This is a genomic window from Citrobacter sp. Cb028, assembly GCF_030336705.1.
GTDB classification, from domain to species: domain Bacteria; phylum Pseudomonadota; class Gammaproteobacteria; order Enterobacterales; family Enterobacteriaceae; genus Citrobacter; species Citrobacter braakii.
The window spans coordinates 1-57671 of the sequence record NZ_JAOWCZ010000029.1; the positions used below are offsets into that span (position 1 = coordinate 1).

The following is a 57671-nucleotide window of genomic DNA, read 5'->3' on the forward strand; positions in this document are numbered from 1 at the left end:
GGACCGCGGAGCGGCAATTTTCCCGCCGGGAGCCGGGATTGTTAAGGGTACGGCGATAGTACCCTTAACACGTTCACAGGAATTGGTGTTTCAGAGAAACGATGAACATGAGGTGAACGGAACCCTTTCTCTGAGATAGCATGTTCATCACCTCCGCCAATACAGGCTGATGATTTCTGATACAGAGGAGTTAACTGAACGGTATTGCTTTCGTGGTGGGGTGTTTTGTGAGGAATGTCACGAAAATTTCTTGTTTCGTTAAGGTGCTGAATCTTATTAGAAAGGAGAGGTGCGGCGAAAAAAGCCGCGCGACAGGATTAAATAAGCGCACGCCGCTGCCGATAGTTAGACCTCAGACAATACCTGCATAATAAAAGGCTACAGATGTTTAAACGAATCAAAGTGATAACCCTACTTATCACCGTGTTACTCGCCCTTGGCGCGATGCAGCTCATCTCCGCGGGCGTCTTTATTGGCGCGCTCAATAACGATAAGCAAAACTTTAACGTCTCTCAGCTTTCCAGCCAGAACGTGGCCGAGTTTACCGATGCGTGGATTAGCCTGAACCAGGCTCGCGTCACGCTCAACCGGGGCATGTTGCGTTTACAGGGCACGATGGCCAGCGAGATTAACGGCGGTCAGTTGAAGGAACTGGTGAACACGGCAAATCGCCTGTTGGCCGAATCGAAAGAGCATTACGATAAATACTACGCCCTGCCGGAAACGCCGGGGCTTGATGAACATCTGGCCGATCGACTGGAAGAGCAGTACGGCATCTATTCTGCGACGCTGGCTAAAATGAACGCGCTGCTGGCTGAAGGTAAGCTGGAAGAGATGTTCAAGCAGAATGCCGAGCAAAAGCAAACGGCCATGCAGGAAGTCTATCGGGAATGGCGTAGCGCGCAAACGGCGCTGGCCACTGCCGGGGTGCAGGACAATGAGAGTGATTACCAGAAGATAATCTGGCTGCTGTCTGCCGTGATGCTGATTGTCGTCACCGTGATTATCGCCAGCTGGCTGGCGATGCAGCGAGTGCTGCTCAAGCCTCTCCACGAAGTGATGGGGCATATTCGCCACATTGCTGCGGGTGATTTGACGCACAGCATCAACGCCGATGGCAGCAATGAGATGGCGCTGCTGGCAGTCAACGTTCGCGACATGCAGCAGGCGCTGGCGAACACAGTCAGCGTGGTGCGTGACGGGGCTGACACCATCTATACCGGCGCAGGTGAAATTGCCGCCGGCAGTAACGATCTCTCTTCACGTACCGAGCAGCAGGCCGCCTCTCTGGAAGAGACTGCTGCCAGCATGGAACAACTCACCGCTACCGTGAAGCAGAACGCGGATAACGCGCGTCAGGCGACCAGTCTGGCAAAAAATGCCTCACAGACGGCGCAGAAAGGCGGAACCGTGGTTGATGGCGTGGTGCGTACGATGGATGAAATCGCCACCAGTTCCAGCAAAATCGCGCAAATTACCAATGTTATCGACGGCATTGCCTTCCAGACCAATATTCTGGCGCTGAACGCGGCAGTAGAAGCGGCGCGTGCGGGCGAGCAGGGGCGCGGGTTTGCCGTGGTCGCTGGCGAGGTCCGTACACTGGCACAGCGTAGCGCTCAGGCGGCGAAAGAGATTAAGGCACTGATTGATGACTCGGGGAATCGGGTGAATGCCGGTACGGCGCTGGTGCATGAAGCGGGTGAAACGATGGCGGAAATTGTGAGCGCCGTGACCCGTGTGACCGACATCATGGGCGAGATAGCCTCGGCTTCTGATGAACAGAGCCGGGGTATCGATCAGGTAGGTCAGGCGGTTGCCGAGATGGATCGCGTGACGCAGCAAAACGCCTCGCTGGTGGAGGAGTCCGCTTCCGCCGCCGCCGCGCTCGAAGAGCAGGCAGCACGACTGAATCAGACCGTAGCGGTGTTTAAAGTTTAACGTCTACTCCGGCCTACAAAATAATACCTTGTAGGTCGGATTAGCGCAGCGCCGTTCGGGCCATTATGATTGTGGAACCACGACGACGCTTGGTTTCTGTGGTTTGGCTCTGACGGCTATCACCACCCCAACAATCAGCAGCGCAATGCCGCTTACCGTCAGCAGCGGCGGGAATTCCTGGCGCAGGATAAAGGTGTACACCAGGCCAGCCAGCGTTTCGAAGACAATCAGCGGGCCGAGGATCACCGTCGGCAATTTTTGGCTGGCGACGTTCCAGCACAGTGCGCCAACCCACGAACACAATACCGCAATCGCTATCATCAGGCCGATAAACACGCCCGGACGCGGGCCGAAGGGCAGGGCAAAGTCCGGCGTTTGTCCGTTCAGCCACAGGCAGGCTGCAATATAACCGAGCAGAGAAACAGGCAACGTTACCAGTGCCTGGGCCGTCGCCCACATCATCGGGTGCTTATCTGGATTCTCGCGCAGCCAGCGGGCATTACGCAGCGCATACCACGCCCAACACACTACCGAGATCAGCGCCAGCGCGATTCCAGAACCATAACGCCAGCCGCTAAAGTCGGGTAAGCCTTGATTCAGCTCCGAGATATTCACGCACAGCAGACCGATACCAATCAGCACCAGCGCAGGCGACAGACGCCACCATGATAATTTGCCGTCGCGCTGGCTGTAGAGCAGGTTAGCGAAGACCGGGATCACAACCGGCAATGTACCAATAATCATCGTTGAAACCGGCGCGCCAGTGCGCTGGATGGCGCTTGCCAGGCAAACGTAATAAATCAGATTACCCATCATCGTTAGCGCCAGCGCAGTGACCCAGTCTTTACGCGTCAACTGACGCAAGCGCACACGCCCCAGCCAGGCAATCGGCAACGCTATCAGCCCCAGCGCCAGATAGCGCCCCATCGACTGCAATACCGCCGGGTATTCCGGTACGATCAGCGGCCCAACAAAAATTAATCCCCACATCAGCCCAGCCAGCAGGGCATACAACACGCCGCTAATCATTTTTGACATCCACATCGCTTAACAATAAGTCGAGTGTAGGCAGGAAAAATGCAGCCGTATTGTATGAGATTGCTGTTCAACGCCGGACGACTTGTTTCTGATAACGTACCGGCGTAATACCGTAGCGATGGGTAAACGCGCGGGTGAGATGCGACTGGTCGGTGAGGCCGGTTGCGGCAGCGACCTCCGCGGCGGGCATTCCGTGAGTGAGAAAACCTTTGGCTCGCCACAGGCGGATAGCCATCAGCATCTGGTGCGGCGTGACGTGGAAATGAGATTTAAACTGGCGCTGAAAATGCCAGGGGCTCAGCGCTGCAACCCGCGCCAGTTCGTCGAGCGTTACCGGGTGCATATAATTATCGTGCAAATACTCGCGTACCCGCTCAAAGCGATGCGATCCCTCCGGTAATACCGGCGCATGGCGGGCCAGCGGCTGGAACGTGTCGATCAGATCGAGTAATAGCCCTTTTTGCGCCAGCGGATCCTCAGTGTTCCACAGGCCATGGATCAGCGAGCAGATCTGGCGCGAGCGTAGCGGATCGTGACGCGTTACGTCATGAAACCACCAGTGGCGGATCCCGGTGACTTCTTCCAGAAGATCGGGCTCAAGATAGATCATCCGATAGCGCCAGCCGTCGGCGGTTTCCGCTTCGCCGGTATGTAGCTCATCGGGATTCATGGTGACGACGGAATGGGTGGGGGCCACGTACTGCGTGCCGCGATAGCGAAAACGTTCGGCTCCGGCTTCTATCGCGCCAATACCAAACGCTTCATGGGTGTGGGGTTCAAAGGCGTAACGCGAGATGTGCGCATGATACAGCTCAACGCCCGGCACCTGTGCCAGATGGCGAAAGCGGGCGCTGTCTTTCTCATCAATAAACTGCTCAGGTACACCTTGCACGTATTCTCTCCCCACGCATCATCATGTCATTATCAGAGAGGATGCGCGGGGATGCCACCACAATTAACTAATTTTTAACACTTACACGATGCCTTTGACGCTGTCTGCCAGCGACGTGGTTGGGCGACCAATCAGTTTGCTCAGCGTATGGCTGTCGTCGAAGAGGCCACCTTTAGAGGCACCAACGTCTGAGTCAGCCAGCATGTCCGCCAGTCCGGCAGGTAGACCTACACTTTTCAGCGCGGCGGCAAAATCAGCTTCGCTCAGGTTTTGATACACCACTTTTTTACCGCTCTGTTTTGCCAGTTCGGCCGCCAGCTGGCACAGGGTCCAGCCTGCGTCGCCCGCCAGTTCATAGATTTTACCGGCATGACCGTCTTCACTGATGACGCGCGCGGCGGCAGCGGCATAGTCGGCACGGGTCGCCGAGGCGATTTTGCCTTCTCCCGCCGCCCCAATAAACACGCCGTGTTCCAGCGCGGCTGGTGCGCTGGCGAGATAGTTTTCGGTGTACCAACCGTTACGCAGCAGCGCGTACGCGATACCGGATTCAGCCAGCATCTTCTCGGTTGCGACATGCTCATCAGCCAGCCCCAGCGGGGAGCGATCGGCGTGCAGCAGGCTGGTGTAGGCGATAAATTTCACGTGGGCCGCTTTCGCCGCGTTAATCACGTTGCGATGCTGCGGGGCACGTTGTCCCACTTCGCTGGAGGAGATTAGCAGTAACTTGTCTATCCCCTGTAAGGCCGTGGTAAAGGCAGCTTCATCACTGTAATCCGCCTGACGAACGGTAATGCCCTGCTGGCTAAGCGCCGTCGCTTTAGCAGGATTACGCACAATAGCCACAATCTGGCTGGCAGGAACGGTTTTCAGTAGCGTTTCAATAACGTGTTGGCCCAGTTGGCCAGTGGCACCAGTAATCGCGATCATAGGATAACTCCTTTGGTATTGGTCTTGTGTTTAATCACATTAACACTTAAACTTACTTTTAGTAAGTACGCACAAAAAGGTTAGTATGAAAATGACAGCTTTGACGCTCTCCCAGCAATTACGTGATGGCAACTTGTTTGCCGAGCAGTGTCCCTCCCGCGAGGTGTTAAAACACGTCACCAGCCGCTGGGGTGTATTGATTCTGGTGGCGCTGCGCGACGGTACGCACCGTTTCAGCGATTTGCGCCGTAAGATGGGCGGCGTCAGTGAAAAAATGCTGGCGCAATCCCTGCAGGCGTTAGAACAGGACGGGTTTATCAATCGGGTGTCATATCCAGTGGTACCGCCGCATGTGGAGTATAGCCTGACACCGTTGGGTGAGCAGGTGAGCGAAAAAGTCGCAGCGCTGGCGGACTGGATAGAGGTGAATTTGCCGCAGGTTTTGGCAAATCATACCGTTAAGAACGAAGACGTCCCGGCATCAGCGTAAACGACCTGGTCGGGCTTGCCGGATGGCGCAGCGCCACCCGGCGTGGTCTTACTTACTCAAATCCAACTGATAAATGGCGAAGCCGATGTCATCGGTAGCGACTTTCTTCAGTGGATACTGGCCTTTCTCTTTGATAAACGCAGCGGCTTTATCAGACGGTGATGTTTCAAAGCGAATATCCAGTTGTGTCTCGCTGTGAATCGGCGCCAGGCGCCAGTTGTTATCTGCCGCTGGATGAATTTCGCCTGCGCTCTTTGTCTGGGAACCTATCCATGCTGCCAGCACCGAGCGGTTTTCATCTGGTGATGCAAACGCGATGTGGCTGTCGCCGGTCCCGGCAAACTTACCGCCGTAGGCGCGGTAGTTGTTGGTCGCGACGAGGAAGGTTGCGTTCGGATCGATCGGTTTGTCGTTAAAGGTCAGATTTTTAATACGCTCCGCTTGCGGGTTAATCGTCTGGCATTCACCGTCATAGCGAGCGGGTTGTGAAACATCAATCTGATAATTCACGCCGTCAATCACGTCGAAGTTATAGGTACGGAAGCCATCCCAGTTAATTAACGACTGTGGTTTGCTGCTGTGGATATCAATCTGATTAAACTGCCCGGCGGAACATTCCAGCCACTCTTTCACCTCTTTACCGCTGGCTTTCACCACGACCAGGGTATTGGGATAGAGATACAAATCAGCGGCGTTACGGAAGGTAAGCTGACCTTTTTCGACTTCGACAAAGCTGGCCGGATCGTTCTTGCGTCCACCGACTTTAAACGGTGCAGCGGCGGAAAGTACCGGTAGTTTCGCCAGGTCCGGATCGCCCTGGATAAAATGTTCCACATAGGCTTTCTGCGCATTATTCACCACCTGCACGGTCGGGTCGTCCTGAACCAGCGCCAGATAGCTGTACATGTTGTCGGCAGATTTACCGATTGGCTTGCTGACAAATTCACGCGTGGCATCGTGATCGGCTTTTAGGATCTCAACGATTTTTTGGTCTTCGCCAGCCAGTGATTTTTTGGCCGCGGCGTCATAAATCGGGCGCGCCTGCGCTCTCCCCTGCGTAACCTGCCATTTACCGCTGTCGTTATTCAGCACTAAATCCACCACCCCCAGGTGATCGCCCCACATGCCCGGCATCACCGCAGGAACGCCATTGAGCGTACCTGTTGTGATATCTGCGCCTTTGATGTTGGCAAAGTCTTTCCCCGGGAAAACGGCGTGAGCGTGACCAAACATAATGGCATCCACGCCCGGAACTTCACTGAGGTAGTAAACGGAGTTTTCCGCCATCGCCTGGTATGGGTCGGCAGAAAGCCCGGAGTGAGCAACCACCACCACGACATCGACACCTTTGGCTCGCATTTCCGGCACGTATTTACGTGCGGTTTCCGTAATGTCATTCACCGTCACTTTGCCGCTGAGGTTGGCTTTATCCCAGGTCATGATCTGTGGCGGCACAAACCCAATATAGCCAATTTTCAGCGTCTGCTTGTTTCCTTCCTGATCGACAACCTCAGTCTCTTTGATCAGATAAGGAGTAAACAGCGGCTTTTTGGTCTTAACGTCGATGATATTGGCGTTAACGTAAGGGAACTTCGCCCCGGCTAGCGCGTTGTGCAGATACTCAAGACCGTAGTTAAATTCATGGTTGCCAAGGTTACCCACTGCGTAATCCAGCGTATTCAGTGCCTTATATACCGGATGCGTTTCGCCCGCTTTCAGCCCCTTGGCCGCCATATAATCCCCGAGCGGGCTGCCCTGAATCAGATCACCGTTATCAACCAGCACGCTGTTTTTGACTTCACCACGTGCTGCGTTGATCAGGCTTGCCGTACGAACCAGGCCAAATTTTTCAGTCGGCGTATCTTTGTAATAATCGAAATCCATCATATTGCTATGTAAATCAGTGGTTTCCATTATGCGCAGATCGACGGTCGCGGCATTGACGCTGGCTGCAATCAGCGTGGCCAGAAACGTTGCACTAAACTTAATCATCAGGGGCATCCTTTTAAGATCTAAGCCACAAAAGAAAATGTATATAAATCTTCTTGCTTACAGAACTGTGAATCATGACATGAATATAGCGTTTAAAACCGCAGACGCTATCACAGTTGGCGGATCCTTTGGCGATCGGGTATAAGTAAAACAACGAGTTAACACCACGACAGAAACGAGGTGGAGAATGTTAGAACATGTATGCCAGCTTGCACGGAATGCGGGCGATGCCATTATGCAGGTCTACGATGGAATCAAACCGATGGAGATTACCAGCAAGCAGGACGATTCTCCGGTCACGGCGGCGGATATCGCCGCGCATACGGTGATCCTCGAAGGATTACTGGCGCTGACGCCGGATATTCCGGTCCTGTCTGAAGAAGCGCCTCCTGGCTGGGATGTTCGCCAGCACTGGCAGCGCTACTGGCTGGTAGACCCGCTGGACGGTACCAAAGAGTTCATTAAGCGTAACGGTGAATTCACCGTCAATATTGCGCTTATCGAGCAAGGAAAGCCGGTACTGGGCGTGGTTTACGCGCCGGTGATGAAAGTGATGTACAGCGCGGCAGAAGGTAAAGCGTGGAAAGAAGAGTGCGGCGTGCGCAAACAAATCCATGTTCGTGACGCGCGTCCGCCGTTGGTGGTGATTAGCCGCTCGCATGCTGACAATGAGTTAAAAGAGTATCTGCAACAGTTGGGTGAGCACCAGACCACGTCGATTGGCTCATCGCTGAAGTTCTGCCTGGTGGCGGAAGGGCAGGCACAGCTGTACCCACGTTTTGGGCCAACTAACGTATGGGACACTGCCGCTGGCCACGCCGTTGCTGCCGCAGCCGGGGCGCACGTTCACGACTGGCAGGGGAAATCTCTGGATTACACCCCACGTGAATCATTCCTCAACCCCGGCTTCCGCGTCGCTATTTACTGAGTAATTTGTGCAGCAGGGCAATAACCTGCTGCACCTCTTCCTGCGTCAACGCACCATCTTTTGCCCACTGAACGCGTCCGTCCTTATCAAGTACGGCGATAGCGGAGCTCTCTTCATCCAGTTGCCAGGCTTTACGCGCAATGCCATTACTGTCGACAATAAATTGTGACCACGGGTAGAGCTTCTTATTGCTCTCCAGACTGCTGCGCACAAACATACCGGAGCCAGGAATGGCGTCATCGGTGTTGACGATCGTGGTGGTCTGGTATTTGTCGTGCGGCAGGTTGGCCGCCTTGATTGCCTCGATCAGCGTAGCATTTTTCTCTTTGGCGGAGGTGCGTCCGGCAATGTGTTGCACAATTCGCACTTTCCCTGGCAGCTGCGCGCTATTCCAACTTTTGTAGCTAAACTTATCGTTATCGAGAATCAGTTCGCCACGATCGGCGATCCCCACCGGCGGTACGCGCTGGTTGGTCTCAAACGAATGCGCACCGGCAATCATCGGCAGCAGCAGGCACGACAGCGCCAGCAGTTTTTGTAAGGTCATAGGTTTTCCTTCTTTCTTTATTTTGCAGGTGATCCGACCACTTGGGTCTGGAATTTAATCATATGTGCGATTGATGCTTTTTCCCGCAAGCGCGATGCCAGTTTGCGGACGGGCGCACAAATCCTGCGAAAAATGAAGGCTTATACTGAAGACAGCGAAGCGTTGAAAAGATAATTCTGAATATTTGTAACCTGAAGGTAAATAAACTTATACACGCTGGAAACATGAGCGAGATAGTCTATAGTCATAGGGCATTAAAATTTGCGCCTGAGGATTGTCGGACCGATTGTGGTACCGCAAAGGCGTAATGCTCAGCAGGAGACAACAATGAAAATTTTCCAACGATACAACCCGCTGCAGGTGGCGAAGTACGTGAAGATCCTGTTTCGTGGACGGTTATATATCAAGGATGTAGGCGCTTTTGAATTTGATAAGGGTAAGATTCTTATCCCAAAAGTGAAGGACAAACTGCATTTTTCCGTGATGTCCGAAGTTAACCGTCAGGTCTTGCGTCTGCAAACTGAGATGGCTTGATCAAAGTGCTATGTGGTAGTTAAAAAAACGGCTCCTGAATGGGAGCCGTTGATGTTTCTGCAGGACGTTAAGACGCCTTTGCCTCTTCTTTTGCATCCGGCAGTTTCGGTACCAGTACGGTAGGTTTACTGTCCAGACGCGTCACCAGCAGCTGATCAATCTTGTAGTTATCGATATCCACCACTTCAAATTTGTAGCCTGAATACTTCACCGAGTCGGTGCGTTTCGGGATTTTACGCAGCATGAACATCATAAAGCCGCCGATGGTTTCATAGTTGCCGGACTGCGGGAACTCATCGATATCCAGGACGCGCATAACGTCATCAATCGGCGTACCGCCATCGACTAACCATGAGTTTTCATCGCGCGCCACGATCTGCTCTTCCAGACCCTGACCGACTAAATCGCCCATCAGCGTAGTCATAACGTCGTTGAGCGTGATAATCCCCACCACCAGCGCGTACTCGTTCATGATGACGGCAAAGTCTTCGCCTGCGGTTTTGAAGCTTTCCAGCGCTTCAGAGAGCGTCAGCGTATCCGGCACAATCAGCGTATTGCGGATCTGTACGCCACTGTTCAGCGCCATGCTTTGGTTCGCCAGTACGCGGTTGAGGAGATCCTTTGAATCGACATAGCCAATGATGTGGTCGATATCTTCGTTACACACCAGGAATTTGGAGTGTGGATGTTCCGCCACCTTGTTCTTCAGGCTTTGCTCATCTTCGTGGAGATCGAACCAGATAATATTCTCGCGCGAGGTCATGGAAGACGGTACGGTACGGGATTCCAGTTCGAACACATTTTCAATCAGCTCATGTTCCTGCTTACGCAGAACCCCTGCCAACGCACCCGCTTCGACCACGGCGTAAATATCGTCCGAGGTGATGTCGTCTTTACGCACCATCGGGATCTTAAACAGACGGAAGATGTTATTTGCCAGACCGTTAAAGAACCACACCAGCGGGCGGAAGACGAGCAGGCAGAAGCGCATCGGGTTGATGATACGCAAAGCCACAGCTTCTGGCGCAATCATACCGATGCGTTTCGGAGTTAAATCCGCGAACAGGATGAACAGGCCAGTAACCAGCGAGAACGACAGAATAAAGCTTAACTGTTCGGACAGCTCTGGAGTGAAGTACTTCGAGAAAAGGCTGTAAAACGCCGGGGAGAATGCCGCATCACCGACAATACCACCGAGAATTGCGACCGCGTTAAGGCCAATTTGCACGACGGTAAAAAACATGCCGGGGTTTTCCTGCATCTTCAAAACACGTTGTGCGTTTACGTTGCCTTCATCGGCAAGCAGTTTAAGTTTTATTTTGCGTGATGCAGCAAGCGAGATCTCGGATATCGAGAAAAACGCACTCACGGCGATCAGGCAGAGAATGACTAAAATACTGTTTAACATATCTTATCCGACCGTTAAGGCCAGATCCTCGGAAGGGATAAATTGATAAATCCGTGTGAAATACACATTGAAAACCGGTCCGAAGGGAGTGGACCGGCAATTTCAGGAGCTAGTATAGCGTAAGGTACTGTAAAGCCGCCAGAGGGTGGCGATTATCCTTGTGGCGGCAGACAAACGCCAATCCCGCCAATGCCACAGTACCCATAAGGATTTTTATGCAGATACTGCTGGTGGTCGTCCTCGGCATAGTAAAACGGGGTTGCGGTAGTGATTTCCGTTGTAATGGTGCGCTCGTCGCCAGCGGCGGTCATTGCTGCCTGAAAACGCTCAAGGCTTGCCCGTGCCGCGACGGTTTGCTCCGGCGTTAACGGGTAAATGGCGGAGCGATACTGCGTCCCCTGGTCGTTCCCCTGACGCATGCCCTGCGCCGGGTCGTGATTTTCCCAGAACACCTGCAGCAGTTGCTCGTAGCTGATAACATGCGGATCATAGACGACGCGTACCGCTTCGGCGTGTCCGGTATCGCCGGAACACACTTCCCGATAGGTTGGGTTAGGGGTGTAGCCGCCGGTATATCCAGCCGCCGTGCTGTATACCCCGGGTAATGACCAGAATAAACGTTCAACGCCCCAGAAACATCCCATGGCGAAAAAGGCGATCTCCATACCGTCGGGCACGTTGGTCATCGAATGTTGGTTAACCGCATGCAGCGTTGCCACTGGCATCGGGGTGTTGCGTCCAGGTAGGGCATCTGCTTGAGTAACAAGATGCTTTCTATCAAATAAACTCATGGCCGTTCTCCCGAAATCAGTCATTTGGGTTAAGGTTGTAACGAGACGCGTCTTTGCCCACAATAAACGGCGTGAATACGTCTAGAGTTAAACATAAGAAATATTTGGGTTGTCGTCTGTTTTTCAACTCTTATTGTTGATTTTTTGTTAAGCCGAGGAACGGCATAGTATTTTTTTCCAGGGGTGGGAAAAAAGGATATTCAGGAGAAAATGTGCCACATATCCGTCAGTTATGTTGGGTGGGATTACTGTGCTTAAGTGGCTCCGCCGCCGCAGCGAATGTTCGCTTACAGGTCGAAGGATTATCAGGACCGCTGGAGAAAAACGTCCGTGCGCAGCTATCCACGATTCAAAGTGATGAAGTCACTCCAGACCGACGCTTTCGTGCGCGCGTTGATGATGCCATCCGCGAAGGGCTAAAAGCGCTGGGCTACTTTGAGCCCACCATTGATTTTGAGCTGCGTCCGCCGCCGGCGAAAGGACGCCAGGTGTTGATTGCCAAAGTGACCCCTGGTGAGCCGGTGCTGATTGGCGGCACCGAAGTGATTCTGCGCGGTGGCGCACGTACGGATAAAGATTACCTGGATCTGCTGAAAACGCGACCGGCAATCGGCACCGTGCTGAATCAGGGGGACTATGATAACTTCAAAAAGTCACTCACCAGCGTGGCGCTGCGCAAAGGCTATTTCGACAGTGAATTTAATAAAAGCCAGCTTGGGATAGCGCTCGAACGCCGCCAGGCATTCTGGGATATCGATTACAACAGCGGTGAACGCTATCGCTTTGGCCATGTCACTTTTGAAGGCTCGCAAATTCGCGATGAGTACCTGCAAAATCTGGTGCCCTTTAAAGAGGGTGAAGAGTACGAATCGAAAGATCTGGGCGAACTGAACCGTCGTCTGTCGGCGACCGGATGGTTTAATTCCGTGGTCGTCGCACCGGAATTTGATAAAGCCCGTGAAACCAAAGTGCTGCCGCTGAAAGGCGTGGTGTCGCCGCGAACTGAAAATACCATCGAAACCGGGGTCGGTTACTCAACTGACGTCGGTCCACGGGTGAAGACCTCGTGGAAAAAGCCGTGGATGAACTCCTATGGCCACAGCCTGACCACCAGCGCCAGCATCTCTGCGCCAGAGCAGGTTCTTGATTTCAGTTATAAAATGCCGCTATTAAAGAACCCGCTGGAGCAGTATTACCTGGTGCAGGGGGGCTTTAAGCGTACCGATTTAAACGATACCGAGCAGGACTCCACTACGCTTGCGGTTTCCCGCTACTGGGATCTCTCCAGCGGCTGGCAGCGCGCGATCAACCTGCGCTGGAGCCTCGACCACTTTACCCAGGGTAACGTCACTAACACCACCATGCTGCTCTATCCGGGCGTGATGATCAGTCGGACGCGCTCGCGCGGCGGTCTGATGCCAGTCTGGGGCGACTCCCAACGTTATTCCATCGATTACTCCAACACGGCCTGGGGTTCAGACGTTGATTTCTCCGTCTTCCAGGCGCAAAACGTCTGGATCCGCACGCTGTACGATCGTCATCGCTTTGTAATGCGCGGCAACCTCGGCTGGATCGAAACCGGGGACTTCGACAAAGTACCGCCGGATCTGCGTTTCTTCGCCGGGGGCGATCGCAGCATTCGCGGCTACAAATACAAATCTATTTCGCCTGAAGGCAGCGACGGCAAGCTGAAAGGGGCCTCTAAACTGGCGACCGGCTCGTTGGAATATCAGTACAACGTGACCGGAAAATGGTGGGGCGCGATGTTTGTCGATAGCGGCGAAGCGGTCAGCGATATCCGCAGAAGCGATTTCAAAACCGGTGCCGGGGTCGGCGTACGCTGGCAATCGCCAGTGGGACCCATCAAGCTCGACTTTGCTGTCCCTGTGGGCGACAAAGATGAACATGGTTTACAGTTTTACATCGGTCTGGGGCCTGAATTATGAGTTTATGGAAGAAGATAAGCCTCGGCGTGCTGATTTTTATCCTGCTGTTGTTAGGCACGGTGGCGTTCCTCGTCGGCACCACCTCGGGCCTGCATCTGCTCTTCAAAGCGGCGAATCGTTGGGTTCCGGGGCTGGAGATTGGTCAGGTCACCGGCGGCTGGCGGGATTTATCGCTCAAAAATATTCGTTATGACCAGCCTGGCGTGGCGGTGAATGCTGGCGAAGTGCATCTGGCCGTGGGGCTTAACTGCCTGTGGGACAGCAGCCTGTGCGTCAACGATCTGTCGCTGAAAAATATCAACGTGGCGATCGACAGCAAAAAGATGCCGCCATCAGCGCCGGTTGAAGAGGAAGAGAGCGGTCCGCTTAACCTTTCCACACCTTACCCAATCACGCTTTCGCGCGTGGCGCTGAACAACATCAATATCAAAATCGATGACACCACGGTTTCGGTGCTGGAATTTACCTCCGGCCTGAACTGGCAGGAAAAAACGCTGACCCTGAAGCCAACGTCATTACAGGGGCTGCTGATTGCCCTGCCTAAAGTGGCGGAAGTGGCGCAGGAAGAGGTTGTCGAACCAAAGATTCAAAATCCGCAACCGGATGAAAAACCGCTCGGCGAAACGCTAAAAGATCTGTTCTCAAAGCCGGTGCTGCCGGAAATGACCGATGTCCATCTGCCGCTCAATCTCAACATTGAAGCGTTTCGCGGCGAGCAGCTGCGCGTGACCGGGGATACGGATTTAACGGTACATAACATGCTGCTGAAAGTGAGCAGCATTGACGGCAACATGAAACTCGATGCACTGGATATCGACTCGAATCAGGGGACGGTAAAAGCCAGCGGCACGGCGCAACTGACCGACACGTGGCCGGTCGATATTACGTTAAACAGCACGCTCAACGTCGACCCGTTAAAAGGCGAAAAGGTGAAGCTGAAGGTCGGCGGCGCGCTGCGTGAACAGCTGGAAGTCGGCGTAAATCTGTCTGGTCCGGTGGATATGGACCTGCGGGCGCAGGCGCGTCTGGCGGAAGCCGGATTGCCGCTCAACCTTGAGGTGGTGAGTAAGCAGGTTTACTGGCCGTTTACTGGCGACAAGCAGTTCCAGGCTGATGACATCAAGCTCAAACTGACCGGTAAGATGACCGACTATACGCTGTCGATGCGTACCGCTGTGAAAGGGCAGGATATTCCTCCGGCTACCATCACGCTGGACGCCAAAGGCAACGAACAGCAGATCAATCTCGACAAACTCAGCGTTGCGGCGCTGGAAGGGAAAACTGAGCTGAAAGCGCTGGTGGACTGGCAGCAGGCGATCAGCTGGCGCGGGGAGCTAACGCTGGATGGCATCAACACGGCGAAAGCAATCCCGGAGTGGCCATCAAAACTGAATGGCCTGGTGAAAACTCGCGGCAGTCTGTACGGCGGAAGCTGGCAGATGGAGGTGCCCGAGCTGAAGCTGACCGGCAACGTGAAGCAGAACAAGGTTAATGTGCACGGTTCGCTGAAGGGTAACAGCTACCTGCAGTGGACGATCCCGGGCCTGCATCTGGAACTGGGACGCAACAGCGCGGATGTGAAAGGGGAACTGGGGGTCAAAGACCTCAATCTCGACGCGACGATTGATGCCCCGAGCCTGGATAACGCGCTGCCGGGACTGGGCGGTACGGCGAAAGGGCTGGTAAAAGTTCGCGGTACGGTTGAAGCGCCACAGCTGCTGGCGGATATCACCGCTCGGGGTCTGCGCTGGCAGGAGCTGTCCGTCGCTCAGGTGCGTGTCGAAGGCGACGTGAAATCGGCAGAGCAAATCGCTGGTAATCTCAACGTTCGCGTAGAGCGGATTGTACAGCCTGACGTGAATATTGGCCTGGTGACGCTCAATGCCAAAGGTAGCGAAAAGCAGCATGAGCTGCAGTTGCGCATTCAGGGGGAACCGGTCTCCGGGCAGCTCTCCCTGGCAGGTAGCTTTGATCGCCAAGAGCAGCGCTGGAAAGGTGCGTTAAGCGATACCCGCTTCCAGACGCCGGTCGGTCCGTGGTCCCTTAACCGCCCTGTCGCGCTGGATTATCGCAATCAGGAACAGAAAATCAGCATTGGGCCGCACTGCTGGAACAACCCGAATGCGGAACTGTGCGTACCGCAAACCATTGATGCCGGTGCACAAGGACGCGCGGTGGTGAACCTTAACCGCTTTGACCTGGCGATGCTAAAACCGTTTATGCCGGATACAACCCAGGCCAGCGGCGTTTTCACTGGCAAAGCTGATGTGAGCTGGGACACCACCAAAGAGGGGCTGCCGCAGGGGCAGGTTACGCTGAGCGGACGTAATGTGAAGGTCACGCAAAGCGTAAACGATGCGCCACTCCCTGTGGCGTTTGAAACGCTGAATCTGACCGCCGACCTGCACAATAACCGTGCCGAGCTGGGTTGGCTGATTCGCCTGACTAACAACGGGCAGTTTGACGGCCAGGTGCAGGTGACGGATCCGCAAGGACGCCGCAGTCTCGGCGGCAACGTCAACATCCGCAACTTTAATCTGGCGATGGTGAACCCCATTTTCTCGCGCGGTGAAAAAGCGGCAGGGGTGATCAACGCCAACCTACGTCTGGGCGGCGATGTGCAAAGCCCGCAGCTGCTCGGACAGTTGCAGCTGAGCGGTCTGGATATCGACGGCAACTTTATGCCGTTTGACATGCAGCCAAGCCAGTTAGCCGTTAACTTCACCGGAACACGCTCAACGCTGGCGGGCGTGGTGCGTACGCAGCAGGGCGAAATTAACCTGAGCGGCGATGCCGACTGGAGTCAGATAGACAACTGGCGGGCGCGCGTTGCGGCTAAAGGCAGCAGGGTTCGTATTACCGTGCCGCCGATGGTCCGCCTGGACGTATCGCCGGACGTGGTCTTTGAAGCCACGCCGAGCCTGTTTACCCTCGATGGCAACGTGGATGTGCCGTGGGCGCGTATCGTGGTACACGACCTGCCGGAGAGCGCGGTAGGGGTTTCCAGCGATATGGTCATGCTTAACAACAATCTGCAACCGGAGAAACCGCAGACAGCAGGTATTCCGATCAACAGCAACCTGAACATCCACGTCGGTAACAACGTGCGTATTGACGCCTTTGGTCTGAAAGCGCGTCTGACGGGCGATCTGAAAGTGGTGCAGGATAAGCAGGGACTGGGGCTGAACGGACAAATTAATATTCCGAGCGGACGTTTCCATGCCTATGGTCAGGATCTGATTGTGCGTAAGGGCGAGCTGTTGTTCTCCGGTCCGCCGGATCAACCGTTACTCAACATCGAAGCAATTCGTAACCCGGAAGCCACCGAAGACGACGTGATCGCCGGGGTTCGCGTCACGGGCACCGCCGATGAACCGAAGGCGGAGATCTTCTCCGACCCGGCGATGTCGCAGCAAATGGCGCTTTCCTACCTGCTACGCGGACAAGGGCTGGATAGCGAACAGAGCGATAGCGCGGCAATGACTTCAATGCTTATTGGTCTGGGGGTTGCACAAAGTGGTCAGGTTGTGGGTAAAATCGGGGAGACATTTGGCGTAAGCAATCTGGCACTGGACACACAAGGGGTGGGTGATTCATCTCAGGTGGTTGTCAGCGGATACGTACTGCCAGGTCTGCAGGTGAAATATGGTGTGGGTATATTTGACTCCTTAGCGACACTCACGCTACGTTATCGTCTGATGCCTAAGCTATATCTGGAAGCAGTGTCTGGCGTAGATCAGGCACTTGATTTGCTCTATCAGTTCGAGTTTTAGCAATGCGAATATTTGTCTACGGCAGTTTACGAACCAAACAAGGCAACAGCCACTGGATGACCAATGCCCTGTTGCTGGGAAATTTCAGTATCGACAACTACCAGTTGTATAGCCTGGGCCACTATCCAGGCGCCGTTCCAGGAGAGGGAACAGTACACGGGGAAGTTTATCGTATTGATAACGCCACGCTGGCAGAGCTTGACGCTCTGCGTACCCGTGGCGGTGAATACGCACGCCAGTTAATTCAAACGCCGTACGGAAGTGCATGGATGTACGTGTACCAACGTCCGGTTGATGGCTTAACGCTGATTGAAAGCGGTAACTGGTTAGACCGAGACCAGTACTGATATGAACACGCCACCCTCGGGTGGCGTTGTTTTATTCTGGATTTAAAACTCCACGCGCGCGCCGAGGTTATAGCGGCGTCCTTCCACCTGTGCGGATTCGTTCCACGCGGTTGTCAGTTTCGGATCCTCATCCAGCACGTTGTAGACCCCAGCCATCAGTTGCGTGTGCTTATTGAGCTGATAACGTACGCCTACGTCCACCATCGTGTAGTCATCATATTTATAGTTATTGCCGCTGTTGCGGTTACTGCTGCGATAATTCACCGTACTCCATACGTCCAGGCTTTGCGTTGCCGCCCAGTTCAGCGACAGATTCGCCATATGGCGCGGATAATCGTTTAGCGCGTAGCCTTTGTTAACGCCGCTTTTTTGTTCGCTGTGGTTCCAGGTGTAGTTAGCGTTGGCTTTTACATCGGCGGTAATCTGCCAGTCGGCATTCAGTTCTATACCGTATACATCCGCCTCGCTGACGTTGAAGTATTTACTGACGGAATCCGCGTTGTAGCCGTTGACGGAGCACTGGTTCGTCGACGTGGTTTCACAAATAGTTTGTTCAGCAATTTTGTCTTTGAACTGCGTATAGAAGACGGTGCTGTCGAGCGATAGCGCATCTCCCGTCCAGTAGAGGCCCAGTTCAGAGTTAACGCTTTGTTCAGGTTTCAGGTCGTCGTTACCAACGGTGAGGAAGGGATAAGGTACGGTTGAGCCGTAAGGGGTTACGAAGTTGCTGGACGTCGCGCGCAGCTCCGGTTTTTTATAGCCTGCGGAAACGCCGCCTTTCAGCGCCCAGTCATTGCTAAAGGCCCAGTTACCGTACATTTTCGGCGTAATATGTGTGCCAAAATTGTCATCCTGGTCCATCCTCGCTGACGTGGTCAGGATGAAATCGCCAATGCTCCAACCGTCTTCAGCAAACAATGCCCAACCGTTACGGCTGATTTTGGTCACCGGGTCAGATCCGGGCAGCGTTTTGTTGGCCACATCAAAGCGGTCATTCAGCTCTTCGCGCGTGAAATTCGCCCCAACGGTCAGTTTATGGGTGTCGAGCGTGAAAGTGGTTTGCGAATTGGCGACGTAGTTCTCCATCTGCACATACTGCGGGGACTGTCCGTCATAAACATACTTCGAACGGCCTTTTTCATAGTTTATGTAGTTGGTCGTCGCGATGGTGTCGTCTGCATACCAGCCGGTATGCGTCAGGGTGGCGGCGTTACGATCGAACAGCCATGACCACGGCGCACCGCGTTTCTGGGTACGGTTTTTTTCCTGCTCACCGGTGACCACGTTGAGATCGAACAGGTTATTCTCGCTGGCGGCCAGGCCCAATGTCATATCAACGGATTTACGATTGTGTTTGCCAAAATAGTTATTGCGATCGTCATCGCGACGGTCAAGCCAGTCGGCCGCCACGCTAAGGCCGAGAACATCGGGCACAATCGGCCCCATGGTAAACAAATTCATCTGGCTGGTATTACCTAAATACTGGTGTTCCTGCAGCCAGGTATTGGCAGCAATTGCCGTGGTCCACTCTTTTGCGCCGTACGGTTTTTTGGTAATGACGTTAACCACACCGCCGATGGCGTCTGAGCCGTACAGCGAGGACATCGGCCCACGGATAACTTCGATACGCTCAATGGCCTCCATTGGCGGTAAGAAGTTGGCTTCAGTACCAATATCATGTCCGTAAGGACGAGATTCACCGGTATTTTGTTTGACGCTGTTGACCATAAAAGCGGTATAGGACGGGTCCATGCCGCGGATCATAATGCTACCGGCGTTCATGCCACTGCTGTTGGTGACCGAGACGCCGGGAAGGTTTTTAATGGCTTCACCGATGCTACGGTCCGGCTGAATATCCAGCGTGTTACGATCGATAACTGAAATAGTGGCCGGCGCTTCGCGTTTTTGCTGCGAGAATCCGGATGCGGTGATCACCATTTCATCTTCGCTAGTGCGTGAGGTCTCGGTGAGTTCTTCTGCCTGGGTGGGGAAAATAACACCGCCTGAGAATGCAACGATCCCTGTCAGCGTAATAAGTTGACGCGTTTTCATAATATAGACACCTGAAAAGTAAAAAATAAAAACATCACCTTGCAGCCCAAAAAAGCTGCAAGGTGCAGATAATTTTTTAATTATTAATATTTAGAGAGATCGATTTTCAGCACGTAGTCGGGCTTCACACCTGTCATTTTTTCCGACTGTTTGACGCTGACGTACAGGGTGTTAGCATCTGCCGAGAGCGCCAGGCTGTTAGGTAATGCATTGGTTTCAATGCTTTGTTTTACCTGGTAGGTCTTGCTGTTCACAATGCTGATGCGTTTAGCATTACGGTGGGTGATATAAACTTCCTGGCGTTTTTCGTTATATATCACTGCCAGCGAGTTAATAACCTTAATTGGTGCAATAACCTTACCGGTATTAAGATCAACAACCAGTACGTCCGCTAAATCCGGATCGGTCAGGAATGCGCGGTTATTTTTTGCATCCAGGGCAATATTCAGGAAAAAATGTTTTTTATCTGGCTCAATGGTAAAGCGATTAATAATTTGATGGTTGGTGGTATCCAGCGTAATAAGTTCGTTTCGGCCATTCACAACATACAGGCGGTTCTTATTTGCATCCACGGCCATGCCGGTCGGGTACTGGCCCATGTTCTCGAGGGTGGCGATTTTCTCGCGCTTTTGTGTGTCCACCACCCAGACTATGCCCTTTTCAGCCACGCCGGAAACGTACAGACGGTGGTGCTGTTTATCGAGCACCATTTCACGCGTATGAACAATATCTTTCGGGTTTTTGGCTTCGCTCAGTTGCAGTATCGCCAGCTCTTTACCGCTGCGGGTATCGACTAGCGTTACTGAACCTTCCAGCGTGTTGCCGACATACAGCACCTGGTTTTCTTCATCCAGCGCGGTGGCAAAGGCACGACGACTGGTGTCGATGACTTCAGTCGTCGTGAGTTTCTCCAGATCGAGTTTATAGATAAGCCCGCTGGTTTTATCTTTATCAAACGACGGCGACGAGGCGACAAAAAGTGCATTCTGCTGGCTATCTACCGCCAGTTCATACACGCCGTTACCGACATCGCGGGTCAGAAAATCTTTCTCAGGTAGCGTCTGCGCCACGCTGGACAGGCTGGTAAATAACAGCGCTGTGGCGAGTGCCACGCAGGAATAGCGTTTCAGGGACTTCACATTGTGGAGGTTCATTGACTTTTATTCACATTTATTTACATGCTGAGAATGATAATGAGATCTAATATCATTCGCAATTAAGATAAATGAAATGTGACTACCCATTCTGGTAGGTCAAAAAGAAAACAGCGAAGGGGAGAGGTGGTAGAACGTAGAAATTTAAAAACCCTTACTAACCAGAGACTGGCGTTCAGGGTTTTAAGCTAACGCGAACTTACTTCTTCGCGCGCTCGAAAGAAGCAACGATTTCAGCTTTAGCGGCTTCAGCGTTGTCCCAACCGTCAACTTTCACCCATTTGCCCGCTTCGAGATCTTTGTAGTGTTCGAAGAAGTGGGTGATCTGCGCTTTCAGCAGTTCCGGCAGGTCGGTCACATCTTTGATGTGATCGTATTCTTTGCTCAGCTTAGTGTGCGGAACCGCAACCAGTTTCGCATCTTCACCGGATTCGTCAGTCATTTTCAGTACGCCAACCGGACGGCAGCGGATCACTGAACCTGGCTCCAGCGGGTACGGAGTCGGGACAAGAACGTCTACCGGGTCACCGTCCAGAGACAGGGTGTGGTTGATGTAACCGTAGTTGCACGGATAGAACATCGCGGTGGACATGAAGCGGTCAACGAACAGGGCGCCGCTCTCTTTGTCAACTTCGTATTTGATCGGATCTGCGTTGGCAGGGATCTCGATAACAACGTAGATATCTTCCGGCAGGTCTTTACCGGCAGGGACGTTGAGTAAGCTCATGTCTGTTTCCTTTAAATAAGCTATGGCAAACAAGTGGCGGGTATTATAGCCAACTCGCGCTGAATGTCTCCGCTTGTTTTCGCTTTCTCTGCGCTCATTTTCTTCTTTTTACCCCTCTCTCGTGACAGAAAAATCCATATCTTCAGCCGCATTTTTCATAGCGGGATGAAAGCGATTACAAAGTTGTGATTAACGTTTTATTTACTTTTTTGAAGTGTGATGTAACGCAATTCGTTACATGCTCAATTGTCTATAGTTTTTTCGCGACGGTTTATTAACCAACAATAATCACCCTACGAGGACGCACTTATGTGGAAGCGCTTACTTTTAGTCACAGCAGTTTCGGCAGCCATGTCGTCTATGGCAATGGCAGCCCCTTTAACCGTAGGATTTTCGCAAGTTGGCTCTGAATCCGGCTGGCGCGCCGCAGAAACCAACGTTGCGAAAAGCGAGGCTGAAAAGCGTGGTATTACGCTGAAAATCGCTGACGGCCAGCAAAAGCAGGAAAACCAGATTAAAGCAGTTCGCTCATTTGTTGCGCAGGGCGTTGACGCCATCTTTATTGCGCCGGTCGTGGCAACGGGTTGGGAACCGGTTTTAAAAGAAGCTAAAGATGCCGACATTCCGGTCTTTTTGCTCGATCGTTCCATCGATGTAAAAGACAAATCTCTCTATATGACCACGGTCACCGCCGACAACGTGCTGGAAGGTAAATTGATCGGCGACTGGTTGATTAAACAGGTGAACGGCAAGCCGTGTAACGTCGTTGAGCTGCAAGGGACCGTCGGGGCCAGCGTGGCCATCGATCGTAAAAAAGGGTTTGCTGAAGCCATCGCCAGCGCGCCAAACATTAAGATTATCCGCTCACAGTCCGGCGACTTCACCCGCAGTAAAGGGAAAGAAGTGATGGAGAGCTTTATCAAAGCGGAAAACAATGGCAAGAACATCTGCATGGTTTACGCCCACAACGATGACATGGTGATCGGGGCAATCCAGGCGATTAAAGAAGCGGGCCTGAAACCCGGCAAAGATATTCTGACCGGTTCCATCGATGGCGTACCGGATATCTACAAAGCAATGATTGACGGTGAAGCCAACGCCAGCGTCGAGCTGACGCCGAATATGGCAGGCCCGGCATTCGACGCGCTGGAGAAATTCAAAAAAGACGGCACGATGTCTGAAAAGCTGACCATTACCAAGTCGATCCTCTATCTGCCGGATACCGCGAAAGAAGAGTTAGAGAAGAAGAAAAACATGGGCTACTAGTTTTGCTGCCGGTCTTCCGTAGGCCTGATGGCGTTGCGCTTATCAGGCCTACGAAAAGGCCGTGATTTCGTACCGGAGGAATGCTATGACCACCGACCCTCATCAGGAAATCCTCCGCACCGAAGGATTAAGCAAATTCTTTCCCGGCGTCAAAGCGCTGGATAACGTGGATTTCAGCTTGCGTCGCGGTGAGATTATGGCGCTGCTGGGAGAAAACGGAGCCGGTAAATCGACGCTGATCAAAGCGCTGACCGGCGTTTACCATGCCGATCGCGGCACGATCTGGCTCGAAGGCCAGCCTATCTCCCCCAAAAATACCGCCCATGCCCAGCAGTTGGGGATCGGTACCGTGTATCAGGAAGTGAATCTGCTGCCCAATATGTCGGTAGCGGATAACTTGTTTATTGGCCGTGAACCGCGGCGTTTTGGCCTGCTGCTGCGCAAGCAGATGGAAAAACGCGCGACGGAGTTGATGGCGTCATACGGTTTTTCCCTCGACGTGCGCGAGCCGCTGAACCGCTTTTCCGTGGCGATGCAGCAGATCGTCGCTATCTGTCGGGCGATCGATCTCTCCGCGAAAGTGCTGATCCTCGATGAGCCCACCGCCAGTCTTGATACCCAGGAGGTAGAAATGCTGTTCGGCCTGATGCGGCATCTGCGCGATCGGGGCGTCAGTCTGATCTTCGTTACCCATTTCCTCGATCAGGTCTATCAGGTCAGCGATCGCATTACCGTTCTGCGTAACGGCGGCTTCGTTGGCTGCCGTGAAACCCGCGAACTGCCACAGATCGAACTGGTCAAAATGATGCTGGGTCGCGAACTGGATACCCATGCGCTACAGCGTGCGGGCCGTACGCTGCTGAGTGATAAACCAGTGGCGGCCTTTAGCGACTTTGGCAAGAAAGGCACCATCGCGCCGTTTGATCTTCAGGTGCGTCCTGGTGAGATCGTCGGTCTCGCTGGACTGCTGGGATCCGGGCGAACGGAAACGGCGGAGGTGATCTTCGGTATTAAACCCGCCGACAGCGGCAGTGCGCTGATCAAAGGCAAAGCGCAGACCTTGCGATCGCCGCATCAGGCTTCGTGTCTGGGGATCGGCTTCTGTCCGGAGGATCGCAAAACGGATGGTATTATCGCCGCCGCCTCGGTGCGGGAAAACATCATTCTGGCATTACAGGCGCAGCGTGGCTGGCTGCGGCCTATTCCGCGGAAAGAACAAAATGAGATTGCCGAGCGTTTTATCCGCCAGCTCGGAATTCGCACCCCCAACGCTGAACAGCCGATCGAATTCCTCTCCGGCGGCAATCAGCAAAAAGTATTGCTCTCGCGCTGGTTACTGACCAAACCGCAATTCCTGATCCTCGATGAACCTACGCGTGGGATCGACGTCGGCGCGCATGCCGAGATCATCCGCCTGATCGAAACGCTGTGCGCGGATGGTCTGGCGCTGCTGGTGATTTCATCCGAACTGGAAGAGTTAGTGGGCTATGCCGATCGGGTCATTATTATGCGCGATCGCAAACAGGTGGCCGAGATCCCGCTGGCTGAATTGTCCGTACCGGCGATCATGAACGCCATTGCGGCCTAAGGAGACTATGGTGATGCCTCAATCTCTCCCTCAATCCACTCCGCCGCAACGGCGATTCCGCTGGCCAAAGGGCATGCCACAACTGGTGGCGCTACTGCTGGTGCTGCTGGTTGATAGCCTGGTCGCGCCGCACTTTTATCAGGTGATTTTGCAAGATGGTCGGCTGTTCGGTAGCCCGATTGATATTCTCAACCGTGCCGCCCCCGTGGCGCTGTTAGCGATTGGCATGACGCTGGTGATTGCCACCGGCGGCATCGACCTTTCCGTAGGCGCCGTCATGGCTATTGCCGGTGCCACCACCGCGGCGATGACGGTGGCCGGGCACAGTTTGCCGGTGGTGCTGCTTGCCGCCTTAGGCTCCGGCATTCTGGCAGGGTTATGGAACGGGATTCTGGTGGCAATCCTCAAAATCCAACCGTTCGTTGCCACGCTAATCCTGATGGTGGCCGGGCGCGGAGTGGCGCAGCTTATCACCTCTGGGCAGATCGTCACCTTCAATTCGCCCGAACTGTCGTGGTTTGGCAGCGGCTCGCTCTTACTGTTCCCCACGCCAGTGATCATTGCCCTGCTAACGCTGGTGGTGTTCTGGTTACTGACGCGTAAAACGGCGCTGGGGATGTTTATTGAAGCGGTAGGCATCAACATTCGTGCGGCAAAAAACGCCGGGGTGAACACGCGCATTATCGTGATGCTCACCTATGTGCTGAGCGGTCTGTGTGCGGCTATCGCCGGCATTATCGTCACGGCGGATATCCGCGGGGCAGATGCCAATAACGCCGGATTGTGGCTGGAACTGGATGCCATCCTGGCGGTAGTCATCGGCGGCGGCTCGCTGATGGGCGGGCGCTTTAATCTGCTGCTGTCGGTGATCGGGGCATTGATTATTCAGGGCATGAACACCGGGATTTTACTGTCGGGCTTCCAGCCAGAATTAAATCAGGTGGTCAAAGCCGTGGTGGTGTTGTGTGTGCTGGTCGTGCAATCACAACGCTTTATCAGCCTGATAAAAGGAGTGCGTGGTCATGATAAAACGTAATTTACCGCTGATGATCACCCTCGGCGTATTTGTACTGGGTTACCTTTACTGCCTGACACAGTTTCCGGCTTTTGCTTCAACCAGAGTTATCTGCAATATCCTGACCGATAACGCTTTTCTGGGCATCATCGCCGTGGGCATGACCTTCGTGATTCTCTCTGGCGGGATCGACCTGTCCGTTGGCTCGGTGATCGCGTTTACCGGCGTATTTCTGGCGAAGGCCATTGGCTACTGGGGTATATCTCCGCTGCTGGCGTTTCCCCTGATTCTGCTGATGGGCTGTGCGTTTGGCGCGTTTATGGGGTTACTGATTGATGCGCTGAAGATCCCGGCATTCATTATTACCCTGGCGGGAATGTTCTTCCTGCGCGGTGTCAGCTATCTGGTGTCTGAAGAGTCGATCCCAATTAACCATCCGGTTTATGACATGCTCTCAAGCCTGGCATGGAAAATTCCCGGCGGCGGTCGCCTGAGTGCAATGGGATTGCTGATGCTGGCGGTAGTCGTCATTGGCATATTCCTGGCGCACCGTACGCGCTTTGGTAATCAGGTTTACGCAATTGGCGGAAACGCCACCTCTGCCAACCTGATGGGGATCTCAACCCGCAGCACGACCATCCGTATCTATATGCTGTCGACCGGGCTTGCGACGCTTGCCGGCATTGTCTTTTCAATTTACACCCAGGCGGGTTATGCGCTGGCGGGCGTCGGCGTTGAGCTGGATGCGATTGCCTCAGTCGTGATTGGCGGAACCCTGTTGAGCGGTGGGGTCGGTACGGTGTTAGGAACGTTGTTTGGTGTCGCCATTCAGGGGTTGATCCAGACCTACATTAATTTTGATGGCACATTAAGTTCCTGGTGGACGAAGATCGCGATTGGCATTTTATTGTTTATTTTTATTGCCTTACAGCGCGGCCTGACGGTACTTTGGGAAAATCGTCAAAGCTCGCCAGTAACCAGAGTGGGGATGGCGGCAACACCAAAGTAACATCCTGATTTTTCACTAAACATTTAAATACCTAAACTTTTTCCGGTTGTAGTCGATAGGTTCTGTACAGGTCTGTTTTAACCCTACAACCGGAAATATAACGATGCCAAAATCCCTTTCAATTCGATCAAGTTTGTTGGTGTTATTGTCTCTGCTGACGTTCCTTCTGTTGCTGACCGGCGGTATGGGGCTATATGCCTCTACCCGTATCATTACTTCGTTGATTTACCACGGTATTATGAGTGCCTCGATGTTGGCTGCCCTCGCGTTGCTGGCGGTGATTTGGTTCATGTTGCGAAATAAGTTTCTCAAGCCGCTGGATAATATGGTTGAGCAACTGGAACGCCTGGCGACGGGGGATTTGTCGCCGGTTACCGCGCTGTCGGCCAGCGCCGAATTCAACCGTCTGAACGCGGCAATGGATGAAATGCGCCATGCGCTGGGCGACTCGGTACAGCGTGTCCGCGATGCCAGTTTACAAATTGATATTGGTAGCCGTGAGCTGACGGCCGGGAACCAGCATCTGGCACAACGTACTGAATCGACAGCCACTTCGCTGGAGCAGACCGCCGCCAGTATGGAAGAACTCACGGCGACCGTGAAACAGAATGCGCAGAACGCGGAACAGGCACACCAGTTGGCAAAATCGGTGTCGGATACCGCCGATCGCGGCAGTGAGATGGTGTGCTATGTGATTGAGAAAATGCGCGATATTTCCGGCAGTTCCAGCCGAATCGCCGACATCCTCAGCGTAATCGACGGTATTGCTTTCCAGACCAATATCCTGGCGCTCAATGCTTCTGTTGAAGCGGCACGTGCCGGTGAGCAAGGGCGGGGCTTTGCGGTCGTTGCGGGTGAAGTGCGTAATCTGGCCAGCCGCAGCGCCGAGGCGGCAAAAGAGATCCGCACGTTAATCAGCGATTCACACACCCACGTGGGAGAAGGCAGCGAACTGGCGCAGCAGGCGGGCGAAACCATGGATGAGATTGCCAATGAAGTGATGCGCATGACCAAACTGATGCGTGAAATTGCCAGCGCGTCGCAGGAACAGAGTCGCGGTATTGAGCAGGTGAATATCGCGGTGATTCAGATGGATGAAACGGCGCAGCAAAATGCGGCGCTGGTACAGCAGTCTTCAGCGGCTACCCGCTCGCTGGAAGAGCAGTCACATGCCCTGCTCGAAGCAATGGCGGCGTTTAAAGTACAAACGGCGTAGGGGATAAATTTGCCGGATGATGGCGTTAACACGTCTCATCCGGCAAAGCGTATTACGCGTCCGGGAATTCGCGGATAAAGCGTTCTACATCTTCAACCATATGGTCGTTACCTACGAAGAAGGAGCGACGCTGGTGCAGGCTTTCCGGGGGGATATCCAGAATGCGATCTTTACCATCGCTCGCTTTGCCGCCCGCCTGCTCGGCCAGGAAGGCCATCGGATTGCATTCGTACAGCAGACGCAGCTTCCCTTGCGGGTGGCTGGCGGTGCTTGGGTACAGGTAGATCCCGCCTTTGAGCAGATTACGATGGAAATCCGCAACCAGAGAGCCAATGTAGCGCGAGGTGTACGGGCGCTGAGTTGACTTATCTTCTTCCTGGCAGAATTTAATGTACTTCTTCACGCCGTTCGGGAATTTAATGTAGTTGCCTTCGTTAATGGAGTACGTGCTGCCTTTCGCCGGGAAGCGCATACGTTCCTGGCTGAGGCAGAATACGCCCAGAGAAGGATCGTAGGTGAAGGCGTGTACGCCACAGCCGGTGGTATACACCAGCATGGTGGAAGAACCATAAACAACGTAGCCCGCAGCAACCTGCTTGTTGCCTGGTTGCAGGAAATCCTCTTCCGTGACCGGCGTGCCGACTGGGGTTACGCGGCGATAAATAGAGAAAATAGTACCGACAGAGACGTTAACATCGATGTTGGATGAGCCATCCAGAGGATCCATCAGCACAACATATTTTGCGTGTTCACAGCCTTCAAAGACGACGATTTCATCTTCTTCTTCCGAGGCAATGCCCGCCACAATGTCGCGCGCCTTCAGTGCAGCTTTCAGTTTTTCGTTCGCGAACAGATCGAGTTTTTGCTGAACCTCTCCCTGCACGTTCTCAGCACCGCTGGCACCCAGGATATCGACCAGGCCGGCCTTGTTGATATCGCGGTGGATGATCTTGGCGCCCAGCTTTATTGCCGACAACAAAGCAGTGAGTTCACCGGTAGCATGAGAAAACTCGTGCTGCTTTTCGACAATAAATTCACCTAACGTTTTCATAACACTTTCCCTGCAATTTATGTGGAGTAAAGCGACCGCAACAATATTAACAAATATTTCCATTGCCGCGCTTAGGTGAATCGCGCCAGCAAACTACGGAATATCCTGAAATGCGTTTCTCACTTGCCGGACATGTGCGTAAAATGGCCCCCAGATTAAAAAAGGATAGTGACGTATGCGCATTCATATTTTGGGAATTTGTGGCACTTTCATGGGCGGTCTGGCGATGCTGGCGCGCTCACTCGGTCATGAAGTAACCGGTTCGGACGCCAATGTGTATCCGCCGATGAGTACCTTACTTGAGAAGCAAGGCATTGATCTCATTCAGGGTTACGATGCCAGCCAGCTCGATCCGCAGCCGGACCTGGTGATCATTGGTAATGCCATGACCCGGGGTAATCCGTGTGTGGAAGCAGTGCTGGAAAAGAACATTCCGTACATGTCCGGCCCGCAGTGGCTGCATGACTTTGTACTGCGCGATCGTTGGGTACTGGCGGTTGCGGGGACGCACGGCAAAACCACCACCGCCGGAATGGCGACCTGGATCCTCGAAGCCTGCGGCTATAAGCCTGGCTTTGTGATCGGCGGCGTACCGGGTAACTTTGAGGTTTCCGCGCGTCTGGGTGAGAGCGACTTCTTCGTTATTGAAGCGGATGAGTACGATTGCGCCTTCTTCGATAAGCGTTCTAAATTCGTACATTACTGCCCGCGTACGCTGATCCTCAACAACCTTGAGTTCGATCACGCTGATATCTTTGACGATCTGAAAGCGATCCAGAAACAGTTCCACCACCTGGTGCGTATCGTGCCGGGCCAGGGACGCATTATCTACCCGGAAAACGACATCAATCTGAAACAGACGATGGCGATGGGCTGCTGGAGCGAACAAGAGCTGGTTGGTGAACAAGGTCACTGGCAGGCGAAAAAGCTGACCACTGATGCATCCGAATGGGAAGTGTGGCTGGACGGTGAAAATGTTGGCGTGGTGAAGTGGGGCCTGGTAGGCGAGCACAACATGCACAACGGTCTGATGGCGATTGCTGCCGCGCGCCATGTTGGCGTCGTGCCTGCGGATGCAGCCAATGCGCTGGGCTCGTTCATCAACGCCCGTCGTCGTCTTGAGCTGCGCGGCGAAGCCAATGGCGTGACGGTGTATGACGATTTCGCCCATCACCCAACGGCCATTCTGGCAACGCTTGCGGCGCTGCGCGGTAAAGTGGGTGGCACGGCGCGCATCATCGCGGTGCTGGAACCACGCTCGAACACCATGAAAATGGGCCTGTGCAAAGATGACCTGGCGCCGTCGTTAGGGCGTGCGGACGAAGTGTTCCTGCTGCAACCCCCGCATATTCCGTGGCAGGTAGCAGAAGTCGCTGAAGCCTGCGTTCAGCCTGCGCACTGGAGCGGCGATGTGGATGCGCTGGCAGATATGGTGGTAAAAACTGCACAGCCTGGCGATCACATCCTGGTGATGAGTAACGGCGGGTTTGGTGGCATCCATCAAAAACTGCTGGATGGCCTGGCGAAGAAAGCCCAGGCAGAAGAAGAGTAAAAAAATGCCCGGTGGCGCTACGCTTACCGGGCTTACGATCCGTTGTGGGCCGGATAAGGTGTTTACACCGTTATCCGGCACTTTCTCAGGAGCACGATCTCCGTTGCCATCCGGCCTTCTGGTTACGCCATACTTCTCAACGGAATGGGAAGCCTCCATATGGAAATTTATAACTCAGATCGCAGAAATTAATTTCTAAATCATAAAATCTATTTCCGCTTTTCCCTTGCTAATATCCCCTCGAGAGCCAATGTGGCGTAAGTGCCACATAATAAAAGGTGCGCTCCATGCGAAAAAATTTAACCAATAATGAACTGCGAGTTTATAAATTCTGTCAGGAGAACCCTGCTGATGTTTATAAAATGAAAATTCATGAACTGGCAGATCGCGTTTATACTACCGCGCCATCTATTTCTAAGTTGGTAAAGAAATTAGGCTTTAATAATTTCCAGGAGTTTAAGGTCAACATTCGGGACGTATTCTCCAGATCGCAAAACTCGCAGCACCATAACGCGTTTGTTAGCGAATATATACAAGAAATGCAGGATGCTTTAGCCAGAGTGTCTGAGAATAAAGTCAAAGTCTTTTGTGATTTTTTGTCCGACTGCAATACGATTATCACCTGGGGATACGGTACATCAGATAGCGTGGCGAACTATGTTAGCTATAATCTGATGGTGCTGGGCTTTAATATCCTCAATGAAACAGACTACACCAACTGTAATGTCCGCAGCCGCTTTCTGACCGCTAACGATTGTATGCTGATTGTTTCCAACAGCGGTGAGTCAGAAATGCTGGAAGAGATAATTTTTAATGCCAGAAAAAACGGCATCAAGGTGGCCGCGATTACCAGCCGGGAAAACTCTACGCTGGCGCTTAAGGCCGATGCGGTCTTGATCTACAAAAACGCCATTATTAAAGATACTGCTTTCGAAAATATAAGCTATCCGATCCAGATAGCCATCGTAGATATTATGCTTTTCCATTTATCCAATGTCAGAAAAGTGTCGTTGAAATTTAATTCAAAAGTAGAAGACTAATGAAAAAACTAAAACTCGTGGTGATTGGTGCGGGTAGCAGCTATACGCCAGAACTGATTGAAGGTGTAATTAAAAACTACCACCAGCTTCCCATCTCTCACATCGCTTTTGTCGACGTTGAAATGGGTAAAGAGAAAATGAACATCATTTTCGATCTCACCAAAAGAATGCTTGCCAAAGCAAATTTACCAATTGATGTCATCCAAACTTTTGACCGCAAAACAGCGCTGCTGGGTGCCGACTTCGTGGTGACTCAACTGCGCGTCGGTGGTATCGATGCCCGAATCGTTGATGAAAAACTGCCGAAGTCATACGGTTTTATTGGCCAGGAAACCAACGGCGCGGGCGGGATGTTCAAAGCTCTGCGCACCATTCCGGTCATCATTGAAATAGCGAATGAAATGAAGGCGATTTGTCCAAACGCCTGGCTGATTAACTTCACCAATCCAGCTTCCATGGTGACAGAAGCGGTACTCAAATACAGCCACAACAATCGGGTCATCGGCCTGTGCAATGGTCCTGTCAATATGACCCATCAGGTGGCCGGGCTGCTGAATGCCAACGTAGAGGATTTATACGTCGAGTTCAAAGGCTCCAACCATATGAACTTTATTACCAAAATTTTGCATAACGGCGTCGACCGTACCCGTGAAACCATCGAGATAATCAACGCCGCTGACGTCGATGCATTGAGCTTTAAAAACATCAGCAATGAGCAGTTTAATAAAGAGCTGCTGGCCGCCACCAATCTGATCCCCTCTTCCTATTTAAAATACTACCTCAAGACGACTGAAATGCTGGCCGAGCAGGAAGCAGCCGAGCAATCACGGGGTGAGATCGTCAAAAATATCGAAGCCGAACTGTTTAAAAAATACAGCGACGTTACGCTTCAGGATAAGCCTAAAGAGCTGGAAGCCCGCGGCGGTGCGCTTTATTCCACCGCCGCGCTGAACGTTATTCGCGCTATTTACCTCGACGATAAGAGCATTCAAACCGTCAACGTTCGTAACGGCGGTGCGATCACTAATTTACCGGAAGAGGCGGTAGTTGAAGTGAACTGTGTGATTACCCGTAATGGTCCGATTCCAATTTGTACTGGTGAGATCCCATCTCCTGCGAAAGGGATTGTTTCCATGATGAAAGACTATGAAGCGCTGATCGTCAAAGCCGCCGCCACCGGCGATTATCAAGCGCTTATTTCAGGCTTTATTTTCAACCCATTATGCTCAAGCGACACTTCGGGCGTGGCGTTAGTCAAAGAGATGCTGCTGGCCAATAAAAAGTATCTTCCTTTATTCGCCAAAAAGATTGAATCACTTTAATAGCGAGAAGAAACGGATGAAATGTACAACGTTTGATACCAATGCCGCGCTGGCTGAACAGGTCGTTAGTGAGCTATCCGCGCTCAAACCACATTCTCGCGTGCTGATCCCCTCCGGTAGCACGCCTCACTGGATTTACGAAGCATTGGCAGCGACACCTTTTGCCGAACGCCTTACCTTCTTTGCGCTGGATGAGTGGGTCAACGTGCCCAGCGAATCAGATGGCAGTTGTCTGAACATGATTAATCAGGACTTTGTGCACAAATGTGCCTATCCGGTGCGGTTAGTCCATTTCAATCCGTTTGCCTCTACGGCACAAAATATTGCCCATTACCAAACCGCGCTCAACGGTGAAGAGTTTGACTATGTAATTCTGGGCGTGGGAATGAACGGGCATATCGGCTTAAACGAGCCGGGCGTGCCGTTTGATGAGGATTATCTACAAACTCAACTGGATGACGTAACAATTAACGTCGCCAGCCATAAATACTTCTCCGGAGATGTCACCCTCACCGAGGGTATTACCGTCGGGCTGAATAAAATCATCAAGGCTGGAAAAGTGATTGTCATCATCAACCACGATACGAAAAAAGATATTTATCAGGAGATTGTTAACGGCGATGCGCACCACACTCAGGTTCCTGCCATCTATATCAAGCAGTTCCCGCAGGTTAATTATTACGTGACAAAAAACCTTATAGGGTAAGCGGGCATGAGCATAACCTCTCTACTCGAACAAAAGATGTTGCCACTGGCCGAGAAAATCTCGTCAAACATCTACCTGACCGCACTAAAAAATGCGTTTATTGCCCTGATTCCCTTTTTGATTGTCGGTTCATTTTTCGTATTGTTAACCAACTTTCCTGTTAACGGCTATCACGAGTTTATGAGTTCGCTGTTAGGGGAAGGCGTGCTGGATAAGCTCAATTACGGGATTAACGCCAGCTACGGATTAATGACGCTGCTGGTGATTATTACCTTCTCAAAGGAGTTAGTTGAAAAGCTTAATCTCAGCCAAAGTTCCGCTATTTTACCGGTGGCGATCTTCTTCTTAATGTCGCCTGGTCATATTACGACAGGATCGGGAGAAATCGTCGCCGATGCTTACGCGCTGCTCGACTTTAGCTCTGAATCGATGTTCTTAGGGATTATCGTTACTGTGGTCACCATCAAGGTGGTTCAGTTTCTGGAAAACAGAGCTTTTACCATCAAGATGCCTGCGAGTGTCCCGCCAGAGATTGCCAGGTCGTTTAAATCGCTGGTACCTATCTTCTTGGTGCTACTGTGCTGGATTATCGTCAAGGTGCTGTTTGAGAACACGCCTTTTGGTACGCCGGGGAAATTTATCAGCGTCATGCTGCAACAGCCGTTGCTGTATCTGGGGAATTCCCTCTTATCGCAACTGATTGCTGAGATGATGATCAGTTTCTTCTGGTTCTTTGGGATCCATGGCGACTCTATCATGACATCCGTAATGGGGCCTATCTGGCAAACGCTCAGTGCGCAGAACCTGGCGCAAACTCAGGCCGGGCTGGTAGCGACCAACATCATTACTCAGCAGTTCAGGGATGTCTATTTGATTGCCGGCGGTACGGGTTTTACCGGAGCGCTGTTGATTAGCATCTTTATGGTTGCCAAAAGTACGCGATTAAAGCAGCTCTCACGGCTGGCGGCACCGGCGGCAATTTTTAACATTAATGAGCCGGTTATTTTTGGTTTGCCAATCGTGCTTAATCCGCTGATGCTTATCCCGTTTATCATTACCCCAATGGTGCTGTGTACGGTTACTTATGTGGTTATCGCATTCGGCTGGGTTCCCCCCACCTCTGGTATCTCCATTCCCTGGACAACGCCGATCTTTATTTCTGGTTTCCTCACCACCGGGATTTCAGGCATTGTTTTACAGGCCGCGAATCTGGTTATCGCCACCGCGATTTATACACCGTTCGTGAAGATTTTAGATAAGCAGTATCTGCATGAAGAGAGTCAGTCAGAGAACGCTATGGGCGAAATGCAGCCCCAGCAGTAAGAGCACAGAATCCAGGCCGGATGAAGTATTTACATCATCCGGCACTTTCTGCAGACGAAGAGGTTAGATTTCGTTTTCCGCCAGTTCACGCAGATACTGGAAAATCTGACGTGCTGATTTTGGCGGCTTGTTGCCTTCTTGCTCTTTCTTCGCATTGCGAACCAGAGAACGAAGCTGCTGGCGATCGGCGTTTGGCCACAGGTTCAGCACTTCCGCTACCGCATCATCACCTTCGGCGATCAGGCGATCGCGCAGTTGCTCAAGCTTGTGAAACAGTACAACCTGTTGGTTGTGACGGTTTTTCAGCTTGTCCAGCGCCTGACGGATGGGATCAACATCGCGCTGGCGCAACATTTTGCCAATCAGCTGCAGCTGGCGGCGGCGACCTTCCATCTTAATACGCTGGGCCAACTCAATCGCGGCACGTAAATCCGCGTCGAGCGGGATCTTATCCAGCGCGTTTTTCCCCAGTTTTACCAGTTCCACACCCAGGTGTTTTAACTCCTCGGCGTCACGTTTTATTTCACTTTTACTGACCCAGATAATTTCATCGTCTTCGTCTTCGATGTCATCACCGGGAACGTCGTCGAGCCAGTCTTCGGGCTGCTTAGTCATGTCAGGCTCCTTAAAAAAAGAGGCTAATGTTACCAGTTAAGATGCGCACTGAAAAACGGTTCTCTGTTAGACTTCAGAGAAACTCTCTCTACATTATGGCATTTGCGATGAAAGTAATCTCACAAGTTGAAGCGCAGCGTAAGATTCTGGAAGAAGCGGTCTCGACGGCACTGGAATTAGCGTCAGGTAAGTCGGATGGCGCGGAAGTCGCTGTGAGCAAGACCACGGGTATTAGCGTCAGCACCCGTTATGGTGAAGTGGAGAACGTAGAATTCAATAGCGATGGCGCGCTGGGGATTACGGTTTATCACCAAAACCGTAAGGGCAGCGCATCGTCCACCGATTTAAGCCCGCAGGCGATTGCACGTACCGTGCAGGCCGCGCTGGATATTGCACGTTACACCTCACCGGACCCGTGCGCGGGCGTGGCAGATAAAGAACTGCTGGCCTTTGATGCGCCAGATTTGGATCTGTTCCACCCGGCGGAAGTTTCCCCTGACGAAGCTATCGAACTGGCAGCCCGCGCTGAACAGGCGGCGCTGCAGGCCGATAAGCGTATCACCAATACCGAGGGTGGCAGTTTTAACAGCCACTATGGCATCAAAGTGTTTGGTAACAGTCACGGGATGCTGCAGGGCTACTGTTCCACGCGTCACTCTCTTTCCAGCTGCGTCATCGCGGAAGAAAATGGCGATATGGAGCGTGATTACGCCTACACCATTGGCCGGGCGATGGGCGATCTGCAAACGCCGGAATGGGTGGGGGCAGACTGTGCTCGCCGCACCTTATCTCGCCTCTCTCCGCGTAAACTTTCCACCATGAAAGCGCCGGTGATTTTTGCCAACGAAGTGGCGACTGGGCTGTTCGGACATCTGGTCGGCGCGATTGCCGGTGGTTCGGTGTACCGTAAATCCACCTTCCTGCTCGACTCGCTGGGCAAACAAATTCTGCCGGAATGGCTGACTATTGAAGAACATCCGCACCTGCTGAAAGGGCTGGCATCGTCGCCGTTCGACAGCGAAGGCGTACGGACCGAACGCCGTGACATTGTTAAAGACGGTGTGCTGACCCAATGGCTGCTGACCAACTATTCCGCACGTAAGCTGGGACTGAAGAGCACCGGTCATGCGGGTGGGATCCACAACTGGCGAATTCCGGGACAGGGTCTAAGCTTCGAGCAGTTGCTCAAAGAGATGGGCACAGGTCTTGTGGTTACCGAGCTGATGGGGCAGGGCGTTAGCGGCATTACCGGCGATTACTCGCGCGGCGCGGCGGGTTTTTGGGTCGAAAACGGCGAAATTCAGTATCCGGTGAGTGAAATTACCATCGCCGGGAACTTAAAAGAGATGTGGCGCAATATTGTGACCGTAGGCAACGATATTGAAACGCGCAGTAATATTCACTGTGGTTCGGTATTGTTACCGGAGATGAAAATCGCCGGGCAATGATACTCGTTAAGGCGTTAATTTTTTAATAATAAAAAAGGAAGTGAGCAATGCGTAAACACCTGTTAGCGATCGTCGCGGCTTCAACGCTGGTTCTTGGTTCTTCTGCGTTTGCAGCCGATCTCGAAGATGACATGGGGATCCTCAACGACAACCTGAAGATCGTCGAAAAAACGGACAATGCGACTGAACTAAAAGACGCGTTGACCAAAATGCGTGCAGCCGCGCTGGATGCTCAAAAGGGAACGCCACCGAAGCTGGAGAGCAAATCCCCGGACAGTGCGGAGATGAAAGATTTCCGCCACGGCTTTGACACGCTGATCGGTCAGATTGACGGCGCGCTTAAACTGGCGAACGAAGGTAAAGTCAAAGAGGCGAAAGCCGTTGCGGAAGACCTGAAAAAAACGCGCAACGAAAACCACAAGAAGTTCCGCTAATCTACTCTATCCGGCCTGCATAACCGTAGGCCGGATAAGACGCTGCGCCCCTGCATCCCATAAGTAAACGCTATCCCCATCACATTTTTTCATTTTTATCGTCCATTCATTGTTCGCATTTCCTTCCATTTTGCTGCTCACTCTTGCGATCTCAATCACATTCTTCCAGTGATTAATCGTGGTCCCGGCCCTTTTTGCGGCACAGATCACTATCGCTGCGCCCCTTTCCACTTCGAAGTGGAAAACAACTCGCTACAAACTTTTAACCCCCACCGCTAAGTTAACCTCAGAGCCACTAGTGGGGTAAGACGAGTGAATAACGGAGCTGTAATGAATGACATGGGGGAATCGGTGGAACTGGCCGACCGCATGCTGGCGCAGGTGTATGCCTTGCTGCGTGAACGCCACATTATTCCCAACGCTGTACAGGAACAGATGCTGACGTCGCATGTTCGCGCCATGGCGCACCGCTCGGTAACGGGTGAACCCTTACCAGAAGTCGATGCCAGCTTGTTTGATGAAATTTCTGCCGAATCAATGGCGCTTGCCCGTGACGTGGTCGCTGAGTTTGGCAATCTTCCTGAGGAAGAGGCCTGGCTGCTGTCGGTGCACTTCGAAGTCGCGAAAGACAACCTTTAAGGAGCAAAAGATGGAACAGATTACCGTAGTGATTGGCGATCGTCTGGGTAAAGGCCAGAAAGTGGCGGCAGGCGTTGAGAAAGCGGGCGGCCGTGCGGTTGTGGTGCCGGGCGTTGCGGCTGATATGAAGCTGGGTGACGTGATGAAAGCGGAAAACGCCACCTTTGGCATCTCGTTTTGCGGCAGTGGCGGCGCGGGTGCGATTACCGCGCAGACCAAATACGGCTACAAGGCGAAATACGGCATGCGCTCGGTTGATGAAGGGGTCACTGCCATCAACGAAGGTTGCAACGTGCTGGGGTTCGGTTTTATGGACAAAGAAGAACTCGGTGAGCGCCTGGTACAGGCGTGGCAAAAGAAACACGGCGCTTAAGCATGAAAGAACAATTCACCACCACGGTGAGAGTCACTGGCAAGGGCGAGGCCAAAGCGCGCGCCTTTGCCGATGCCCTGAACCACGTTCAGGCTGCGGTGATGAAAGCGTCGCCGCATATCTTACTGCGTATTGAGCCACAGGATGTGCAGGTTGTTCAAGCGCGTGAATCGGTGCGCAAAGAGGCATTTTTATTCCTCTTTTTGCGCCGGGAAAGACGCACCTTCAGCGTGGAGCTGGACGTGACCGTCAACGTAACTGCCATCAATCTCGACAAGGTGGATTTCGTTACGCAACGCTGATTCTTTATTAAAAGGCATAATTATGTTCCTGATAATATTAATAAAATCGCTCATCATCGGCGGCCTGGTTGGCGTCGGTGTCGGCGCTGGGGCTGCACGCATGTTTCATGCGCCTACCACTCAAGGGATGGGCGCGTTTCGTACTCTGGGAGAACTGAATTCCTGCGAAGGGGATCCGGCTTCTCACTTCTCGTTCGGCCTGGGCTTCTTCTTTAACGCCTGGGCTTCCTCCGTTGCGGCGGGGGCGTTCACTCAGGACGTCGACCATCGCATCATCCCCAACTGGGGCGCTGCTGCGCTGATGGTTAAAAACCGCAACGTCGGTGAAACGCTGCACGATCCCAAGCGCATGGCGATTGCCTGCGGCGTTATCGGGATGATCGTCGTGACCTTCCTGAACCTCACGGCGTCATCCGTACCGGAAGCGTTGCAGGTGACTGCCGTCAAGGTGCTGGTGCCTGCGGCTAACCTGCTGGTCAACACCGTGATGCCGGTGATCTTCTGGCTGGCGGCGATCGATGCCGGTAAAAAATCAGGCTTCTGGGCCACCGTCTTTGGCGGCGCGGCGCAGCTGATTATGGGCAACGCCGTTCCGGGTCTGGTCCTTGGCATTCTGATCGGTAAAGGCGTGGAAGAGAGCGGCTGGAACCACGTCACTAAAGTGATGATGGTGGCTATCGTCGCGCTGTTTGTCCTGAGCGGCTTCTTCCGCGGCTTCGACATGAAGATGATCGAATCCTTCCATCTGACCGTGCCTAACTGGCTCGAACTGATCCACAACTCGCTCAGCGGCAAATAACGGAGGCCATCATGGAACAGAATAAAGGTTTTTGGTTCGCTGACTGGTCGTTCCCGATCTTCGTTGGCCTGCTCTCCTCTGGCGTATTTGCCGGAACGCACATGTACTACCTGTACGGTATTGGCGCATTTAACGAAGTCGCTTTTGTGGCGATGCTGAAGGCGGGAATGGACACCGGCTCCTACGGGGCGGTGGCGGCGTTTGGTGCAAGCTTCCTGTTTGCCCGCATCATTGAAGGTTCGCTGGTGGGGATTCTGGATATTGGCGGGGCGATTCAGACCGGGGTCGGGTTAGGTGTTCCGGCGCTGCTGTTGGGCGCAGGTATTATCTTCCCGGTTGCCAACTTCGCAGCGTCGCTGGTCACCGGTCTGGTGATTGGTCTGGCGATTGGCTACATCATTATTCTGGCGCGTAAGTTCACCATCAATCAGAGCGACTCGACCTACGGTGCGGATGTCATGATGGGGGCCGGTAACGCCTCCGGCCGCTTCCTCGGGCCATTGATTATCCTCAGCGCGATGACGGCGTCTATCCCTATCGGCATCGGTTCACTGGCGGGCGCGCTGCTGTTTTACCTGTGGCAGAAACCGATCACCGGCGGGGCGATCCTTGGGGCGATGATCCTCGGGTCCATCTTCCCGATTGCCATTAGCTAACTGTTGATTTGTAGGCCGGATGAGGCGGTTGCGCCGCCATCCGGCAAAGGAGAGAGCGATGTTTGATTTACTCCTGCGCCGTGCGCGCCTCGTTGACGATACGGTGAGCGATATTGCGCTCAAAGACGGCAAAATTGCGGCGTTGGGCGACGTAGATGGCCCGGCGCTGAAAACCATCGAACTTGGCGGCGAGTACTACGTCAGCGCAGGTTGGATTGATTCCCACGTTCACTGCTACCCGAAATCCCCGATTTATCACGACCAGCCGGACAGCGTCGGTATAGCTACCGGCGTTACCACGGTGGTGGATGCGGGTAGTACCGGGGCGGATGATATCGATGATTTTTATACCCTGACCCGGGAAGCGACCACCGAAGTGTATGCGCTGCTGAATATTTCCCGCGTTGGGCTTATCGCCCAGAACGAGCTGGCTAATATGGCCAACATTGACGCCGATGCGGTGCGACAGGCGGTGAAGCGCCATCCTGATTTTATCGTCGGCCTGAAGGCGCGCATGAGCAGCAGCGTGGTCGGTGAAAACGGCATTACGCCGCTGGAGCGCGCCAAAGCGATGCAAGCGCAGAACGGTGACCTGCCGCTGATGGTGCACATCGGCAACAATCCGCCGGATCTGGATGAGATCGCCGAACGCCTGACCGCGGGCGACATCATTACCCACTGCTACAACGGTAAGCCGAATCGTATTCTGACGCCGCAAGGCGAGCTGCGAGCGTCAGTGACGCGGGCGATTTCACGCGGTGTGCGTCTGGACGTTGGGCATGGCACCGCCAGCCTGAGCTTTGCGGTGGCAAAACGCGCTATCGGTCTGGGCATTTTGCCGCACACCATCAGCTCCGATATTTATTGTCGCAACCGTATCAGCGGCCCGGTGTATTCCCTGGCGAATGTGATGTCGAAATTTCTCGCCATTGGGATGTCGCTACCGCAGGTCATTGAGTGCGTTACTGCCAATGCCGCCGATGGTCTGCGCCTGAAACAGAAAGGGCGACTGCAGGTTGGTCTGGATGCCGATTTAACCCTCTTTACGCTTAAGCGCCAGCCAACCGTGCTGGTAGATGCAGAAAACGACAGCCTGCAGGCTGAACAACTGCTGGTGCCGCTTGCCGCAATACGTGCGGGCAAGGGCTATATGACCGAACAAGGGAGCGCGGAACATGCCTTCGATTTTTGAGAAATACAATTTAAAACAGGTGATTAACACCTCAGGCCGCATGACGGCGCTCGGCGTTTCTACGCCACGACCAGAAGTGGTTGAGGCCGCAATGGCGGGGATGAATCAATATTTTGAGATGAAAGACCTGGTCAATAAGACCGGTGACTACATTGCGAAATTGCTGGAGGTGGAAGGGGCAACCGTCGTCTCCTGCGCTTCGGCCGGAATCGCCCTGTCAGTGGCTGGAGTGCTGGTTAAGGACAGCGACTGGCTGCTGGAGAACCTGCACGTCGCGCCGATCGAGAACAACGAAATCGTGCTGCCCAGAGGCCACAACGTCAACTTTGGCGCTCCGGTTGGCACCATGGTGGCGCTCGGCGGCGGCAAGCTCGTGGAAGCGGGTTATGCCAACGAATGTTCCGCTACTCAGCTGGCGGCGGCCATTACGCCACGCACGGCGGCCATTCTGTATATCAAATCTCACCACTGCGTCCAGAAAAGTATGCTCAGCGTGGAACAGGCTGCGGTGGTGGCGCGTACGCATAATCTGCCGCTAATCGTGGATGCGGCGGCGGAAGAGGATTTGCAGTGCTACTACCGGGTTGGTGCGGATCTGGTGATTTATAGCGGTGCGAAGGCGATTGAAGGGCCAACCAGCGGCCTGGTGATTGGCAAAACCCAATACGTTGAGTGGGTGAAGCGCCAGACCGCGGGGATTGGTCGGGCGATGAAGGTGGGCAAAGAGGGGATTCTTGGCCTGACCTGCGCCATCGAACTGTATCTGAACGCGCAGAAAGAGAGCGGCGCGGAGATGGTCGAGAAAATGACGCCGTTCATTAATGCGTTAAACCAGCTTCACGGCGTAAGTGCCCGCGTGGTGTGGGACAGCGCAGGGCGCGACATCGCGCGCACCGAAATTAAGTTTGACGAAGCGGTAACCGGCATCGCCACAGGTGAACTGGTCGACGCGCTCAAGCAGGGAGAGTACGCGATTTACTTCCGTGGTTACAAAGCTAACGAAGGCATTATCGAAGCCGATGTGCGCAGCGTGGATCGCGCGCAACTGGAGATTGTGGCCCGTCGAATTGGTGAAGTGATTTCGCAGGAGAAAAAAGCATGAAACTGACCCCTAACTTTTATCGCGACCGCGTCTGCCTGAACGTGCTGGCGGGCTCCAAAGAAAATGCCCGGGATATTTACGCGGCGGCGGAAGGACACGTGCTGGTCGGTGTGTTGTCAAAAAATTACCCGGATGTCGCAAGCGCGGTTGCGGATATGCGTGAATACGCAGCGCTTATCGACAATGCCCTCTCCGTGGGGCTGGGGGCGGGCGATCCAAACCAGTCGGCGATGGTCAGTGAAATTTCCCGTCAGGTGCAGCCACAGCATGTTAATCAGGTCTTTACCGGCGTGGCGACCAGCCGCGCGCTGCTGGGTCAGCAGGAGACGGTGGTCAACGGTCTGGTCTCGCCAACTGGCACACCGGGCAGGGTGAAAATCTCCACCGGTCCGCTGAGCAGCCAGACGCCGGACGGCATTCTGCCGGTAGAAACCGCGATTGCGTTGCTCAAAGACATGGGGGGGAGCTCGATTAAATACTTCCCAATGGGTGGCCTGAAGTGCCGTGAGGAATACATTGCAGTTGCCCAGGCCTGCGCCCGCCATGACTTCTGGCTGGAGCCAACTGGCGGTATCGATCTGGATAATTTCACTGAAATTTTGCAGAGCGCCCTGGATGCCGGAGTGAGCAAAATCATTCCTCACATCTATAGTTCGATTATTGATAAGGTGAGTGGTAACACCCGACCGGACGACGTGCGCCAACTGATGGCGATGACCCGGGCCTGCGTAGGCTAACTGACTGATGAGGAAACTGACGTGCGATTCCCCAACCAACGTTTAGCGCAGCTGTTTGGCATGCTGCAAAACGAAGCGCTTCCACAGGACGAGCTGGCGCAGCGGTTGTCGGTTTCCACACGCACCGTACGGGCGGATATCACTGCGCTAAACGCGCTGCTCACCCAGTACGGCGCGCAGTTTGTCCTCAGCCGGGGTAACGGTTATCAACTCAAAATTGACGACCCGGCACGTTATCATGCCCTGCAAACGCAGCGACCAGACGCGTTGCTGCGCATCCCTCGCACCAGCCAGGAGCGGGTGCACTGGCTGGTGGTTCGTTTTCTGACGTCGGCCTTTTCGCTGAAGCTGGAGGATTTGGCTGATGAATGGTTTATCAGCCGCGCGACGCTGCAAAACGATATGGCTGAGGTGCGCGAGCATCTGCAACGTTATCATCTGACGCTGGAAACGCGCCCCCGTCACGGTATGAAGCTGTTTGGCAGCGAGATGGCGATCCGCGCCTGTTTGACCGATCTGCTATGGACGCTGGCGCAGCAGGATCCACAGCACCCGCTAGTGACGCAAGAGGCACTAAATGCCGGGATCCCTGAACAGCTACAACCTGTTTTGCAGGATATTTTTGCCCGTTTTCACATTCGCCTGACCGATGAGGGGGAGCTGTTTTTGCGGTTGTACTGCGCGGTGGCGGTACGGCGGATTAGCGAAGGGTATCCCCTCCCGGAATTTGCCGCAGAAGAAGCCGAGCAATCGGTGTGCCTGGCCACGCGGGAAATCGCAGCGGTATTGCACCGACTGGCGGATAAACCGCTTACCGTTTCCGAAGAGAACTGGCTGCAGGTGCATATCGCCGCCCGCCAGGTACAAGAGATCGCCCCCAGCGCCATCAATGCGGATGATGACGAAGCGCTGGTCAATTACATCCTGCGTTTTATCAACAGCCAGTACAACTACAACCTGTTGAATGACAAACAGTTACATGCTGATCTGCTGACGCATATTAAGACGATGATCACCCGGGTGCGTTACCAGATAATGATCCCCAATCCGCTACTGGAAAATATTAAACAGCACTACCCGATGGCCTGGGACATGACGCTGGCCGCCGTCTCGGGATGGGGAAAATATACGCCGTACACCATCAGTGAAAATGAGATTGGCTTCCTTGTGCTGCATATTGGCGTCGGGCTGGAGCGTAGTTACAACATCGGTTACCAGAGGCAACCGAAAGTTCTGCTAGTATGCGATGCTGGGAATGCGATGCTGCGGATGATTGAGGCGGTGCTGGCGCGTAAGTATCCGCAGATAGAAATCGTTGATACCGTGACGCTACGCGACTACGAACAGCGGGAAAGCATCAGCGAAGATTTCGTCATCTCTACCGCGCGGGTTGGTGAAAAAGATAAGCCTGTGGTGATGATTGCACCGTTCCCTACCGATTATCAACTGGAGCAAATTGGCAAACTGGTGCTGGTCGACAGAACCCGTCCGTGGATGTTGAACAAATTCTTCGATGCCGCCCATTTTCGTGTGATCGACGAGCCAATGGATCAACAAACGTTGTTCAACGTTTTATGTCGCCAGTTGCAGGATGAAGGCTTTGTCGATGCGGAGTTTCTTGATTCGGTGGTTGAACGTGAGGCCATCGTCAGCACCATGCTGGGTGACAGCATTGCCCTGCCGCACGCCCTCGGTCTGCTGGCAAAGAAAACGGTGGTCTACACCATCCTCGCCCCGCAGGGTATCGCCTGGGGGGATGAAACGGCGCATGTGATCTTCCTGCTCGCCATCAGCAAAAGCGAATACGAAGAAGCGATGGCGATCTACGATATTTTCGTCACCTTCCTGCGCGAGCGCGCGATGACGCGACTCTGCGCATGCCGGAATTTCAGCGAGTTCAAAACGGTTGCAATGGAGTGTGTGAGCCGTTTTTGAGGGGCGGAAAACAGAACCTCTACTGCTGGAAATTAACGCAAGTGATGTACAACCTGATTACTGCTCCCGCGCCAGATTAGCGCCGGGTCTTTAAGATCCTGCACGTATTTGCCATCGACCAGCACGTTGATGAGATCGACAACCTGCATTTGCGCGGCATCGAGTTCATCGAGCTTGTAGCCGGTCCACACCCAGATGTCTTTTCCCGGACACTCAGCGCGAATGCGCTGCACCAGTTGCAGAATATCCGGCACGTTCTGCGGATGCAGCGGATCGCCGCCGGAGAGCGAGATCCCCTGACGGTGAATACGCGTGTCGTTCAGATCGGCAATGATCTTGTCTTCCATCTCTTTGCTAAACTGCTGGCCGGAATTGAGCCGCCAGGTGCTTTTGTTATAGCAACCGGGGCATTCATGCACGCATCCTGAAACAAACAGAGTACAGCGAGTGCCGGGACCGTTAACGATGTCGACAGGGTAATACTGATGGTAATTCATTTTCGCTTCTCATCCGTTTATCAATTCGCGCCATAGCTGCGTTCGGGCGCCCGAGTCACTTACTTATGTAAGCTCCCCGGGACTTACTCATTTGCTGCCTTGCTATGACGTGAATTGCGTTGCGGAAATAATGGCCCGAAAAGCGTCGCATCGCCGGGCAATAAAATCGTCTAAATTAACCGATCTGCCCGTTCCCTAAATGCTTAACGCGGCGCTTCACTTCTTCCTGCTTACCGGCGTTAAACGGACGAGCGTCCGGGCTGCCTAAGTAACCGCAGACGCGGCGGGTGACCGATACGCGCGCGGCGTCGTGGTTACCACATTTCGGGCAGGTAAAGCCTTTGCTGGTGCACTCAAACTCACCAGTAAAGCCGCACTCGTAGCATTCATCGATTGGCGTGTTGGTCCCGTAATACGGCACGTGCTGATAGCTGTAATCCCAGACGTCTTCCAGCGCTTTCAGGTTGTGCTGAATATTCGGGTATTCGCCGTAGCAAATGAAGCCCCCGCTTGCCAGCGGCGGGTACGGCGCTTCGAAATCGATCTTGTCGTACGGGTTAACCTTCTTCTCCACATCGAGATGGAAGCTGTTGGTGTAGTAGCCTTTGTCGGTCACGCCCGGGACCACGCCAAATTCGGCGGTATCCAGACGGCAGAAACGGTCGCACAGGTTTTCACTTGGCGTGCTGTACAGGCTAAAGCCGTAGCCAGTTTCGTCTTTCCACTGATCGACCGCTTGGCGCAGGCGTTCCACAATGGCGATACCTTTGGCGCGCAGCTGCTCGCTGTCATACACATGCTTGTCGCCAAACAGCGCATTGATGGTTTCGTGAATACCGATGTAGCCCAGAGAGATGGATGCGCGACCATTTTTAAAGATTTCTGACACGTCATCGTCCGCTTTCAGACGCACGCCGCAGGCCCCTTCCATATACAGAATTGGCGCCACGCGGGCCTTCACGCCTTCCAGGCGCGCAATGCGGGTCATCAGCGCTTTACGCGCCAGCACCAGACGATCGTCAAGCAGTTTCCAGAAGGTGGCTTCATCGCCATGCGCTTCCAGGGCGATACGCGGCAGGTTGAGGCTGATAACGCCGAGGTTGTTACGTCCGTCGTGAATCTGCTCGCCGTTCTCGTTTTCCCACACGCCGAGGAAGCTGCGACAGCCCATTGGCGTTTTGAACGAGCCGGTCACTTTGACCACCTGATCGTAGTTCAGGATGTCCGGATACATACGCTTGCTCGCGCACTCCAGTGCCAGCTGCTTGATGTCGTAGTTCGGATCGCCAAACTTGTGGTTCAGACCGTCACGAATCGCGAACACCAGTTTCGGGAACACTGCGGTTTTACGATTTTTACCCAAGCCGGCAATACGGTTACGCAGAATGGACTGCTGGATCAAACGCGATTCCCAGCTGGTTCCCAGGCCAAAACCAAAGGTCACGAACGGCGTCTGACCGTTGGCGGTATGCAGGGTGTTCACTTCATACTCGAGAGACTGGAATGCGTCGTAGCACTCTTTCTCGGTACGGGAATGGGCATAACCGTCGGCGTCCGGGATCTGCCACTCTTCAGCGGTTTTACGATGTTTATTAAAGCTCTCGGTAACGAACGGCGCGAGAACTTCATCAATACGGTTAATGGTGGTGCCGCCATAAATATGGCTGGCGACCTGCGCGATAATTTGCGCGGTGACGGCGGTCGCGGTAGAGATGGATTTTGGCGGTTCAATCTCCGCGTTACCCATCTTAAAGCCCTGCGTCAGCATGCCTTTCAGGTCGATCAGCATGCAGTTAAACATTGGGAAGAACGGAGAGTAGTCGAGATCGTGATAGTGAATATCACCACGCTCGTGCGCCTGGACGACATCACGCGGCAGTAGGTGCTGACGCGCATAGTGTTTGGCAACGATACCGGCCAGCAGGTCGCGCTGGGTTGGGATCACTTTGCTGTCTTTGTTGGCATTTTCATTCAGCAGAGCAGAGTTGGTTTGCTCAACCAGACCACGAATTTCCTGGTTCAGACGGCCACGTTTTTCACGCTGGATATCACGGTCGTGGCGATATTCGATGTACGCACGGGCGAGTTGTTTGTACGGGCCAGACATTAGCTGGTTTTCTACCGCTGTCTGGATCTCGTTGATATCGACCTTGCTGCGCTCATTCATCTGGCTACTAACGACTTCTGCGACGGTGGCACAGTAATCTGCGTCATCGACTCCCGCTGCTTTAGCTGCACGCAGAATGGCTTCTTTGATGCGCTCTGATTTAAACGGCACTTTACAGCCATCTCGTTTCATCACATGCGGTGTCATGATCACTCCATATTTATAAGAACAGGTTATCCACAGAGGTTGGGGAGGCCATCAGGGCTTTATTCATCTCTATTGCCAATGACTTCCCGCAATCCTGACCCACTTTATCCACAATTCCACCGTGAAGCGGTGCACTGTAGTTGTAGCAATTGTAGTCGATTAATACAACATATTGGGTCGGCGTGCATTTTAAGTTCTATATGTAGTGATTTGCATCAAGGATGTTTACGATTTATTTGATGTAGCGCAAAGTAAAAATCGGAGCGTACAGATGACGGGCACTACAGCCGATTGTAAATTGTGGGCAGAAAATTCTGATTAATTATTCAACAAAAACAGAAAGGTAAGCTGGGCGTATGCATCAAAGCCCGGCAGCGTTATGCGTACCGGGCCTGAACATAATTGCAAGCTATTTTTGCAACCACCAGACGGCTTCAAAAGGACGCAGCGTCATGTCTGTGGGTTGGCTGGCGACCTCGGCATAGTTGTGCATCAGCACCTGCCAGTTGCCGTCGGTCTGGGTCGGCTGCCAGCTCTGGAAGGTATCGCTCAGATTAGCAATGACCAGCAACCGCTGTCCTTGCCATTCACGTTGATAGCACCACAGATGCGGGCTGCCCGGTAGCAGATCCTGATAGTCGCCCCAGGTGATAACCGGCTCTGCTTTCCGCAATGCGATCAGCTTCTGATAGGTATAGAACACCGAGTCGGTATCGCGCAGCGCTGCCGCCACGTTGATATCCGCTGCGTTGTCGCACAGATTGATCCACGGCTCACCCTGGGTGAAGCCCGCGTGTTTGCTGGCATCCCACTGCATCGGCGTGCGGCTGTTATCGCGCGATTTACTGGCGAGGATCGCCAGCAGCTCTTGCGCATCGCGTCCCTGGCCGTTCAGGGCGGCAAACATGTTATGGCTTTCCACATCGCGGTAATCGGTAATCTGGCGGAAGTGCGGATTGGTCATGCCGATCTCTTCACCCTGGTAGATGTAGGGCGTGCCCTGCATACCGTGCAGCACCATCGCCAGCATTTTTGCGGCCGGAACGCGGTATTTACCTTCATCGCCAAAACGCGACACGATGCGTGGCTGGTCGTGGTTACACCAGAACAGCGCGTTCCAGGCCTGATTGTGCATGCCTTGCTGCCAGTGGCGGAATAGGGTTTTGAGCGCCACATAGTCGGGTTTGGCTAACGTCCACTTCTCACCGTTGGGGTAATCCACTTTCAGGTGGTGGAAGTTGAAGGTCATCGACAGTTCGCTGCCATCGAGTGCGGCGTACTGCTGGCAGTTTTCCAGCGTGGTGGAGGACATTTCTCCGACCGTCATCAGGCCGCGGGGCGTGAAGACGTCGCGGTTCATTTCACGTAAAAACGCATGCGCGCGCGGGCCGTCGGTATAAAAACGCCGCCCATCGCCGTCGGGATCGCTCGGGAAGTGCTGATCTTTAGAGATAAGATTCACCACGTCGAGACGCAGCCCGTCCACGCCGCGATCGGCCCAGAACTCGCACACTTTTTTTAGCTCGGCGCGGACCGCCGGATTCTCCCAGTTCAGGTCTGCCTGCTCCGGAGCAAAGAGGTGCAGATAGTACTGCTCGCTTTCGGCGTGCCAGCCCCAGGCGCTGCCGCCAAATTTGGAGCGCCAGTTATTCGGGAGACTGTCTGGCGTACCGTCGCGCCAGAGGTAAAACTGACGATACGGGCTGTCTTTATCCAGCGCCTCGCGAAACCAGGGGTGCTGGGTTGAAGTGTGGTTAAACACCATATCGAGAATAATACGGATACCGCGCGCTTTCGCCTGCGCCACCAGTTCGTCAAAGTCTGCAAGCGTTCCGTAGGCCGGATCGACAGACATGTAATCCGCGACGTCGTAGCCGTTATCAACCTGCGGCGAAATATAGAACGGCGTTAGCCAGATGGCATCAACCCCCAGCGTTTGCAGATAGCCGAGACGCTGCGTCACGCCGCGTAAATCGCCGGTGCCGCTGCCGGTGGTGTCCTGAAAACTCTTGGGGTAAACCTGATAGATGACGCCGTTTTGCCACCAGTGGGGAATATTCATGGTTGTTTCCTGGAAATACGATGGGGCGCAACTGCGCCCCGAAGAAAAGTTAGACAATTTGTAGTGTGCCCATACGGTGTTTACGCTGATAAACGAATGAGGTCAGTACCATGGGGATAACAATCGCAATGACCATTGCCATGCCAAATACCTGCCAGTAAGTCGGCTGGATGGAGAGGATGCCCGGCAAACCGCCGACGCCAATTCCGTTCGCCAGCACACCGTTCAGGCCGCACAGCAGTCCGGCGAGACCGGAACCGATCATCGCGCACAGCATCGGGAAGCGGTATTTCAGGTTGATCCCGTACATGGCAGGTTCAGTGACCCCGAGATAGGCGGAGATCGCGGCAGGAACGGAGATTTCACGTTCATTGTGTTTGCGACTGGAGATGATGATCCCGACTACCGCAGAGGCCTGAGCGATATTCGACAGTGCGATCAGCGGCCATACCGGCGTACCGCCCATGCTCTGAATCATCTGCATGTCGATAGCCAGCGTGGTCTGATGCACGCCGGTTATCACCAGCGGGGCATACAGGAAGCCGAACAGCGCCGCGCCAATCGGGGCAAAGCTGCCGGTCAGCAGGTGACGGACCGCAAACGCGACACCGTCGCCGATCATGCGGCCAAACGGACCGATAAAGGCGTGCGCGAGGAATACCGCGAGGATCAACGAGCACACCGGGACGATCACCAGATACAGATAATCCGGGACGATGCGTTTCATGCGTGTTTCAATAAACCCGAGCGCCAGACCGGCCAGCAGTGCCGGAATAACCTGTGCCTGATAGCCCACTTTCTCAATGCTGAACAGGCCGAAGTTCCACACTTCCGGTACCTGTTGACCGAGTAGATAGGCGTTCATTAGCTGCGGTGAAACCAGGGTCACACCCAGCACAATACCGAGGATCAGCGTTCCGCCCATTTTCTTCACTGCTGACCAGCAGATCCCGACCGGCAGATAGAAGAAGATCGCTTCGCCAATTAGCCACAGGAAGTCGTAAAGGGTTTTCAGCGAAGGGTGCATCTGCGCCAGCGTCTGCCCGTTGCTCATGGGCAGATCGCCAATCACATTACGGAACCCCAAGATCAAGCCGCCGCTAATCAGCGCTGGCAGCAGCGGGAAGAAGATCTCCGCAAAATGAGAAATCAGCTGTTCGTGCCATTTCATATTCTGCCGCGCGGCTTTTTTCGCCTGCTCTTTGTCGGCGCTGGCCTGACCGGTTGTCGCCAGCAGCACTTTGTAGTAATCGCCCACTTCGGTGCCAATCACCACCTGAAACTGCCCGGCGTTGGTGAAGCAGCCTTTGACCATCGGCAACTGTTCGATCTCTTTTGGCCTGGCATTCGCAGGCTGATTCAGCACAAAACGCAGGCGAGTAATGCAGTGACTTACCGTGGCGATATTGTCGCGCCCGCCTACCAGCTCAATCAGCCGGTCGATGTCTGCTTGTTTTATTTTGCTCATGATGATGTGTGTTCCCCGTAGGCCGGATAAGACGTTTTAGCATCGCCATCTGGCAAATCTCTCGTTGCTGTGGCCAGAGTATATCGTCGATGAAAATTTAAAAATGGGAACGTTCCCGAAACGCAGCGAAGATCACAAATTAACGCTCAGAAAGCGATCAGGAGAGGGTGGAAGGAATAACGATTTGTCGTAGTTCGCTACGGCCGTTGATCTGCTCGATCAGCTGCGAGGCCGCTTGTCGTCCGGCTTCGGCATATCCTGGATCGACGGTGATAATTTCCGGATGGAGGAATTTCATCAGCGGCGTACTGCCCACGCTCGCCAGCTGTAGATTCTCAATTCGCTGCTCTTGCAGATATTTGCTGACACCAAGGGCGAGGGTATCCGTCGCGCAGACTAAGGCAGTGGTTTCCGGGGTGATGACGTTGGCGGCCTGCTCATAACCCTGCTTCATGGCAAGACCCGGTAGCGCGGCTACAGGATGCAGTTTGTGTTTCTTACAGAACGCCAGGTAGGCTTCATGGCGGCGCTTACCGGTGGTCACGTCGCTATGGGGAACGCCAAGAAAGCTGATATGGCGATGCTCGCGATCGTATAAACGCTGCATTAGGGTGCGAATGGCGCCTTCATCGTCATAGCAGACGGAGGCAAAGCCTTTGGCATCTCTTGCCAGCAGCACCAGCGAATCCTGCCAGGAGGCGAGCATGGATTCACTTATGCCGGTAAAACCAAACAGCACCACGCCGTCAATATTGCGGCGTCTGAGCATGCCGAGATGCTCTTCAACCAGCTCGGGCGAGAACTGGCTTTCCATCATGATCGGGTCGTAACCCTGCTCATAAAAGGCGGGCAGCATGGTTTGCACGGCGAGATTTTCCGAAAGCGAGTCCAGACGCGTGACGATGATCGCCACCACCTTGTCACTTTGTCCGCGCATGGCGCGTGCGGAGCGGGAAGGGGAAAAACCGTGCTGATTCATCACCGCTTCAACGCGTTCGCGGGTGCGTTCGCTCACGCCGCTTTCATTGTTAAGCACACGGGAAACGGTTGATTTTCCCACACCGCTTAAGCGGGCGATGTCTTTAATTGTCAGCCGGTTTTGCATCCTGTTTTCCCGTGTTGCGTGTGAAGTTATGCCAAATAGAGAATAACTTTACTCAAGCGCAGCGCAATGGGCAAAGTCTGGTATACGTTTGGTTTAGTTTCCATGGTTTATCATACTGCCATAATTGCCACAAACCTTATGGTTTTCTGCGTATAATCCGCAGCGTAAATCATTCACTTACCGGAGGCTATATGGATCCCGATCCCACCCCTCTCCCGAGATGGAGAAACTCCCCTTTCCGGTAAGCCTGTCTTTCACTGTCTTACCGGAGCAGTAAGACAGTGACGTTCTGACGTCCCTGTTGTGATTTTAATATTGCCATCAGGTAAGGCTTTGCCACGCCTGAAGGATTTACTGCGCCTGTTGAGACTGGCGCAGAGGGACTGCCTATGTTCAAAAATATTACTCGCCAGCTATTTGCCCGGCTAAACCGCCATTTACCACATCGTCTGGTGCATCGCGATCCGTTGCCTAATGCCCAGACCGTTGCCAGCACGCCGATCCCACCATCGCTGAGCGAACATTGTCTGAAAATGGCGCTGATGGACGAAGCCGCGCTGTGGAAAACGTTTGGCGCGCACCCGGAAGGATTAAACGCCGCAGAAGTGGAAAACGCTCGCGAATTACATGGTGAGAACCAACTGCCGGCGCAGAAGCCGTCGCCGTGGTGGGTGCATCTGTGGGTCTGCTACCGTAACCCGTTTAATATTTTGTTGACCATCCTCGGTGCGATTTCCTATGCCACCGAAGATCTGTTTGCCGCTGGCGTCATTGCTCTGATGGTCGTCATCTCTACGTTACTGAATTTTGTGCAGGAGGCGCGTTCCACCAAAGCGGCAGATGCGCTGAAGGCGATGGTCAGTAACACCGCTACGGTGCTACGCGTTATCAACGAGAAAGGAGAGAACGGCTGGGTTGAACTGCCGATCGACCAGTTAGTTCCCGGCGATATCATTAAGCTGGCGGCAGGGGATATGATCCCGGCCGATCTGCGTGTGGTGCAGGCTCGTGACCTGTTCGTGGCCCAGGCTTCGCTGACCGGTGAATCGCTGCCGGTGGAGAAAGTCGCAACCAGCCGCGACCCGCAGCAAAGCAACCCGCTCGAATGCGATACCCTGTGCTTTATGGGCACCAACGTGGTGAGCGGCACGGCGCAGGCCATCGTGATTGCGACCGGAGCCAATACCTGGTTCGGGCAACTGGCGGGCCGCGTCAGCGAGCAGGAAAGCGAGCAGAATGCTTTCCAGAAAGGGATCAGCCGCGTCAGCATGCTGCTGATCCGTTTTATGCTGGTGATGGCGCCGATTGTGCTCATCATCAACGGCTATACCAAAGGCGACTGGTGGGAAGCGGCGCTGTTTGCCCTGTCTGTCGCGGTGGGGCTGACCCCGGAAATGTTGCCGATGATCGTCACCTCGACGCTGGCGCGCGGGGCGGTGAAGCTGTCAAAACAAAAGGTCATCGTCAAACACCTCGACGCCATTCAGAACTTTGGCGCGATGGATATCCTGTGTACCGATAAAACGGGCACCCTGACACAAGACAAAATTGTACTTGAGAATCATACAGATATATCTGGTAAACCCAGCGAGCACGTCCTGCATTCTGCGTGGTTGAACAGTCATTACCAGACCGGGCTGAAGAATCTGCTGGATACGGCAGTGCTGGAAGGCGTGGACGAAGAATCAGCCCGCCAGCTCTCTACCCGCTGGCAGAAAATTGATGAGATCCCGTTTGACTTCGAACGCCGCCGCATGTCGGTGGTGGTCGCTGAAGAAACCGATGTGCATCAGCTGGTGTGCAAAGGCGCGCTGCAGGAGATCCTCAGCGTCTGCACCCAGGTGCGCTACAGCGGTGAGGTTGTCCCGTTAGATGACAACATGCTGCGTCGGGTGAAGCGCGTCACGGATACGCTGAATCGCCAGGGGCTGCGCGTGGTGGCAGTGGCGACGAAATACCTGCCAGCGCGTGAGGGCGATTACCAGCGTATTGATGAATCAGATCTGATCCTCGAAGGCTATATTGCGTTCCTCGATCCGCCGAAAGAGACCACCGCGCCAGCGCTCAAAGCGCTGAAAGCCAGCGGTATTACGGTGAAAATCCTGACTGGCGATAGCGAGCTGGTGGCGGCGAAAGTGTGTCACGAAGTGGGGCTGGATGCGGGCGATGTGGTTATCGGTAGCAACATTGAAGGGTTAAGCGACGATGAGCTGGCAACGCTGGCCCAGCGCACCACGCTGTTTGCTCGTCTGACGCCGATGCACAAAGAACGCATTGTCACGCTGCTCAAGCGCGAAGGTCATGTGGTTGGCTTTATGGGGGATGGCATTAACGATGCCCCGGCGCTGCGCGCGGCGGACATTGGTATCTCCGTTGACGGCGCGGTTGATATTGCGCGTGAAGCGGCTGATATCATCCTGCTGGAAAAGAGTCTGATGGTGCTGGAAGAAGGGGTGATCGAAGGACGCCGTACTTTTTCTAACATGCTGAAGTATATCAAAATGACGGCCAGTTCTAACTTCGGTAATGTGTTTAGCGTGCTGGTGGCGAGCGCCTTCTTACCGTTCCTGCCGATGTTGCCGCTGCACTTACTGATTCAGAACCTGCTGTACGATGTATCCCAGGTGGCGATTCCATTTGATAACGTCGACGAAGAGCAGATCAAAAAGCCGCAGCGCTGGAATCCCAGCGAGTTGGGGCGCTTTATGATCTTCTTTGGACCAATCAGCTCGATCTTCGACATTCTGACATTTTGCCTGATGTGGTTCGTCTTCCATGCGAATACGCCAGAACATCAGACGTTGTTCCAGTCTGGCTGGTTCGTGGTAGGCCTGCTGTCGCAAACGCTGATTGTGCATATGATCCGTACCCGCCGCGTGCCGTTCATCCAAAGCCGCGCCGCATGGCCGCTGATGCTGATGACGCTGGTGGTCATGGTGGTAGGCATTGCATTACCGTTCTCGCCGCTGGCCAACTATCTGCAATTGCAGGCGCTGCCGCTGAGCTACTTCCCGTGGCTGATTGCGATTCTGGCGGGCTACATGACATTAACCCAGCTCGTGAAAGGTTTTTATAGCCGCCGCTACGGCTGGCAGTAATCCTCAACTTCTTTGCAGGAGGGTGTTAATACTCTCCTGCATTTCTCTTTTTCATTCGAAAGATATTCTCCCGAAATATTGGTGTTTTATTTTTATTGAAATGCTAACGCGGGTAATTAGTATCAAATTGCCTTCTTTGCGTTGTTTTTTTATCAATAAAACGATCTGCGTTGCAAAAATGAAACAGCGTGCTAAAAATTATAAGCATCTGCGATTTTTTGTGAACGCAGTCATCGAAATAAATTGTTACACCAGTTAGTCTGCGCAGGTAACGTCGTTAAGAAAGTTTCTCGCTGCCCGTTTTTAATTCCGGCAGTCATTTGCTCTGCAAGCTATTCCTGTTAATGGATATTATGAACTTCTGGAGAAGGACAAATGAAACTGACAAAAAACCTGTTAAGTCTGTGTATTGGCGCGTCTGTATTACTGGCGAGTCATGCAACGCTGGCACAAACCTTTCGCGCCGCAGATGTGCATCCGGCTGATTACCCGAACGTTGTTGCAGTGAAACATATGGGGGAGAAACTTAGCGCCGCGACCGAAGGTCGTCTGGAGATCAAAACATTTCCTGGTGGTGTGTTAGGCGATGAAAAACAGATGATTGAACAGGCGCAATTAGGCGCCATTGATATTATTCGCGTCTCAATGACGCCAGTTGCCGCAATTCTCCCTGAAATAAACGTGTTTACCCTGCCATATATTTTCCGCGATGAGGACCATATGCATAAGGTTCTCGACGGCATGATTGGTCAGGAGATTGGCGACCGTCTGACAGCCAATACCAAATCACGACTGGTGTTCCTTGGCTGGATGGATGCGGGAACGCGCAACCTGATCACCAAGAATCCGGTAGTGAAACCGGAAGATTTGCACGGCATGAAAATCCGCGTGCAGGCCAGCCCGATAGCGCTGGATACCCTAAAAGCGATGGGCGCTAACTCCATTGTGATGGGCGTCAGTGAAGTATTTAGCGGCATGCAGACCGGCGTTATTGATGGTACGGAAAATAACCCGCCAACGTTTGTTGCGCATAACTATTTGCCGGTCGTGAAAAACTATACCTGGAGTAAACACTTTATTATTCCTGAGCTTTTTCTGTTCTCGAAAGCCAAATGGGATAAGTTAAAAAAAGAAGACCAGGAACTCATTATTAAACTCGCTAAAGAGGCCCAGGTAGAGCAACGTAAACTTTGGCAGGATTATAATGCGAAATCGCTGGAGACCATGAAAGCCAACGGTGTTCAGTTCCACGATATTGATACGGACTATTTCTATAAAGCCACGCAGTCAGTACGGGATAATTACGGTAAAGACCACCAGGATTTGATCAAACGTATTCAGGATGTGAAGTAATTCATCGGGTGGAGGATATCAATCCTCCGCCTGAGTCTTTTGATTAATTCGAGGTGATAATTATGGGTGAATGCTATTCATCGGTAATGGATTTTCTTTATCGAGTGTCAATGTGGATTGCCGGTATCGCATTATTGGTTATGGTCGCCATTATCCCCATTGGCATATTCGCGCGTTATGTCCTGAATAACGCCCTGTCATGGCCTGAGCCAGTCGCCATTCTTTGTATGGTGACATTCACCTTTATTGGCGCGGCGGTGAGCTATCGCGCAGGTTCGCATATCGCGGTAAGCATGGTGATTGACCGTCTGGGGGAATCTTCCCGCCGTTACTGCTCGGTAGTCGCAGACGTTATGTTAATGGCGATAAGCCTGTTCATTCTGTGGTACGGCTCCATGCTATGCCTCGAACTGTGGGAACAGCCCGTGGCGGAATTCCCAATTTTAAGCGCCGGGCAAAACTATCTCCCGTTGCCGATTGGCTCTGCTATTACGCTGCTGTTTATCGTTGAGAAGATCTGCCGTGGCTCGCAGTACCAACGTCCTGTTGTCATGCTGGGATCGACCAGCTAGTTACCGCCCCCATTTCAGAAAGGAAAGCAGATGGATGCATTTATTCTCGTCTTTACGCTCGGCATTATGCTGGCGATTGGGGTACCGGTAGCGTACGCGGTTGGCATTAGCGCCATCATTGGGGCCTGGTACATTGATATTCCGCTGGAAGCGGTGATGATCCAACTGACCAGTGGGGTGAACAAGTTTTCGCTACTGGCGATCCCGTTCTTTATTTTGGCCGGGGCTATTATGGCCGAAGGGGGCATTGCGCGGCGGCTGGTAAACTTTGCCTATATTTTCGTTGGCTTTATTCGCGGCGGTCTGTCGCTGGTCAACATTGTGGCCTCGACCTTTTTTGGCGCAATTTCCGGATCGTCGGTGGCCGATACCGCGTCTATCGGTTCGGTAATGAT

At 53.4% G+C, this 57671-nt stretch carries 50 protein-coding genes (1 of these 50 running past the window's edge); 33 read left to right on the plus strand and 17 right to left on the minus strand.

Features of this window, described 5'->3' with window-relative positions; all coding sequences use genetic code 11:
- Window positions 1-384 precede the first annotated feature (384 nt).
- Window positions 385-1938, plus strand: a complete 1554-nt coding sequence (locus OGV75_RS06480) for a methyl-accepting chemotaxis protein (RefSeq protein WP_046275835.1) — start codon at window positions 385-387, stop codon at window positions 1936-1938.
- Between the two features lie 63 nt (window positions 1939-2001).
- Here OGV75_RS06480 and OGV75_RS06485 read toward each other — a convergent pair whose 3' ends face one another.
- The 3 genes from OGV75_RS06485 to OGV75_RS06495 form a co-directional block, all read right to left on the minus strand.
- Complete coding sequence (locus tag OGV75_RS06485; RefSeq protein ID WP_016151440.1) at window positions 2002-2967, minus strand: DMT family transporter; 966 nt, start codon at window positions 2965-2967, stop codon at window positions 2002-2004.
- A 76-nt stretch (window positions 2968-3043) separates the two neighbouring features.
- A complete protein-coding gene (locus tag OGV75_RS06490; protein WP_286480458.1) occupies window positions 3044-3868 on the minus strand; it encodes an AraC family transcriptional regulator in 825 nt (274 codons plus the stop codon).
- A gap of 81 nt (window positions 3869-3949) precedes the next feature.
- Window positions 3950-4798: an SDR family oxidoreductase gene (locus tag OGV75_RS06495; protein ID WP_286480459.1), complete on the minus strand. Its 849-nt coding sequence runs from the start codon at window positions 4796-4798 to the stop codon at window positions 3950-3952.
- Between the two features lie 85 nt (window positions 4799-4883).
- On the opposite strand from OGV75_RS06495, the gene OGV75_RS06500 reads away from it, so the two are divergent.
- Window positions 4884-5288 carry a winged helix-turn-helix transcriptional regulator gene (locus tag OGV75_RS06500; protein WP_016151443.1) on the plus strand — a complete coding sequence of 135 codons (405 nt, stop codon included), beginning with the start codon at window positions 4884-4886 and terminating at the stop codon, window positions 5286-5288.
- Between the two features lie 48 nt (window positions 5289-5336).
- Here the strand turns inward: OGV75_RS06500 and cpdB are convergent, their stop codons facing one another.
- Window positions 5337-7280 (minus strand): 2',3'-cyclic-nucleotide 2'-phosphodiesterase, encoded by a 1944-nt coding sequence (cpdB, locus tag OGV75_RS06505; RefSeq protein WP_286480460.1) that lies wholly within the window; start codon window positions 7278-7280, stop codon window positions 5337-5339.
- A 187-nt stretch (window positions 7281-7467) separates the two neighbouring features.
- On the opposite strand from cpdB, the gene cysQ reads away from it, so the two are divergent.
- Window positions 7468-8208 (plus strand): 3'(2'),5'-bisphosphate nucleotidase CysQ, encoded by a 741-nt coding sequence (gene cysQ, locus OGV75_RS06510; RefSeq protein WP_016151445.1) that lies wholly within the window; start codon window positions 7468-7470, stop codon window positions 8206-8208.
- Here cysQ and OGV75_RS06515 read toward each other — a convergent pair.
- On the minus strand, window positions 8198-8755 hold the full coding sequence (locus tag OGV75_RS06515; RefSeq protein WP_047358569.1) for a YtfJ family protein: 558 nt from the start codon (window positions 8753-8755) through the stop codon (window positions 8198-8200). The two genes, cysQ and OGV75_RS06515, sit on opposite strands and share 11 nt — an antisense overlap.
- A gap of 327 nt (window positions 8756-9082) precedes the next feature.
- Between OGV75_RS06515 and OGV75_RS06520 the strand changes: the two genes are divergently transcribed.
- Window positions 9083-9289 carry a DUF1107 domain-containing protein gene (locus OGV75_RS06520; protein ID WP_003025710.1) on the plus strand — a complete coding sequence of 69 codons (207 nt, stop codon included), beginning with the start codon at window positions 9083-9085 and terminating at the stop codon, window positions 9287-9289.
- Window positions 9290-9356: 67 nt separating this feature from the next.
- Here OGV75_RS06520 and paeA read toward each other — a convergent pair whose 3' ends face one another.
- Together paeA and msrA are read right to left on the minus strand one after the other, a co-directional pair.
- Complete coding sequence (paeA, locus tag OGV75_RS06525) at window positions 9357-10697, minus strand: polyamine export protein PaeA (protein ID WP_003830418.1); 1341 nt, start codon at window positions 10695-10697, stop codon at window positions 9357-9359.
- 152 nt (window positions 10698-10849) lie between these two features.
- On the minus strand, window positions 10850-11488 hold the full coding sequence (gene msrA / locus OGV75_RS06530) for a peptide-methionine (S)-S-oxide reductase MsrA (RefSeq protein ID WP_016155527.1): 639 nt from the start codon (window positions 11486-11488) through the stop codon (window positions 10850-10852).
- A gap of 212 nt (window positions 11489-11700) precedes the next feature.
- On the opposite strand from msrA, the gene tamA reads away from it, so the two are divergent.
- Genes tamA through OGV75_RS06545 form a run of 3 tightly spaced genes read left to right on the plus strand, consistent with a single transcriptional unit; the run spans window position 11701 to window position 17554 of the window.
- Window positions 11701-13434, plus strand: coding sequence for an autotransporter assembly complex protein TamA (gene tamA / locus OGV75_RS06535; protein WP_016155528.1), 1734 nt, complete (start codon window positions 11701-11703; stop codon window positions 13432-13434).
- Window positions 13431-17207 (plus strand): autotransporter assembly complex protein TamB, encoded by a 3777-nt coding sequence (gene tamB, locus OGV75_RS06540; protein WP_047358568.1) that lies wholly within the window; start codon window positions 13431-13433, stop codon window positions 17205-17207. The genes tamA and tamB overlap by 4 nt, the downstream gene beginning before the upstream one ends.
- Before the next feature lie 2 nt (window positions 17208-17209).
- A complete protein-coding gene (locus tag OGV75_RS06545; RefSeq protein ID WP_016151451.1) occupies window positions 17210-17554 on the plus strand; it encodes a gamma-glutamylcyclotransferase family protein in 345 nt (114 codons plus the stop codon).
- Between the two features lie 42 nt (window positions 17555-17596).
- On the opposite strand, the gene OGV75_RS06550 is transcribed toward OGV75_RS06545, so the two are convergent.
- From OGV75_RS06550 to ppa, 3 genes are all read right to left on the minus strand, one after another.
- Window positions 17597-19606 (minus strand): TonB-dependent receptor domain-containing protein, encoded by a 2010-nt coding sequence (locus OGV75_RS06550; RefSeq protein WP_016155530.1) that lies wholly within the window; start codon window positions 19604-19606, stop codon window positions 17597-17599.
- A gap of 83 nt (window positions 19607-19689) precedes the next feature.
- Entirely contained in the window at window positions 19690-20760 is a 1071-nt protein-coding gene (gene yncE / locus OGV75_RS06555) for a 7-bladed beta-propeller protein YncE (RefSeq protein WP_016155531.1), read from the minus strand.
- Window positions 20761-20959: 199 nt separating this feature from the next.
- Complete coding sequence (gene ppa, locus OGV75_RS06560) at window positions 20960-21487, minus strand: inorganic diphosphatase (RefSeq protein WP_003025726.1); 528 nt, start codon at window positions 21485-21487, stop codon at window positions 20960-20962.
- A gap of 309 nt (window positions 21488-21796) precedes the next feature.
- Here ppa and ytfQ point away from each other — a divergent pair, with 309 nt between their 5' ends.
- The 5 genes from ytfQ (at window position 21797) to OGV75_RS06585 (ending at window position 27581) form a co-directional block, all read left to right on the plus strand.
- Window positions 21797-22753 (plus strand): galactofuranose ABC transporter substrate-binding protein YtfQ, encoded by a 957-nt coding sequence (gene ytfQ / locus OGV75_RS06565; RefSeq protein WP_286480462.1) that lies wholly within the window; start codon window positions 21797-21799, stop codon window positions 22751-22753.
- Between the two features lie 85 nt (window positions 22754-22838).
- Window positions 22839-24341: a galactofuranose ABC transporter, ATP-binding protein YtfR gene (gene ytfR / locus OGV75_RS06570; RefSeq protein WP_046275826.1), complete on the plus strand. Its 1503-nt coding sequence runs from the start codon at window positions 22839-22841 to the stop codon at window positions 24339-24341.
- Between the two features lie 13 nt (window positions 24342-24354).
- The gene (gene ytfT, locus OGV75_RS06575) at window positions 24355-25377 is read left to right on the plus strand and encodes a galactofuranose ABC transporter, ATP-binding protein YtfT (RefSeq protein WP_049041877.1); all 1023 of its coding nucleotides are present in this window, start codon (window positions 24355-24357) and stop codon (window positions 25375-25377) included.
- Window positions 25364-26365: a galactofuranose ABC transporter, permease protein YjfF gene (gene yjfF / locus OGV75_RS06580; RefSeq protein ID WP_094761012.1), complete on the plus strand. Its 1002-nt coding sequence runs from the start codon at window positions 25364-25366 to the stop codon at window positions 26363-26365. The genes ytfT and yjfF overlap by 14 nt, the downstream gene beginning before the upstream one ends.
- A 103-nt stretch (window positions 26366-26468) precedes the next feature.
- A complete protein-coding gene (locus OGV75_RS06585; protein WP_016155535.1) occupies window positions 26469-27581 on the plus strand; it encodes a methyl-accepting chemotaxis protein in 1113 nt (370 codons plus the stop codon).
- 52 nt (window positions 27582-27633) lie between these two features.
- On the opposite strand, the gene fbp is transcribed toward OGV75_RS06585, so the two are convergent.
- Window positions 27634-28632: a class 1 fructose-bisphosphatase gene (gene fbp, locus OGV75_RS06590; RefSeq protein WP_286480464.1), complete on the minus strand. Its 999-nt coding sequence runs from the start codon at window positions 28630-28632 to the stop codon at window positions 27634-27636.
- Window positions 28633-28807: 175 nt separating this feature from the next.
- On the opposite strand from fbp, the gene mpl reads away from it, so the two are divergent.
- The 5 genes from mpl (at window position 28808) to OGV75_RS06615 (ending at window position 34575) form a co-directional block, all read left to right on the plus strand.
- A complete protein-coding gene (gene mpl, locus OGV75_RS06595; protein ID WP_016151460.1) occupies window positions 28808-30184 on the plus strand; it encodes a UDP-N-acetylmuramate:L-alanyl-gamma-D-glutamyl-meso-diaminopimelate ligase in 1377 nt (458 codons plus the stop codon).
- Between the two features lie 287 nt (window positions 30185-30471).
- Entirely contained in the window at window positions 30472-31224 is a 753-nt protein-coding gene (locus OGV75_RS06600; protein WP_046275824.1) for a MurR/RpiR family transcriptional regulator, read from the plus strand.
- Window positions 31224-32546 carry a 6-phospho-beta-glucosidase gene (locus OGV75_RS06605; RefSeq protein WP_115191066.1) on the plus strand — a complete coding sequence of 441 codons (1323 nt, stop codon included), beginning with the start codon at window positions 31224-31226 and terminating at the stop codon, window positions 32544-32546. The genes OGV75_RS06600 and OGV75_RS06605 overlap by 1 nt, the downstream gene beginning before the upstream one ends.
- 16 nt (window positions 32547-32562) lie before the next feature.
- Window positions 32563-33252, plus strand: a complete 690-nt coding sequence (locus tag OGV75_RS06610) for a 6-phosphogluconolactonase (protein WP_016155538.1) — start codon at window positions 32563-32565, stop codon at window positions 33250-33252.
- A gap of 6 nt (window positions 33253-33258) precedes the next feature.
- The gene (locus tag OGV75_RS06615) at window positions 33259-34575 is read left to right on the plus strand and encodes a PTS sugar transporter subunit IIC (RefSeq protein WP_200014270.1); all 1317 of its coding nucleotides are present in this window, start codon (window positions 33259-33261) and stop codon (window positions 34573-34575) included.
- A 63-nt stretch (window positions 34576-34638) separates the two neighbouring features.
- On the opposite strand, the gene yjgA is transcribed toward OGV75_RS06615, so the two are convergent.
- Complete coding sequence (gene yjgA / locus OGV75_RS06620) at window positions 34639-35190, minus strand: ribosome biogenesis factor YjgA (protein ID WP_016151465.1); 552 nt, start codon at window positions 35188-35190, stop codon at window positions 34639-34641.
- A gap of 95 nt (window positions 35191-35285) precedes the next feature.
- Between yjgA and pmbA the strand changes: the two genes are divergently transcribed.
- The 11 genes from pmbA (at window position 35286) to OGV75_RS06675 (ending at window position 44807) form a co-directional block, all read left to right on the plus strand.
- A complete protein-coding gene (pmbA, locus tag OGV75_RS06625) occupies window positions 35286-36638 on the plus strand; it encodes a metalloprotease PmbA (RefSeq protein ID WP_286480466.1) in 1353 nt (450 codons plus the stop codon).
- A 47-nt stretch (window positions 36639-36685) separates the two neighbouring features.
- Window positions 36686-37072 carry a cytochrome b562 gene (cybC, locus tag OGV75_RS06630; protein WP_016155540.1) on the plus strand — a complete coding sequence of 129 codons (387 nt, stop codon included), beginning with the start codon at window positions 36686-36688 and terminating at the stop codon, window positions 37070-37072.
- A gap of 330 nt (window positions 37073-37402) precedes the next feature.
- The gene (locus OGV75_RS06635) at window positions 37403-37711 is read left to right on the plus strand and encodes a PRD domain-containing protein (RefSeq protein WP_016151467.1); all 309 of its coding nucleotides are present in this window, start codon (window positions 37403-37405) and stop codon (window positions 37709-37711) included.
- Between the two features lie 10 nt (window positions 37712-37721).
- On the plus strand, window positions 37722-38084 hold the full coding sequence (locus OGV75_RS06640; RefSeq protein WP_003830384.1) for an SFCGS family glycine-rich protein: 363 nt from the start codon (window positions 37722-37724) through the stop codon (window positions 38082-38084).
- A 2-nt stretch (window positions 38085-38086) separates the two neighbouring features.
- A complete protein-coding gene (locus OGV75_RS06645) occupies window positions 38087-38386 on the plus strand; it encodes a DUF4312 family protein (protein WP_016151468.1) in 300 nt (99 codons plus the stop codon).
- Between the two features lie 22 nt (window positions 38387-38408).
- Complete coding sequence (locus tag OGV75_RS06650; RefSeq protein ID WP_005134210.1) at window positions 38409-39185, plus strand: DUF4311 domain-containing protein; 777 nt, start codon at window positions 38409-38411, stop codon at window positions 39183-39185.
- 11 nt (window positions 39186-39196) lie between these two features.
- Entirely contained in the window at window positions 39197-39841 is a 645-nt protein-coding gene (locus OGV75_RS06655) for a DUF4310 family protein (RefSeq protein ID WP_003830379.1), read from the plus strand.
- A gap of 58 nt (window positions 39842-39899) precedes the next feature.
- The gene (locus tag OGV75_RS06660; RefSeq protein ID WP_047358560.1) at window positions 39900-41033 is read left to right on the plus strand and encodes an amidohydrolase/deacetylase family metallohydrolase; all 1134 of its coding nucleotides are present in this window, start codon (window positions 39900-39902) and stop codon (window positions 41031-41033) included.
- Window positions 41017-42135: a DgaE family pyridoxal phosphate-dependent ammonia lyase gene (locus tag OGV75_RS06665; protein ID WP_047358559.1), complete on the plus strand. Its 1119-nt coding sequence runs from the start codon at window positions 41017-41019 to the stop codon at window positions 42133-42135. The genes OGV75_RS06660 and OGV75_RS06665 overlap by 17 nt, the downstream gene beginning before the upstream one ends.
- Window positions 42132-42872, plus strand: coding sequence for a 2-dehydro-3-deoxy-phosphogluconate aldolase (gene dagF / locus OGV75_RS06670; protein ID WP_286480468.1), 741 nt, complete (start codon window positions 42132-42134; stop codon window positions 42870-42872). Before OGV75_RS06665 ends, dagF begins: the two co-directional genes overlap by 4 nt.
- A gap of 21 nt (window positions 42873-42893) precedes the next feature.
- The gene (locus OGV75_RS06675) at window positions 42894-44807 is read left to right on the plus strand and encodes a BglG family transcription antiterminator (RefSeq protein WP_049043244.1); all 1914 of its coding nucleotides are present in this window, start codon (window positions 42894-42896) and stop codon (window positions 44805-44807) included.
- Between the two features lie 32 nt (window positions 44808-44839).
- Here OGV75_RS06675 and nrdG read toward each other — a convergent pair whose 3' ends face one another.
- From nrdG to treR, 5 genes are all read right to left on the minus strand, one after another.
- Window positions 44840-45304, minus strand: a complete 465-nt coding sequence (gene nrdG / locus OGV75_RS06680) for an anaerobic ribonucleoside-triphosphate reductase-activating protein (RefSeq protein WP_131347480.1) — start codon at window positions 45302-45304, stop codon at window positions 44840-44842.
- Between the two features lie 175 nt (window positions 45305-45479).
- Window positions 45480-47618 carry an anaerobic ribonucleoside-triphosphate reductase gene (gene nrdD / locus OGV75_RS06685; protein ID WP_016151477.1) on the minus strand — a complete coding sequence of 713 codons (2139 nt, stop codon included), beginning with the start codon at window positions 47616-47618 and terminating at the stop codon, window positions 45480-45482.
- Window positions 47619-48027: 409 nt separating this feature from the next.
- Window positions 48028-49680 carry an alpha,alpha-phosphotrehalase gene (treC, locus tag OGV75_RS06690; protein WP_153646590.1) on the minus strand — a complete coding sequence of 551 codons (1653 nt, stop codon included), beginning with the start codon at window positions 49678-49680 and terminating at the stop codon, window positions 48028-48030.
- 49 nt (window positions 49681-49729) lie between these two features.
- Window positions 49730-51148 carry a PTS trehalose transporter subunit IIBC gene (treB, locus tag OGV75_RS06695; RefSeq protein ID WP_286480469.1) on the minus strand — a complete coding sequence of 473 codons (1419 nt, stop codon included), beginning with the start codon at window positions 51146-51148 and terminating at the stop codon, window positions 49730-49732.
- A 157-nt stretch (window positions 51149-51305) separates the two neighbouring features.
- Window positions 51306-52253 carry a trehalose operon repressor TreR gene (treR, locus tag OGV75_RS06700; protein WP_016155565.1) on the minus strand — a complete coding sequence of 316 codons (948 nt, stop codon included), beginning with the start codon at window positions 52251-52253 and terminating at the stop codon, window positions 51306-51308.
- Between the two features lie 191 nt (window positions 52254-52444).
- Here treR and mgtL point away from each other — a divergent pair, with 191 nt between their 5' ends.
- From mgtL to OGV75_RS06720, 5 genes are all read left to right on the plus strand, one after another.
- Entirely contained in the window at window positions 52445-52498 is a 54-nt protein-coding gene (gene mgtL, locus OGV75_RS23530; RefSeq protein WP_223870169.1) for a mgtA regulatory leader peptide MgtL, read from the plus strand.
- 144 nt (window positions 52499-52642) lie between these two features.
- Window positions 52643-55351: a magnesium-translocating P-type ATPase gene (mgtA, locus tag OGV75_RS06705; protein ID WP_019078248.1), complete on the plus strand. Its 2709-nt coding sequence runs from the start codon at window positions 52643-52645 to the stop codon at window positions 55349-55351.
- A 375-nt stretch (window positions 55352-55726) separates the two neighbouring features.
- Window positions 55727-56704: a TRAP transporter substrate-binding protein gene (locus OGV75_RS06710; protein WP_016151488.1), complete on the plus strand. Its 978-nt coding sequence runs from the start codon at window positions 55727-55729 to the stop codon at window positions 56702-56704.
- A 62-nt stretch (window positions 56705-56766) separates the two neighbouring features.
- Complete coding sequence (locus OGV75_RS06715) at window positions 56767-57276, plus strand: TRAP transporter small permease (protein ID WP_046275813.1); 510 nt, start codon at window positions 56767-56769, stop codon at window positions 57274-57276.
- A gap of 30 nt (window positions 57277-57306) precedes the next feature.
- A protein-coding gene (locus OGV75_RS06720; RefSeq protein ID WP_016151490.1) for a TRAP transporter large permease crosses the window boundary here: on the plus strand, window positions 57307-57671 show its start. 922 nt of this gene lie beyond the right edge of the window; only the first 365 of its 1287 coding nucleotides appear in the window; it begins with the start codon at window positions 57307-57309; its stop codon lies off the right edge, out of view.

What these genes read in the sequence shown, in the direction of transcription:
- nrdD (WP_016151477.1), bottom strand. Translation starts at nt 47,618, where the DNA reads ATGACACCGCATGTGATGAAACGAGATGGCTGTAAAGTGCCGTTTAAA.
- cysQ (WP_016151445.1), top strand. Translation starts at nt 7,468, where the DNA reads ATGTTAGAACATGTATGCCAGCTTGCACGGAATGCGGGCGATGCCATT.
- fbp (WP_286480464.1), bottom strand. Translation starts at nt 28,632, where the DNA reads ATGAAAACGTTAGGTGAATTTATTGTCGAAAAGCAGCACGAGTTTTCT.
- yncE (WP_016155531.1), bottom strand. Translation starts at nt 20,760, where the DNA reads ATGAACCTCCACAATGTGAAGTCCCTGAAACGCTATTCCTGCGTGGCA.
- OGV75_RS06650 (WP_005134210.1), top strand. Translation starts at nt 38,409, where the DNA reads ATGTTCCTGATAATATTAATAAAATCGCTCATCATCGGCGGCCTGGTT.
- treB (WP_286480469.1), bottom strand. Translation starts at nt 51,148, where the DNA reads ATGAGCAAAATAAAACAAGCAGACATCGACCGGCTGATTGAGCTGGTA.
- cpdB (WP_286480460.1), bottom strand. Translation starts at nt 7,280, where the DNA reads ATGATTAAGTTTAGTGCAACGTTTCTGGCCACGCTGATTGCAGCCAGC.
- OGV75_RS06605 (WP_115191066.1), top strand. Translation starts at nt 31,224, where the DNA reads ATGAAAAAACTAAAACTCGTGGTGATTGGTGCGGGTAGCAGCTATACG.
- ytfT (WP_049041877.1), top strand. Translation starts at nt 24,355, where the DNA reads ATGCCTCAATCTCTCCCTCAATCCACTCCGCCGCAACGGCGATTCCGC.
- OGV75_RS06520 (WP_003025710.1), top strand. Translation starts at nt 9,083, where the DNA reads ATGAAAATTTTCCAACGATACAACCCGCTGCAGGTGGCGAAGTACGTG.
- OGV75_RS06515 (WP_047358569.1), bottom strand. Translation starts at nt 8,755, where the DNA reads ATGACCTTACAAAAACTGCTGGCGCTGTCGTGCCTGCTGCTGCCGATG.
- ytfR (WP_046275826.1), top strand. Translation starts at nt 22,839, where the DNA reads ATGACCACCGACCCTCATCAGGAAATCCTCCGCACCGAAGGATTAAGC.
- OGV75_RS06615 (WP_200014270.1), top strand. Translation starts at nt 33,259, where the DNA reads ATGAGCATAACCTCTCTACTCGAACAAAAGATGTTGCCACTGGCCGAG.
- ppa (WP_003025726.1), bottom strand. Translation starts at nt 21,487, where the DNA reads ATGAGCTTACTCAACGTCCCTGCCGGTAAAGACCTGCCGGAAGATATC.
- tamB (WP_047358568.1), top strand. Translation starts at nt 13,431, where the DNA reads ATGAGTTTATGGAAGAAGATAAGCCTCGGCGTGCTGATTTTTATCCTG.
- OGV75_RS06635 (WP_016151467.1), top strand. Translation starts at nt 37,403, where the DNA reads ATGAATGACATGGGGGAATCGGTGGAACTGGCCGACCGCATGCTGGCG.
- OGV75_RS06480 (WP_046275835.1), top strand. Translation starts at nt 385, where the DNA reads ATGTTTAAACGAATCAAAGTGATAACCCTACTTATCACCGTGTTACTC.
- OGV75_RS06715 (WP_046275813.1), top strand. Translation starts at nt 56,767, where the DNA reads ATGGGTGAATGCTATTCATCGGTAATGGATTTTCTTTATCGAGTGTCA.
- mpl (WP_016151460.1), top strand. Translation starts at nt 28,808, where the DNA reads ATGCGCATTCATATTTTGGGAATTTGTGGCACTTTCATGGGCGGTCTG.
- OGV75_RS06645 (WP_016151468.1), top strand. Translation starts at nt 38,087, where the DNA reads ATGAAAGAACAATTCACCACCACGGTGAGAGTCACTGGCAAGGGCGAG.
- OGV75_RS06665 (WP_047358559.1), top strand. Translation starts at nt 41,017, where the DNA reads ATGCCTTCGATTTTTGAGAAATACAATTTAAAACAGGTGATTAACACC.
- nrdG (WP_131347480.1), bottom strand. Translation starts at nt 45,304, where the DNA reads ATGAATTACCATCAGTATTACCCTGTCGACATCGTTAACGGTCCCGGC.
- ytfQ (WP_286480462.1), top strand. Translation starts at nt 21,797, where the DNA reads ATGTGGAAGCGCTTACTTTTAGTCACAGCAGTTTCGGCAGCCATGTCG.
- yjgA (WP_016151465.1), bottom strand. Translation starts at nt 35,190, where the DNA reads ATGACTAAGCAGCCCGAAGACTGGCTCGACGACGTTCCCGGTGATGAC.
- OGV75_RS06500 (WP_016151443.1), top strand. Translation starts at nt 4,884, where the DNA reads ATGAAAATGACAGCTTTGACGCTCTCCCAGCAATTACGTGATGGCAAC.
- dagF (WP_286480468.1), top strand. Translation starts at nt 42,132, where the DNA reads ATGAAACTGACCCCTAACTTTTATCGCGACCGCGTCTGCCTGAACGTG.
- OGV75_RS06485 (WP_016151440.1), bottom strand. Translation starts at nt 2,967, where the DNA reads ATGATTAGCGGCGTGTTGTATGCCCTGCTGGCTGGGCTGATGTGGGGA.
- OGV75_RS06640 (WP_003830384.1), top strand. Translation starts at nt 37,722, where the DNA reads ATGGAACAGATTACCGTAGTGATTGGCGATCGTCTGGGTAAAGGCCAG.
- yjfF (WP_094761012.1), top strand. Translation starts at nt 25,364, where the DNA reads ATGATAAAACGTAATTTACCGCTGATGATCACCCTCGGCGTATTTGTA.
- treC (WP_153646590.1), bottom strand. Translation starts at nt 49,680, where the DNA reads ATGAATATTCCCCACTGGTGGCAAAACGGCGTCATCTATCAGGTTTAC.
- OGV75_RS06550 (WP_016155530.1), bottom strand. Translation starts at nt 19,606, where the DNA reads ATGAAAACGCGTCAACTTATTACGCTGACAGGGATCGTTGCATTCTCA.
- OGV75_RS06660 (WP_047358560.1), top strand. Translation starts at nt 39,900, where the DNA reads ATGTTTGATTTACTCCTGCGCCGTGCGCGCCTCGTTGACGATACGGTG.
- OGV75_RS06545 (WP_016151451.1), top strand. Translation starts at nt 17,210, where the DNA reads ATGCGAATATTTGTCTACGGCAGTTTACGAACCAAACAAGGCAACAGC.
- cybC (WP_016155540.1), top strand. Translation starts at nt 36,686, where the DNA reads ATGCGTAAACACCTGTTAGCGATCGTCGCGGCTTCAACGCTGGTTCTT.
- OGV75_RS06495 (WP_286480459.1), bottom strand. Translation starts at nt 4,798, where the DNA reads ATGATCGCGATTACTGGTGCCACTGGCCAACTGGGCCAACACGTTATT.
- OGV75_RS06600 (WP_046275824.1), top strand. Translation starts at nt 30,472, where the DNA reads ATGCGAAAAAATTTAACCAATAATGAACTGCGAGTTTATAAATTCTGT.
- pmbA (WP_286480466.1), top strand. Translation starts at nt 35,286, where the DNA reads ATGGCATTTGCGATGAAAGTAATCTCACAAGTTGAAGCGCAGCGTAAG.
- msrA (WP_016155527.1), bottom strand. Translation starts at nt 11,488, where the DNA reads ATGAGTTTATTTGATAGAAAGCATCTTGTTACTCAAGCAGATGCCCTA.
- OGV75_RS06585 (WP_016155535.1), top strand. Translation starts at nt 26,469, where the DNA reads ATGCCAAAATCCCTTTCAATTCGATCAAGTTTGTTGGTGTTATTGTCT.
- OGV75_RS06710 (WP_016151488.1), top strand. Translation starts at nt 55,727, where the DNA reads ATGAAACTGACAAAAAACCTGTTAAGTCTGTGTATTGGCGCGTCTGTA.
- treR (WP_016155565.1), bottom strand. Translation starts at nt 52,253, where the DNA reads ATGCAAAACCGGCTGACAATTAAAGACATCGCCCGCTTAAGCGGTGTG.
- OGV75_RS06655 (WP_003830379.1), top strand. Translation starts at nt 39,197, where the DNA reads ATGGAACAGAATAAAGGTTTTTGGTTCGCTGACTGGTCGTTCCCGATC.
- OGV75_RS06610 (WP_016155538.1), top strand. Translation starts at nt 32,563, where the DNA reads ATGAAATGTACAACGTTTGATACCAATGCCGCGCTGGCTGAACAGGTC.
- paeA (WP_003830418.1), bottom strand. Translation starts at nt 10,697, where the DNA reads ATGTTAAACAGTATTTTAGTCATTCTCTGCCTGATCGCCGTGAGTGCG.
- mgtA (WP_019078248.1), top strand. Translation starts at nt 52,643, where the DNA reads ATGTTCAAAAATATTACTCGCCAGCTATTTGCCCGGCTAAACCGCCAT.